The following is a 56,915-nucleotide window of genomic DNA, read 5'->3' on the forward strand; positions in this document are numbered from 1 at the left end:
ACTACGCTTTACTCGCTCTTTCTTTGAAGGTCCCATCATAAGTCTCCAATATGTAAACTTATTTCAGGACGCGACAGGGCAAATAAAAAAGCCGATACAACGAGTACCGGCTTTTTAAATTTTAACAGTGCAAAGATTTAAGCTGTTGTATCTACTTTTTCTGCACCCGCAACAGGGCCGCCCTTGGCTACACCAACGCGTGCTGGCCTTAGGAGACGATCATGAAGACGGAAACCTGGTTGAACAACCTGCAGGATTGTTCCTTCTGGCTGAGAAGGATCAGGTATTTCGAACAAAGCTTCATGGCTGTGCGGGTCCATACGAGCCCCCATCGCCTCAACTTCAGTGATATTATGCCTTTCAAAAACTTTGAGCATTTCGCGATTGGTCATCTCAACACCATCACGAAGTGTTTTAAGATCTTCGTTTCCTTCAGCTGCTTCTTCTGAAACAGACGACAACGCACGTTGAAGATTATCCATAACACCGATCAGATCTGTCACCAGCTTTTGCGGAGCGTACTTGATAGCATCTTCTTTATCACGACGGGTACGATTACGAAGATTTTCCATGTCTGCCATTGTACGCAACAGCTTATCAGTCAGCTGTGCATTCTGAGCATCCAGTTCAGCAACTCTGACAGCGTCTGACTTTGCTTCTTCAGCCGCAGCGCCAGTATCAACGGTTGTTTCCTCGGCTGCTTCTTCGTTTACAAGATCATCAGGAATCTGATCTTCAGCAACAACGTTCTCTTCCGAATTTTGTTTTTCCGTTTCGGACATTTTCCGCTAACCAATCTTCTCTTTTAAGTTACCAACTTTGGGACAACACAGGATTTCAGCCCTGTTTATCCAGCTATTTTCATCCAACCATTCGACCAAGTATTTTGGCGGTGTAATCCACCATCGGAATGATTCGGGCATAGTCAATTCGCGTTGGACCAATGACCCCGATCGCTCCGACAACCTGTTGTCGAGTATTTTTATAAGGTGCCATTACTACAGAACACCCCGCTTGGGCAAACAATTCATTTTCAGAACCGATAAAGATCTGGACACCCTCTGCCGTTTTTGTCATTTCCAACAAACGAACCAGAGACTCTCGTTTTTCCAATGCAGAGAATAGATGGCGTACCCTTTCCAGATCTTCAAGGGCATTTATATCTTCAAGTAACTGAGCCTGCCCCCTAACAATCAACGCGCCATTAGAACTGCCATTGATATCTTCGGCCCATGTTGCCAGTCCCAGCTCAACAACTTTCTGCGAAACCTGATCCAACATGGCCTGATGTTCTTTAAGCTCGGTTTGAATCTCCTGTATCGCCTCTTCCAGAGTCCGCCCAATCAAACGCGCAGCCAAAAAGTTTGACGCTTCCACAAGGGCAGAAGGCGGCAATCCCAAGGGAATATCGACAACTCTGTTTTCAACAGATCCTGAATCAGAGACCAGCACAACCAAGGCCCGTCCAGGTGCAAGGGATACAAACTCAATATGTTTTAGAGGCTCAGATAGTTTAGGCGCAACAACCAGACCTGCGCACTGGGAAAGACCGGATAACATACCGGTGGCCTCTTCCAATAGCTGAGGCATGGATTTCCCCCCGGCGGCGCACTGTGCTTTTATCTGGCTACGCTCGTCTTTGCTAAGGTTCCCATGCTCCAGTAAACCGTTCACATAAAGCCGAAGGCCGACATCCGTAGGTAACCGCCCGGCAGAAGTATGTTTGGCAAATAAAAGCCCCATATCCTCTAAATCTGCCATGACATTACGAATTGTTGCAGGGGACAGGTCCATACCCAGCTTGCGCGATAGTGTCCGTGACCCAATGGGTTCCCCGGTTTCCACATAAGCATCAACCACCAGGCGGAAAATCTCACGCGAGCGGTCATTCATGCCAGCAATTGCACCGGATATCAGGGATGTCTCATTAAATTTCACAGAATTATCCTTTAAATTCCATTACCGTTAAATAAGCGATCCTTATCCACCTATTTGTGTAGGTATAATTTAGTTAGCCACCAAGCTCTGGTCAATGCTGTGACCTTCGAAAACTAACGCTTGCATCAAAACCGGATACCTCTTAAAGACCCTTTCAAATTATTGGGCTCGCCCGGGGAAGGTTTGAGCAAAACTTTCGTTTATTTGGGTAAAGCTCTGGTCATACGTTTCGGCATAGATCCGATAATCCAATTAGGAATAGCGATAAATCATATGGGTACTGGTTCTTCAATAACAAAGCTGGATACATTTTTCGCACAAAATTCCTTTGATGAACCTCATCTGGCCATTGATCTTGATAAAGTAGCAAGCAATTTCAATAATCTTGCCTCCGCTTTACCAGAAGCCTCGATTTATTATGCAGTAAAAGCCAACCCGGAACCTCAAATTCTATCTTGCCTCAAAGACATCGGTTCCTGTTTTGATGCAGCCAGTATAACAGAAATCAAACTCTGTCTCTCACTTGGTATTCCCGCCAACTATATCTCTTTTGGCAATACCATCAAAAAACAAGGTGATATAAGTCAAGCTTATGCACTCGGAATTCGGAGCTATGCCTTTGATAGCGAAGAAGAGCTACAAAAAATAGCCTCTCTCGCCCCCGGATCTGATGTTTATTGCCGTGTTCTTGTCGATTGTGCCGGTGCTGACTGGCCGCTCAGTCACAAATTTGGGTGTTCCACAATAATGGCCAAAGAGCTATTGTTGAAATCAGTAGATCTTGGTTTACTGCCAATAGGGCTTTCGTTCCATGTGGGATCACAGCAAACACAGATAAGCCAATGGGCTAACGCCCTTGAACAGATTCGCGATATTTATGACGATCTAAAAGAACAAGGTATTGAGCTATCCACACTCAATCTAGGCGGTGGCTTTCCAACGGCTTACAATGCAAATGTACCTTCCATCGCACAATACGGAGACTCTCTCTCCGCTGCATTGAAAAAACACTTTGGCGACCGCTGTCCAAAGATCATTATCGAACCAGGTCGTTATATTGTCGGTGATGCGGGTATTATCGAGGCAGAGATTGTTTTAGTCTCGCGCAAGAATGCTGAACAAGAAAAACGCTGGGTGTATCTGGATATTGGCATCTTCTCTGGCTTGGCTGAATGTCTTGATGAAGCGATCAAATACCCCATTACTGTGGTTGGAAAAGAAGCCGATACCAACCTTGGGCCTGTCATTCTCGCCGGGCCAAGTTGCGATAGCGTCGATGTGCTCTATGAGAAGTTTAATTATCAGCTGCCGCTCGATCTAAAATCCGGCGACAAAATCCGTATTCATGCGACAGGTGCTTACACAACAACTTATTCTTCTATCGGATTCAACGGCTTCCCCCCCTTAAGCTGTAGCTGCATATAAACTCAAACAACCTATTTCTCGATAATCAAATAGCGTGTTTGGTGTGAGGGATGTTCGGGCTCTTTATCTGGCGTTTCTTTCTCAGGGTTACTCTTGCTTTGTCTCAGATCTTCTGTTGTCTGCGAGTGACCTGAAGTATTAGGGCGAATGCGATAGCTACAACGGCGTCCCCCTTCTAGCAAATATTCCGCACGCTCCACATCAACATCAGGCCCAAGAACCGACCTGAAAACGGATAACTCAGCTCTGCAAAAACCCTGACAAATGGTTGCCGCTGTACAGATTGGACAGTGGTTTTCAATAAATAAAAAGCCGCCGTCGTTATCTGGTTCAGCCGATGCCATATATCCTTCTTGCTCTCGCAATTCGACTAACTTCTGGACCCGATCTTCGAGGGATGATGCTTCTGAAAGAGCAACAGTATAGTTTTTAAGAGTTTGTTGCTCGCGATAGTTCACCAGTTGATCAACGCCTTGATCACCGAATACAGCACGGGCACTTTCAATTAAATCTCTGGTTAAAAGAGCGTGAGAATCACCAAAAGTATTATGGGACTCCGCTGTTAGTTCCCAACTTACGGCCGGTCGACCTGCACCTGATACCGAAACATCTACAGCTGCCTTTTGGATCATACCTTCCATAGACATACGCTTTAGATGTTGCCGCATACCTATTGCTGTCATTGACAATTTTTCTGCCAAATCAACTGCTTGCATTGCGCCACGTGCCTTTAGGAGCGCGAGGATAGCATCTTCTGTCTTTGCATTTTTTTTCATCGAAATAGAGTATACTCAATTAATTCAATTAAAAAAAGTATTTGCTTTTTTAATTATTTGACCTAGAAAATTAATAAGAAAAGAAAAAACTTTTTTATTTAAGGTCCCCGCCATGTCCACTCACACACCGACAGAAGCACTCACCCCAGAAGCTTCCAATAATAATACGAAGATGACACCACAGAATATCTTGCATCTAATCATCGTTTGCATGGGTGTGGCGCTTTATGCCTTGAATAGTTTAATTACCTCGACACTGTTACCTTCCGCTGTTGATGATCTCAATGGATTGGAATTTATCAACTGGTCCGCTCTGCTCTATACCACGGCCGCGATGATTGCCTCACTTGCCGCAGGTACAACAAAAACCAGAATTGGCGGGCGCGCCATTATGACCATCGGCGGGTTGATTTTCACTGTCGGCTCACTTCTGATCAGCCTTTCCCCATCGATGGAATTGTTCTTATTCTCCCGTGTTGTCCAAGGCGTTGGCGGCGGATTGATTCTGGCGAGTTGTTACACCGTTATTGCTGACCTTTTCCCTCGTCATCTCTGGCCCACTGTTTTTGCAATGGAGTCTGCAGTCTGGGGTATTGCCTCAGTAGGGGGACCACTGGCTGGCGGTATTTTTGCTCAAACAGTTGGATGGAGGACGGGTTTCTATATCATGACTGTCTGTGCAATCCTGTTTGTCATCCTTATAAGGTCTAGTTTCCCCAAAAAAGAAGTTACTCAATCCACTGAACAGACAAAATCCAAATCGCCTTTGCCATTCTTCCGACTTGGACTGTTGGGGTCAGCAGTTTTAATCATTGCGATGGGGAACAGAGAACCCGACTATGCAGTTGCTTTATTAATTATTGGCTTATCTTTGTTTGGGTATCTTTTGTATCGGGACAAAAAATCCAACACCTCACTATTACCCAAACATGGGCTTAGCCTTTTCACCGTTGCAGGAACCGGAATTACCATCATCTTTCTGGCCATGGTCTCTTCTATCTCTTTTATGGTGTATGGCCCCTATATTTTACAAAAAATTCACGGTTTCACACCGTTATCAGCAGGCTTTATGGTTGCCTTGGAATCAATATCCTGGTCCCTCGCAGCTATGGTCTGTGCCAAACTCCCCCAAAATAACAACTGGCGATTATACCTGATTCCAACAGGTGTTTTCACAGCATTTCTAGGCTTCTATGGTATTGCACAATTCCTCTATGGCGGACCACTATGGTCCTTGAGTATTGCAATATTTTTAGCAGGTGCAGGTTTTGGGATTTTCTGGGCTGATCTATCTTCTGTCATCATTGAATCAGGACCAAGTGACGAACAGGACAAACGATCTGGTGCCATTCCAACACTACAAATGTGTGGGGGCGCCTTGGGTCCTGCAATTGCCGGCATTCCAGCAGCCATGCTTGGGTTCAGTGAAGGGGCCAGCCCTGAGATTATTGAACAAACATCATATTGGGTTCATGCCATCTTTTTCCCTGTGCTCATATTGGCTAGTCTATTGTCAATCTATCTGGTTAGATTAAAAAACAAAGACGCCCAAAAAGATCTATTGAATTCAATTCCAGAGCCCCTGTGATATTCCAGAGAAGTCAGGCAGATAATCAGATCATAAATACACCTGATCAATGTCACTGGACGTACCGGAAGCCATAAGGTAGCTTCCCGCTCAATATATTTATTTATCGCCAATATTATTGAGGGCTTATCATGCGTCCATCAGGCCGTACTCCTGACCAAATGCGTCAGGTCACTATTGAAACTAACTTCAGCAAGCATGCCGAAGGTTCTTGTCTGATTAAGTTCGGCGATACGCATGTGCTCTGCACTGCATCAGTCGAAGACAGCACACCGCCCTGGCTTCGCAATTCCGGAAAGGGATGGATTACTGCCGAATACGGCATGCTCCCCCGCGCAACACATAGTCGTTCTAGTCGGGAAGCTGCGCGTGGCAAACAATCTGGTCGTACACAGGAAATCCAGCGCCTGATCGGGCGTTCCCTACGGGCCGTTGCTGATATGTCAGGCTTTGGTGAACGCCAAATTAAAATCGATTGCGATGTTCTACAGGCCGACGGGGGTACACGTACAGCTTCCATAACAGGTGGTTTTGTTGCTCTTCATCTAGCATTCCAACACATGAAAAAGCTTGGCATGATCGAAGACATTCCTTTGACAGACCATGTTGCGGCTATTTCTTGCGGCATTTTCGAGGGCACTCCCGTTCTGGATCTTGATTACCCCGAAGATTCCAATGCGCAGGCTGATTCAAACTTTGTCCTTACAGGCGGCCTCGGCGTTGTCGAAATTCAAGGTACTGCCGAAGAAAAGCCTTTTTCTCGCGATGAGTTCAACGCACTACTCGACCTCGCCGAAAAAGGTGTTTCTGAGCTTGTTGAGCTACAGAAACAGGCAATCTCTGGCGCATAAGCAGATTGCTGTCAGAATATTAAAACAGGCCCAAAAGGTAAGCAGGAAATAAGCTCATGACTCAGGCTGAAAAAACACACCCTGAAAAAACACTGCGGGATAACAAACTGGTTCTTGCCAGTCATAATCCGGGAAAGCTGCGCGAAATCGCAGAACTTCTGGCTCCCTATGGCGTTGATGTTATTTCAGCCGGAGATCTCGGCCTGCCTGAACCTGTCGAAGATGGGGTAACCTTTGCAGCAAATGCAGAAATAAAGGCGCTTGCCGCTGCAAAGGGATCTGGCTTGCCTGCGCTTTCAGATGACAGTGGTCTGGCTGTGGTTGCCTTGAATGGTGACCCTGGTATCTATTCTGCGCGTTGGGCAGGCCCTGAAAAGAATTTTTCTTTGGCAATGGAAAAGGTCGAAGAGGAACTGCAAAAAGCGGCAGAAACAGGTAATGACACACGCGCAGCCTACTTTGTATGCGCTCTTTGCCTCGCTTGGCCTGATGGCACAACAGAAGTCTTCGAAGGTCGTGTTGATGGCACTATTGTACATCCAGCACGAGGCTTGCAGGGGTTTGGTTATGATCCAATTTTTCAGGCCGAAGGCGAGACGATAACCTTTGGAGAAATGGATCCGGCTCGCAAACATTCTATGAGTCATCGTGCCCGAGCCTTCGCCTTGCTTGTAGCCGAAAAGTTTACCGCAAAGGCCTGAACACAGATATTGCCAACAAACTATGCTAAATTGGCTTTACTAAGTTGGCTGTGCGAAACTGGCCAGAGCTTGTTATTGGCCAATTTATGGGCGATTTCTAACTGATTTCCAAAAGGCAGTGTTTTGATCAACACCCCAAGTTCTGTCTCAAATCTGCCTGCAGCCGCCCAGCGCGGATTTGGCATCTATATACACTGGCCCTTTTGCCTGAAAAAATGCCCCTATTGCGATTTTAACAGCCACGTCCGCGAAGAAATCTCTCAGGAACGATGGCGTGCAGCCCTGCTACAAGAGCTTGATCATTACGCCGACTTATTGAAGAGATCTGGCGGCGAAGGCAGAATTGTCAGCTCAGTGTTTTTCGGCGGCGGCACCCCATCTCTCATGGCGCCGGAAACCGCCGAAGCACTGATTCAACGAATTCGAAAGCACTGGCCCTGCCACAACGATCTTGAAATTACACTCGAAGCCAACCCGACATCTGTTGAATCTGATAAATTTGCAGCTTTCGCCCAAGCTGGTATCAATCGCGTATCTCTTGGCATTCAATCGCTAAATGATCAGGATCTCCAGTTTTTGGGACGGGAACATTCCGCAGCCGAAGCTCTTAAGGCAATTGATGTTGCCCGGCAGAATTTTGCACGCTTTTCTTTTGATCTGATCTACGCACGCCCAACACAAAATAAACAAAGTTGGAAAGAAGAGTTGGAACGGGCTCTTGCAGAAGGCACCAAACATCTTTCTCTCTATCAGTTAACAATTGAAGAGAACACGCCATTCCACGGTGCGCGCCGCCGGGGAGAGTTCAAAGAACTCAACCCAGACACAGCTGCCGAACTTTACGACATTACCAACGATGTTATGGCCCGACAGGGCATGCCCAACTACGAAATATCGAACTACGCCAATCCCGGAGAAGAAAGTCGTCACAACCTAACTTATTGGAAATATGGAGATTATGTCGGCATTGGCCCTGGTGCACACGGACGGTTGACCCTGACAGACAACACCGCTTTGGGTAACAAAATCGCAACGAGACAACACAGAGCCCCGGAAATTTGGCTCAGCACAGTCGAACAGACTGGCCATGCCACACGGACACATAGTTCTGTTTCGGTTACGGAACGTTTTGAAGAAATGCTCATGATGGGATTGCGTTTGAACGAAGGCATAAAGCTCGTAGATATTCAAAATGAAACAGGCCAAAATCTAAATGATCTGATTCAGCCGAACAAGATGGAACAGCTTGAACAAGAAGGCTTACTGTCATTAGGCAAAAATAGAATACGAGCAACAATCGAAGGCAGAACCCGATTAAACAGTGTTCTCTCTTATCTCTTGGCATAATCAAATACACAGCCCAGGAATTACGCCAACAATTCAAGGCAAATCTCTGCAGCGAAAATATCATTTTATCCACGTTGACAATCGCCCTAAATCATTTCAGAAATAGCTATGGCCAATTATGATTATTCCTCTTCGCTTATAGATTTCTCGGAAGCCCCCGATGAAATTCTACGTATTTTGAAGATATGGCAAAGTCATAAACCTGCTCGGGGTAATCCCTATAAAAGTGAAATGGATCCGCTAAGGTATCGCAAGCATCTGGGTCGCTTTTGTGTTGTCGAAGTTCAAAAAGATCCTCTGGATTTTATCTACCGCCTTGATGGTACCGAGATTTCTTCTTCTTCGAACGAGGATCTACGCGGTAAAAGCGTCTTGGATGGTACACCAAGCGAAATCTACCAGGAACATTTTGAAGAGTTTAAAACAACCTTCAAAGCATCAGTCCCGCAAATATGGAAAATTTTCTATCAGGAAGCTGAAACCTGTCACTATTTACGCCTGATTCTCCCCTTTGCGCAGAACGATGCTGTGGTAGAAGACTCGCCATCATACTTCATGACCTACTGTTATTCTCTCCTTTCTCCCGAGGGGCATTTCGAAGCATCACGCCCCTCAACATCAAACATCTAGCTCTATCTATAACTTGCCTGATCATCACCCAGATGAGACAAGGCATTAAATAGAGGATTTATGTATGCTACACCTTGAAAAAGCCGCCGCCGTTATTTATCAACAGGCCTCGAAAAGGCCCGGTTTTGAAGACCTGAACACAGATGAAAAGTGGCAAGAGATCGCTCTTGATAAAGACCGTGTTATCAAAACCCTGACCCATAAGTGGAAGGGATGTATTTCTCTAATCGCCGAACTGAAAGAACATCCAGATGTGACAGCCGCAGGAATTGCGGATCTCCCAAAAGATTACAGGCTTGAGAAACTCGAAGGGCCAAAGGCTGATGAGGGAAAACTGTTGGAAGATACCGCACGGGCCATGGCATCCGCCGTTCTTGATGTTGCACTGGCCCAGCATATAAACCGGTAACACGTGCTTTTGGTGCAGGATACGACTGTGAATCACACTACAAAAGAGCAGATTAAAAGCATTCCCTTTTGGCGTGATCTCAACCCGCATCTCACAATCAGCTCAAATCCTCTTAGTGCGTTTCCTCTGCAAGTAATTGATGATGCTCTACTGTCCAGCGTTTCTAATTCTTTATGGCAAGACGGCTATCTGAATTGCCAGAGCATCTTTACCGAGCAAGATATTCTCCCTCTTCGTCAGGCAATGGAAAGGCTCCACAGTCACGACCTGCCACAAGCATTTATTTACCTCTATGACGAAACTTGGGAATTATTTTTCCGCCTGCGTGCACTCCTACAAAACTTCCTTGGGGAAAACTATAGCGTGCTTCCCCATTTTTGGGCCTGGTACATCGATCCCGGCAAAGCCAAAGGCTGGCCACCACACAGAGACAGTGCAGATCAATCCGTAATCGAACTCTATGGTCAGGAAATGTTGGTCTCTCTAAGCCTCTGGATCCCCTTAACGGATGCAACACCTGAAAATGGCTGCATGTCCGTTCTGCCGCTCAGTTGTGAGCAAGATTACGAGGCTCCCGTTACTGATCCATCTGAAATCGCCCTACAAGATATTCTTTGCCTACCCGCCCAAGCAGGTTCCGTACTGGGCTGGCGGCAGGATCTGTATCACTGGGGTGGTCGAAGCCACCGGAACGCTCAAACGCCAAGGTTAAGCCTTTCTCTTGAATTTCAGAATGCGGCACTGGATCCTCTCTGTGAACCTCTGCTAGATCCCCAACATCCTCCTGCCCCTGAAGAGCGCTTGAATCTCATTTTCCAACAGTTTGAAAAATACAAGCACATCGCTGACCTGCCCAAAGGTTTCTAGCCCGATAATAGGCCAAGAACCTTAGCCCGAAGTCTAATCTGAGGAATTTCGCAGCAACCGCAAAGCGTTCAAGGTCACCAATACCGTTGCTCCTGTGTCAGCCAACACAGCCATCCAAAGTCCTGTCACACCAAACAGAGTCGTCATCAAAAAGATTCCCTTAAGGCCCAGCGCCAAAGTGACGTTTTGGTGAATATTTGACATGGTTTTGCGTCCACGACGAATCAATGCTGGCAAGTCCTGTAACTTGTTTTGCATCAACGCAATATCAGCGGCTTCCAAGGCAACATCAGTGCCGCCGCCCATTGCGATACCGACATCGGCAACTTTAAGGGCAGGGGCATCGTTTATGCCATCGCCGACCATTACCACAGTACCTTTGGTCCGCAGCTCATCAATTTCCCTGAGCTTATCCTGAGGCATCAAACCAGCTTTTACGGCAAGCCCCAGTTCACCCCCCAAGGCCTTGCCCGTTTTCGGGTTATCCCCGGTAAGCATAATCGTTTCAAGACCTAGATTCTGCAATTGGATCAAAGTATCTTTGGCTTCTTCACGGGGCTCATCACGCAAGGCCAAAATCCCGGCAAGGACATTATCAACTGTCACCACAACAACTGTTTTACCCTGTGCCAAAAGCCCTTGTGCCTGTTCATGAATATTTGCATTTCCAGATAGTTGTTCCGCAAAATAATCCGTTGATCCAACAGCAACCATACGTCCTTCAACATTCCCCAAAGCTGCCTTTCCTGTGATGGATTGAGCATCGGTTACAGCCGGAATTTCTATTCTCTGATCCTCGGCATAATGAACGACCGCTTCCGCTAAGGGATGACTTGATCCTCGTTCTACAGCCGCAGTTAAGCGTATCATTTCAGCCGCATCATCCTCTGCCACAACATCAGTGACCTGAGGCTTGCCTTCTGTAAGTGTGCCCGTTTTATCAAAGGCCATGGTTTTGGCTCGTGACAACAGTTCCAGCGCTGCACCACCTTTAATCAACAACCCACGACGTGCGGAAGCCGCAAGGGAAGAGGTCACCGCGGCCGGAACAGAAATAACCAAAGCACAAGGACAGGAAATAATTAACAATGTGAGTGCTTTATAGATCCAAGCCTCCCACACCCCGTTGAAAAATAATGGCGGAATCACTGCAACCAGTAACGAAACAATCATCATCGCCGGGGTATACCAGGATGAGAAGCGGTCAATGAAGCGTGCAACCGGGGCTTTGTGTTCCTCTGACTCTTCTATCAACCTGATGATACGATCTAACGTGTTATCACCAGATTCCGAGGTCACCCGAAAAGTTGTTAGCTTTTCAAGAACGAGGGCTCCGGCCTGGGCTGTATCGTCAACCTCTCTGTTTCGAGGAATAGATTCACCTGTCAGAGCAGATTCATCCAATACAGCCATCTGATTTAGAACAATCCCATCAGCAGGTAATCTTTCGCCCGGGCGTACTTCAATCACATCATCAATGGACAAGTCTTCAACGGGTATTTCCTGGCTATGGCTTCCCTGAAGCAAGCGGGCGATTTTAGGCTGCAGATCAAGCAGAAGCGTCACCCCTTCACGCGCTTTATTCGCGGCCCGTTGCTCCAAGGCCTCACCAATTAAGAAGAGGAATAAAACCATCGATGCTTCAAGGGCTTCACCCAAAAACAAAGCCCCAATCGCAGCAACGCTCATTAAGGTTTGGATACCAAAATACTGACCAAAACGAATAGATCTAATCGTATTGAGAAAAATAGGAATCAAACCGACCAAAGCCGCGCCACTATAATAAACACGTGCATTCTCGGCGTTAAACTGTGCCAAAATCACTGCGATCAAAAGTGCGACACCAGCAATCAACACCTTGCCGGCACTTCCGCTCAGGAATGTATATAAGCTACCAAAGCGAACACCAGTACCACCAGAATTAGCGGTTGTAGGTGTCTGATTTTGAGCTTGCGAAGAAGAACAGCAGCTTGAGCTTCTCTCAGCTGTGCTCGCGCTGCCGTCGCTGACTTCGGAAAGACTATACCCCAATCCCGTGACGATCTTTTTGATGTCATCTTCCGAGACTTTGTTTGGGTTAAAATCTGTGTTGAGACGTTCTCTCGCAAAAGAAATTCGTGCTGTATGAATGCCAGGCAATCTATCGATAGCTTTTTCAATTGATTTTGCACAACTGGGACAATCCATACCACTAATTGTCCAAACCATATGATGATGCAGATCTTTTATTTCTGCTATGATTGCAACTATCGCATCCTTGATATCATCGCCACCAGCCCAGGATATTGCCTTACGAGAAACCTCAAAAGATGACAAACCGGGCAAGGCCTCAAGCCTTTTGCCAATACGATCACGGCAATCCCCACAGCTTTCTGCCTCGGGCATATGGTCGATAAACAAAAGTGTTTGTAACATAGCAAACCTACATATGAAAAATTATTCATATGAAAATATATTCATGTGTAGGTTAAGTCAAGAGCAGTAAACTTTAATGACTCAGATAATAGTTCAGTATCAGCGATATCTTACCAACCGCCACCGCCACCGCCGCCACCGCCGCCGCCGGAAGATCCACCACCACTTGATGAACTACTGGACGAAGAGCTCGGCGGACTGGAAGCCGAAGAAATAGTATGCCCGATACCACTTGTCAGCCCACTGGCAATGGAGCTTGAGCTCCGGGAAAAGGAGTCTCCCCGATACCAACGTGGTTTATAATCCATCGGAACCTGATTCATGACTGTGAGATAGTTTTGTAATCTCTGCGACCATTGATCTTCGACCCCGAGAGCCATGGCAAACGGCAAATGTTGTTCAAACACGTGCTCATTAAAATCGGGTTCGGGGCCAATTGCTTCTAACCGTTCACCTTCAGCAACTGACAAATACAGCTTATATCCTTCCAGTTGATCAAGGATTTTCTGCCCCTTTACACTCGGTGCTTCCATTAAATAACTGAAAACCAGCGTGACTGTAAAAATCGAAATAACAACACCATAATTTTCAGCAGAAAAAGCCTGATCGGTAATGAGTTCTCCCACTGATAAGGAGCAGTAGGGTATCACCAGAAAAATGCTCAAAGGCAAAAGCGCGGCAATGTTTTTTGAGAGGCCGGACTTTGCCATTTTTCCCGACAGAACTCTGCACAAAGGCGGTAAAACAACCCCGGAAAAAATACCAAAGAAGGCCATGAAAAAGAGTGCAGGGATAATAAGATCTCCCCCTGCATAGGCCAGTGACATAATAACCCCAACCAGCCCGATCAAAAACCCTATGAGCCATTTACCCGTGTTTGCTGCAAAATACCCAGATCCATACTCCTTACTCACTGCTTCACCGAAAAAACCGACCACAGAAGCAAATCTGGAATCATATTTTCGCTTCAACTTATATTCATCTCCATGGTCAGGCAGCAATCGATCAATAATCGTCCATTCACCGCGCGGCAAGCTATCAAGATCTGCTTTTTCTGTACGCTTTAGTGAATAATCGCTCTTGCTCTGGTCAATGATTATATAGCCCTTTGTTGCCAAACTTGTCAGAGCAACCACAAAGGCAGTTTTTTCGCTATAACCTTTTCGAAAGCCCAGGTGGCTCAGATATCCAGCCGCAGCAGGGGAGATATTTTTTGGCCCCTCAAAAAGGGGAATAACGATACCTGCGGCCGGATCACGTCCTGCATAAAACCAGGCGACAGAATAATACACCGTGATAATGAACAACGTTACAACCCCAATCAAGAAGCTGGTGTTGTCTTCAACATAGTTTTCAGCTTGCTCAAAGTTATCCGGGACTCGGACAAAGCCAGTTGGCCAGCTAACGGCTACCGTAAAACCTTCGCTAACTTGTAAAAAACGTGTCGTCGAAAATGAGATCCCATCCGAAGTTAAATTTGATTCATAATCACTTCCACCTTCGCCTTGATACCCTGTATAGCCAATAGAATTCATCACATTCGCGCCAGTCGGGAGATCGATGTTTGCAACGACTTTATCAATAGGAAAGTTCCAATCATTACCAGTTACATTCCAGTACAACTCATCCATCGTATCCAGATGCGTGAGTTGGCGGATCGTTATATAGGTAATTTCATAGGTATATTCACCTGGAGGTAATAGGTAATCAGACCGTCCCAAATAAATACGGATACCATTACTAAGATCTTTTATATGGTAATCTTCATTCTGTCCGTCTCGCGCAACAGAATAGAGCTGAAAACCAACCGAATAATCCTTACCTCGAACTTTGTATTTAGTGGGAAAATCTCTATAGATTCCCCTTGCTATATTTTTGCCCTCAGCACGAACTGTTATTGTTTCTGTAATTCTCAAACTGCTATCTTCTTGCACTTCAATGTCAGAAACAAACAGCTTGATTCGCTCATCAGCGAGTACAAGGGAAGGAGCAAATAGAACGAGCATCCCAAGCAACAGATATATGCAATTCCATTTACGGAAGATCTGATGTTTCATCATAGTTTTACTCCTGGTGCCTGCCGGTCATCTGGGTTTTCCAGTTGAAAATATTCTGCGCGGGTAAAATGAAACTGTTTTGCGATTAAGTTACTTGGAAAGCTCTCAACAGATACGTTCATCAAACGAACTGCGCCGTTATAATACCTGCGCGCCATCTCGATATCGTTTTCAACCTCTGTCAAAGTTGATTGAAGATCACGAAAGCTGCCGTCCGCTTTTAAATCCGGATAGTTTTCTGCCACCAGAAGCAATCTGGTCAAAGCCGAGGCAAGTCCTCCTTCGACTTTGCCCCGTTGATCAACACTGTTTCCCACAGAGCTTACGCATTGCGCTCTTAATTCCGTGACTTCGGTCAGGGTCGACTTCTCGTGGGCAGCATAGCCCTTTACCACCTTAACCAGATTGGGGATCAAGTTACTCCGCTTCTTCAACTGCACATCAATACCGCTCCACCCTTCAGAGACTTGCTGGCGATATTTCACAAGACGGTTATAGGCAAAAATACCCCATAGGATTACGAGGGCAGGAATGCCAATTACAAAAACAAAAAAAAGAAGCGAAGAGGGCATTTACAATCCGTAATAGAATTAAATCTGCCCTACTATACAGTGCGTGCGAAAAGCTGCTAGCGGGTATTTTGTATCAATTGTTGCAGGATTGTTGCTGGATTGTTGCTGTGGCCTGGTTTTAATCGTGATCCTCTAGAACGTGATGCGCCATATCCGCAATGACATGACGAATATGATCATCAGCTAATTCATAGTGAACTTGGCGACCTACTTTTTTAGACACCAATATACGCGCGTCTCTAAGGTGGCGCAGGTTATGACTGGTTAAGGATTGGGACTGCCCTGTTGCCTCTGAAAGCTCACTAACAGAACAAGGATTTTGAAAACAGCACAAACAAAGCCGTAACCGCCCTTCATCCCCCAGTGTCTTGAAAATGTTGCTCAGGTGTTCAACACCACTATTGCCAAGATCGGGTAACCCCTGACAACAACTCTCTTCCCCAGACTTACTGGAAATTGGAGGCTGACAATTTTGATGGTCTTCTATAGCCACAGCTCTACTTCCAGTAATCTATGAGTACCAACGTCACTTATGATCAATTCACCAAAGGTGTAAAACTGGCTGGGGCAGGGTCAACAACATTGATCAAGTCACGTTCCAGCGACAGGATGGCCAAACCACGTTCACTCCGCCCATCCGCGTGAAGACGGAAAACACCATCAAGGCCAGCAAAACCTTGTGAATTGGTCAAGAGACTCTTGGAATAGTTCACTGCCGTAGATTGGCTTTCGGCCTGACGGGCAATAACAGCGGCAAGAGCAACGGAATCATACGCAAGCGTCACAATTCGTGGCGGTGTTCTGCCATAAAGCACCTTGTAACGATCTTTAAAGTTCTCCCAGTGCACCGGAGAGGGTGCAGCATACCAACTGCCAACCAATGCCGGCTCACGCCCAAGCTTCGGATTATTCCAAAGCGCTGTACCAAGATATTTCACTTGGCTGGGATCAACATCGTAATAGTTCAGCAAAGGCGCAATTGTTAGCAACTGCTTGCCACCTGTGGGAATAATAATGGCCTCGTAATTTGGTGGATTAAGCGTATCGCGCCCGCGAAGCCGGGCCAATGCTCGACGTGAAGCCGCGTCACCCCGAGACTTCAACGTTGCCTTATGCGCCAAAAGAGATTGGTGACGTACATTATAGTTGGCGATGGCCTTTACTTCATCTTCCAGATCAGGATCTGACGGGTTGAAAAAACCCAAGCGCGTCAGTTCAACACCCGATCCATAAGATTGGATCTGTAACGCGCTGACGATACGACGACCATAGTCATTATCAGGGGCAAAAACCGCAACCCGGCGAATTCCCTGAGATGCTGCATAATCAACAACACGCCTGATTTGCTCTTCCGGTGTCAGCCCCAGAACATAGATGCCATCACCCGCGACAGCCTGATCATTCGAGAATGAAAGAACATTGATACCAGCTTGGCGGGCAAGAGGGGTAATTTCTGAAACAGATGTTGCAAACAGCGGCCCGATCACCAAATCAACCTGTTCGGTAATCAGAGATTCCATTGCAGTGCGTGCCCCAGTAGGCGTTCCCGCCGTGTCGCGAACCACAAGATCAAACTTTTCGCCAGATACATCAAACAAGGCAAGTTGCGCCGCATTCAACAAAGATTCACCAATGGCCTTGTGGCGGCCGCTCAAAGGTAAAAGAAATCCGACTTTTGTTCTTTTTTCGCTAATTACAACGGTTTCTGCCGTCTCAAGGTCGGCGAAGGGCTCAACCTCTTCAATTATTTCAGGTTCGGTAATTTCCGGCTCTGTTGTGTTTTCTGCAGACTCTGACTGGTTTTCTTGCACTTCAGGGGTTTCTGCCGTTGCATCTGGCCCCTTTTTCATGGTTGTCTGACATCCAGAGATCAGAATAGAAAGCAAGATGATCGCGGGCAGGGATACAAGCCTACGGCTTATGCCCATGCCTTTTACAACAAAGAAAGTCGCCAACGTTGAGCTCAAAACAGTCATCCTCTCAAAATCATCCTGCCACAAAATCAGACGGGACCAATAAAACACTAACCGAGGAACAAGCCAACAGTCGACCTGCCCTTAGTAGTGATAAACCTGAACCAGCACTTTACCTCGTTGCCACCCCAATCGGCAACATGGGGGATATTACGGATCGCGCAAAAAAAATTCTGGCGGCCGCTGATCTTATCGCCTGTGAAGACACACGTGTCACCAAAAAGCTGGCGCAGGCTTTTGGCTTCACAGCTCCATTGGTTGCTTATCACGAACACAACGCAGATAAAGTAAGACCAAAGCTTATTGAAAAGGTAAAAAAAGGCAATGTCGTGGCTTTGGTTTCCGATGCAGGAACGCCACTCATATCAGACCCGGGTTACAAACTTGCGAACAGTGCCCACGAAGAAGGCATTGCCTTAACCTCCATTCCCGGCGCTTCAGCCCCTATAAATGCGCTTATTTTATCCGGGCTACCAACTGATCGCTTCTTCTTTAACGGCTTTCTTCCCAATAAGACAGGTGCCCGTTGCAAAGCCTTGAAAGAGCTTACAACCATTCCTTCAACGCTTATATTTTTCGAATCTACGCACCGGTTGGCAGGATCTTTGGCAGATATGTTCAACGTCCTCGGCAACCGTCCCGCTGCAGTAACCCGGGAGTTAACGAAAAAATTTGAAGAAATACGCCGCGGAAACCTCAAAGAACTCTCCGAGCACTACGCAGAAACCGGTAACCCCAAAGGCGAGATTGTTATTGTTGTCGGTCAGGATAGTGCAGGCCCCGACGAACTCACCGAGCAAGATCTTGATGACCAGATCAAAAGTGCATTGGAAAGTAACTCCTTACGGGATGCTGCCGCCCTCGTCAGTACAGCCACAGGTCTCCCCAAAAAGAAAGTCTATCAACGCGCACTGGAACTTTCAAAAGACACTTGAATGCCTGATCTTTCACCAAATAAATCAAAAAGAAACAGCTATGAAACTGGTCGTTCCGCAGAATTTTTCTCTGCTTGGTATTTACGATGCAAAGGGTATAAAATTCTCGCCAGAAACTACAAAACCAGGGTTGGCGAAGTTGATCTGATTGCCCACAAAAAGAGATTGATTTGTTTTGTAGAAGTGAAAAAAAGGCACGACTTCGAAACCGCATCGCAGGCAATCAGTCAAAAACAAAAAGTACGAATCACTCATGCAGCACAATATTTTTTAAAGCAAAATCCTCAATATCAGGATTTTGACCAAAGATTTGATGCCGTTCTTATTGGTGCCACAGTTTTCCCCTATCACATAAAAAATGCGTGGCAAGTTCACTAAACAAGCCGTACAAAGACATAGATAGATATTACAGATCTCAATTTTTGAGGTCAGGTCATAAACAGGAGTAATTTCACCATGACCAAGGTGGGGATGGCACTTAGGCTAACATTTACACTAATTAGCATAGCGATACTGAGCGGATGTAGCACAACCGGCGCAGTCATTGGTGCAGGTGCAGTTGCTGCGAACACAGCAGCCGAAGAAAGATCTTTTCAGAAAGCTGTAACAGATGTTCAAATTCAGCTCGAGATAAACGATCTTTTTTTACGAGAAAATGTCTCCATTTTCAGGAAAGTAAATATTCAGGTTAACGAAGGTAAAGTCCTGCTCAGCGGCAACGTCGAACTACCAGAACACCGTATTGTTGCGGTTCGAGAAGCGTGGAAAGCAACTGGCGTGCGCGAGGTCATTAACGAGATTGAAGTCAACAATGACAGTGGGATTACTGACTATGCACGGGATGTCTGGATTAACACTCAACTAAAAACAGTTCTGTTGTTCGATAAAGAAATTACCTCGATTAATTACAATGTTGATACTGTTAATCAAAGCGTTTACCTACTTGGCATTGCTCAGAACCAACAGGAAATAAACCGAGTTGTTGCTCATGCTAAAGACATCGATTATGTCAAACGGGTTGTTAGCTATGTCACACTAAAGGATGATCCATCCCGAACACAATAACTCTGCTCAAATAGATTTAAACGGCGGTAACTGTTATTCTTACCGCCGTTTAATAGTAAATAAGATCCATGCTACAGCGCACATCAATATCCAACGCAGATATCACCCATCATTTGAAAATTGTCGGGCATTCGAATGATCATGATATCTCTCTGTCAGAAACAGCTCTTTTAATTGCAGCACAAGATCGTCAAACCAATTCTATTGATCGCTACAGAGATCACTTGGATAGCTTACTTCAAGAAACAGAAAACCTTTTGGAACAAATTACACTTAACAAAGAATCGCTTGAGCTAAACGATATTCTTGGCGCAATTGAAACTGTTCTTTATGATATACATGGGTACAAAGGCGACACTGAAACTTACGATAATCTTGAGAATGCAAACCTTATTGCCGTAATCGAAAGACGTAAAGGCCTGCCAATTGTCTTAGGCATTCTTTATCTTCACATCATAAATTCACTCAACCTTGAACAGACTCTTTTTGCCACCGGATTGAATTTCCCAGGACATTTCCTTATCCGTCTTTCATACGGGAAAGAACATGTCATTGTTGACCCCTTTGATCGCGGGCAAGTCCGCGATACTCCCTGGCTTCGTTCAACTCTGAAAAGCTTTATGAGTGATCAGGCGGAATTGCGGGCGGAATTCACCCAATCTGTCAGTAACCGCAATATCCTGTTGCGGCTTCAAAATAATATTAAAGTACGCTTGATTGAGGCAGAAGAGCCGGAAAAAGCATTAGAAGTATTGGAGAAAATGCTTCTCATCGCCCCCCATGAGGCGGCGATATGGCGCGAGGCTGGCATGCTTCAGGCATTTTTAAATAACATTCTTGCTGCAATTGAAACTCTGGAACACTATCTACTAATCGAAGAAGACCACAGGGGTCTGATGGAAGCCTCTCAAATGCTCCAGAAACTGAAAGCACAACTGAACTGATCGACTAGGGAATATGACCTCATGACACTCTCCGTTGCCATCCAGATGGACCCAGTATCAACCATTGATATCAATGGCGACAGCTCTTTTATATTAGGTCTCGAGGCTCAAAACCGTGGCTACAAACTGTACCATTACCTGCCCAAGGATCTTTCAATGAAAGGATCGCAGGTCTATGCAAAATGTCGCCCTGTAGAGTTCAGACGTGAACAGGGAAACCATGCAACACTTGGTGAAGCTCAGGTTATTGATCTCTCTACTATTGACGTTATTCTCATGCGTCAGGATCCCCCTTTTGACATGTCCTATATTACCGCGACGCACCTGCTGGATCATGTCCATCCCCACACACTTGTTGTAAATGATCCCAGTTGGGTTAGAAATTGCCCGGAAAAGCTATTCATTGCTGAATTCCCGGAACTCATGCCTCCAACCCTGATCACAAATGATCTGGAGGAAATCAAGTCCTTCCGAACAGAACACAAAGACATCATTGTAAAGCCGCTCTATGGAAATGGTGGTGCAGGGGTCTTTCACATCAAGCCTGATGATGAAAACCTGAATTCCGTTTTTGAATTGTTTGAGCAGCATTACCGCGAACCCATTATCGCACAACTCTACCTGCCGGATGTTCGTAAAGGGGACAAGCGGATAATCCTGATCGACGGAGAACCAGCGGGCGCTATTAACCGTGTGCCAGCAGAAGGCGAAGCAAGATCCAATATGCATGTCGGCGGACGGCCAGACCCGATTGGCCTGACAGAACGTGATCGTGAAATCTGTGCTGCGATTGGTCCGACCCTAAAGGAACGCGGCCTCATTTTCGTCGGCATTGATGTCATCGGCGATTACATGACAGAAATCAACGTGACATCCCCGACCGGAATTCAGGAAATAAACCGCTTCAACGGTGTTTCACTCGAAGCTGATATCTGGGATTCAATTGAAAGCAAATTAAAGGAATAAACAAACTCATCATGCATAGCTGTCGTGATTGTTAGATCACCACAGCTATGTTGTTGGATTTTTCTACTCCAGCTTAAATCTGTTTATTTCAATATTTAACACCATCAAAGCTGCCCGCATAGACACTATAGTCTATCATCCTTGCGCACCGATCAGCCCAAGATTATAAGCTCTATCTAATCGCAAATTCATTTTAGGATTTCTTATGCCTCAGCAAATTCCGATTTTTATTATAAATCTTGAAAGATCTGCCGAGAGAAGGAAAAAAATTGAAGATCAGTTTAGCGCGATCGGATTAAATTATGAATTCCACAAAGCTTTTGATGGTCGAGAACTCGACTGGAAAAGCTTACCTAACTATGCTCATAGCTATCGGCTAAAAGAGTTTGGTAAAGATATGACTCCTAATGAAATTGGATGTTATCTGAGCCACTTCACTCTTTTCGAACGCATCTTAAATGAAGGACTTGAAATGGCCCTGATTATTGAAGATGACGTCAATATTACAGAAGAACTACCAACCGTTTTGGAAAACATAAAAAACGTCAAAACGCCATGGGATATGATACGCCTTGCATCTTCCCGTGATCGCAAATTTGAAATTTTAGAACCTGTGACCGAGATAACAAACTTGGTAAAACTAAAAGGCAATGCCTGCGGAGCTGTTGGATACATACTGAACCAATCCGGGGCTAAAAAGCTTCATAGCTATTGTAAAACTATTATCCACCCAGTTGATATCGCGATGGATAGAGTATGGGAAAACAAACTACAAATCCGAGCGGTTTTTCCCTTCCCAATCTTACATGATGATAATGTTCAATCAGATATTCGATCTGATGGCCCCCCAATTCAGGACCCAAAAAAAATAATCCACAAGCTTCGCCGGAAGCGAAGAAAAATTGTGGACGGCATCAATAAAAGATTGTGGGAACTCAAAAACGATTAAACCATTAATTAGATGGCTAAAAGAAGTATCCTACTTCAAAAACTCTCACGACTTAAACGGCAAGATATTCCCTGAACCGCAGTAAAACGATCGCTTTCCAACAGTTTTTGGAAATATTCTGGGTTCTTCAATTCTTTGCCTTCACGCCCAGGAATAGATCTACTGTGGAAAAGGTGCAGAACTGGCGAACAATAATCGGCATCAATTCGATGTACACCACTTCTAATCAATCTAACCGTAAAATCAGAATCCTCAAGTCCATGGCCTTCATAACTTTCATCAAACCCATCGACACCATAAAAATCCTCTTTCCAAACCCCTAGATTACAGGTTTGAACTTTTTCCCATTTTTTTGCTTGTTTTTTACGTGCTTTATTTGACTGAGGTATAGAAAGAAACTGAAAAGGACGATTGCATTGGCCTGTCAGCCCCATAATAAAAAGAATGCAGGAAGGCCAATTGAAAAATCTCCATGCTTTCTTGAAGATTTTCGCTGTAAAACGCTTTTTTAAATAAACTCTACGGCCAGCAACAAACCATTTCTTTTCAGCTAGTTTACGGTGAGACGCAATAAATGACGGCATCAGACAGCAATCACCATCAATAAACACAAAGTAATCACCTTCAGCCAGTGCCGCAGCTCCATTTCGTGCCGCAGCCACACGAAATCCATCATCCTCGTGCCAAAAATGTTTAACCGTTATCTCAGACGTATCAGAAAAATTTTTGATAAGTTGCTTTGTATCCGGACCAGATCCATCATCAGCAATAATGACTTCAAAATTTTTATCTGTCTGATACTCCAAAGACCTCAATACAAAACCCAAGGCCTGTGGCCAATTGTATGTAGTAATAATCAAACTGATTTTCGTCGCAGGATGCATACTTAATCTCAATTTATTCTTGAAAGATTGAATAAGAAATCAAAGCCTTTGTATAGAAGGGGAGCACTTTTGCCAATTATCTTATGCAGGTTAAAGATTTCCTTTGGAGACGTTTTCTATATCATAGAAAGGGCAACACAGGAGAACACGCGTGACTCTATCCCCGTTAAATATTGCTCTCTGGGCTATAAATCTGGAAACACCACTTAAATCGCTATCTGACTGGATTGAGATTACCAGCCACAGAATGGAACAAGCCAAAGAGCAGGGGGCAGATTTGTTGCTCATGCCTGAATATGTTTCTGAACAGTGGATGTCTTTTGCTCCGGCAGGTATAGGCCCCGACGAAGAGATTCCCTGGATGGCAACACAGGCAGCAGAAGCTATTGACCTGTTGAAAGTTTTGGCGACAACTCATGATATGGGATTACTGGCCGGAACCTTCCCTGTTGCGATTGATACAAGAGATAAAATTTCTGATTCTCCCGTCAATGACAACAGCGGGTATTACAACAGAGCGCACCTGTTTTTACCCGATGGACGATATATCACACAGGATAAACTTTGCCTGACGCCCAACGAACAGGATCCCCAAGCCTGGTGTTTGACACCAGGTAATAAGGTCCAGATCTTCACGTGGCGGAACCTGCGGATTGCAATCTTGATCTGTCTGGATATAGAGATGCCAGCTTTGTCATCTCTCATCGCAAATCACGACATTGATTTAATTCTTGTACCATCCATGACGTCAAAACTTGCGGGCTATAATCGTGTATTTGGCTGTGCAAAGGCGAGAGCCATAGAACTACAAGCCGCAGTAGCCGCTGTCGGGCCAATCGGGGCTACGCACTTTTTTGGCACCAAAAGACAAAACCAAACCTCTGCCGCAGCTGTATATATTCCTTGCGAAGAAAGCCTTGGACATATTGGGGTTGCAACAGAAATTTCACCAACAGATACCACTGTCGGTCAAGGGCCTTTGATTGTTGCCAAAGATATCGACTTGGGTGAAATTCGTCGGCTGCGAAACGGCTCAGCAGAAGTTTGGCCCGGTGCCTGGAATGCTGATCACGTGGTTGTCGAAGAAGATTAAGGGATACAATTCCTCTTTTGAGCAACCATACTTCTGACGGTATGTGTTCAACACATACCCCACAGAACAGGTCAGACGCAGATTAGATATTTTCTAAAGTAAATAAATTTGTTAGAAGCGCGCCAGAATAGATACGCGAATAGACATACGGCGGCTTTTCCAAGAGGTAAAGATCGCCCTTAATTCGGCCATAGGGTACCCCCCATGACCTAAAAGAGATCCGATCGGATACCAGATGAAAGCTTACAATTTTTGCGACCCGAAAAATATCAAAGCTGATGTTCTTTCGGGATTAACCGTTGCTCTTGCTCTTGTACCAGAAGCTGTCGCCTTTGCCTTCGTAGCACAGGTCGATCCGCTGGTTGGTCTATATGCTGCCTTTATCGTTGGCCTGATTACCTCGTTAATCGGCGGACGCCCCGGGATGATTTCCGGCGCAACAGGCGCATTGGCAGTTGTTATGGTCGCCCTCGTTGTTTCACACGGAGTACAGTACCTCTTTGCCGCTGTGGTCCTGATGGGTATCCTGCAAATTCTCGCTGGTATTTTTAAACTCGGGAAGTTTATTCGTTTGGTCCCACATCCGGTCATGCTTGGTTTTGTGAACGGTTTGGCCATTGTCATCTTCCTGGCACAATTATCCCAGTTCAAAGTTAACCCGACAGACCCAAGCAGTGAGTGGTTAAGTGGTGCAACGCTTTATATCATGCTTGGCCTTGTTGCCCTGACAATGGCAATCAGTTACCTCTTGCCTAAGGTGACAACTCTGATCCCTGCACCATTGGCTGCCATTGCTGTTGTCACAGCAGTTGTTATTGGTTTTGGACTTGATATCCCAACCGTTGGCAACATGGCTTCTATTGCCGGCGGTCTACCTGAATTTCATATCCCAAGTGTTCCCTTCACATTGGAAACACTCTATATCATTTTCCCTTACTCACTCATCCTCGCAGCTATTGGTTTAATTGAGTCCCTGCTAACCCTGACCTTGATTGATGAAATCACCGAAACCAAAGGACGCACATCGCAAGAGTGTATGGGGCAGGGCGTTGCAAACCTCGTGACCGGCTTCTTTGGTGGTATGGGCGGTTGCGCCATGATCGGCCAGTCCATGATCAATATTAAATCCGGTGGTAAAGCACGGCTTTCCGGTGTGGCTGCTGCACTCTTTCTTTTGATCTTCATTCTCTTTGCTTCAGATCTTATCGAACTGATCCCGCTTGCCGCATTGGTCGGAGTGATGTTTATGGTCGTAATCGGCACCTTTGAATGGTCAAGCTTCCGCATTCTGCACCGCATTCCAAAAACAGATGCTTTTGTTCTGATTTTGGTTTCAGGTGTCACAGTGTATAGCGATCTTGCCATTGCTGTTGTCGTTGGTGTCCTTGTTTCTTCCCTGGTCTTTGCCTGGAACTCGGCCAAACACATCTATGCACGTGTCGGCACAACAGAAGACGGTAAAACAACAGTCTATGAAATTTCAGGCCCATTGTTCTTTGGATCTATCAGCTCTTTCCGAGATCTCTTTAACCCCGCCGATGATGCCGATGATGTTGTCGTTGATTTCCGCAATGCCCGCGTTTGGGATCATTCAGGTCTGGAAGCAATCGACGGCTTGGCTGAACGCTATACCCGCAGAGGAAAAACACTGCACCTTCGTCACCTTAGCCCTGATTGCCGTCATCTGCTTGAGAAATCTGTCAGCATGGTCGAAGAAGACAAAGAAGGTGATCCGCACTACGGTGTTTTTGTCGATTACAACAAAATGTACCATGAAGATGATGAGATCGCTGATAAAGCTCAAAAGGCGTAAGCGTCAATCATCATAATTGAGTATAGAAAGAGGGCTTCGGTCCTCTTTTTTCTTTTGGGCTTTCATGCCTGCGAATTAAGGGCCAGAATATCCCCTATAATCTTGAGAACCTATTGTCCTCAACAAACAGGCGAAACTTTATCAGGAAAGTTATGTCACCCGAGAATGCAGATGACATGTCAAAATTCTCCAAGTTGGTTACGGCTGGCCTAACAGTTCTCTTTTTTGTTTTTACCTATTTAACACTTGATATGGATGTTAATCGTTCCGCTTGGTTATCACGATATCTGTTACAGTGTTTATCTCTCAGTACATTGCTTGTTCTTGTTTTCCGGCTATTACCGCTCTTTGATAATCCGGGCATCAAAAGCACCGTTCTCATAGTATTCTGGAGCTGTTTTGTGACTTTGGCGGTTCATTTTATCTACATGGACAGGCCAGAAGTCATTTCCCTGCTTGCAGATATTCAAGGGTATTTTGGCCTTCAAGCCTTGCTGATTTGTGCCTTGATCTATCTGCTTCTGCTATCCGTTCCCTTTGTGCCCGGCGTTGAAATTGGTCTGCTTATCATGGCGGTTTTTGGGAAAGAAGGCGTTTTTGTCGTTTATCTGGCTACATTAGGAGGCTTGAGTCTTTCATTTTTTATAGGTCATTTTTTTCCTCAATTCTGGCCCACAGAGAAACTCCAAAACCTCGCAAAATTGACAAACTTCAAAGCAAATTCCTACCCACTAACGGAAATGCCCCGGCCTCTTGCATTTTTATTTACACTAATACCCTGGATCGCAAAATACCGATACTTGACCCTGGCTCTTCTTATCAATCTGCCCGGAAATGCTATTGTTGGCGGTGGTGGTGGAATCTCTTTTATCAGTGGCGCCAGCAAGAAGCTCACCTTTACTAAGTTCTTTCTGACCCTGAGTTTAGCGACGCTCCCAGTTCCTCTTTTGATATACTTTGGATTGCTGGAACTCGAAAAAATATCTCCTTAAACCTCGCCACAGCCTTTCTATTAAGTACGATTGACAAAGCAAGATAGAACAGGTGATCTTAACCTCGAGTTCTATCTTTGTTCTTTTTTGTGTCTATAGAACACAAAATCATCCATAAAATAAGCAGGAAGCTTGATCATATGCCTGATACAGATCCCAAAAGCACCAAATACACTGGCAGATGTCTTTGCGGAAGTATTCGCTTTGAAGTAAAATCTGAGCTCAATGATATTTCGGCATGCCATTGTCAACAGTGCCGGCAATGGTCCGGTCACTTCTGGGCCTCTACAGATTGTCCTACCGAGCTGCTGACGTTCACATCTTCTCTCACAAGCCTGACATGGTATAAATCTTCCGATCACGCCAGACGTGGTTTTTGCGCAACCTGTGGATCTTCTCTATTCTGGAAGCTGAATAAAGATGGTGAAGAAGGCGACTACTATGCAATTTCAGCCGGATCACTTGATGATACATCTCAACTAAAAACGAAACGCCATATCTTCTGTCGTTTCAAAGGTGATTATTACACTTTGGAAGACAATATTCCCCGAGAAGAAACCTGAGAAATAAGGAATATGGGTAGATAATATTCTTGAATTCCCGGATTAGCACAAGGCATATAGATGTTTAGAGAAGTTCAAAATTCAGACAAAGCAACCGTCATTGAAATGGCAAAGAGCTTTTATCTAGAAGACGGAAATAGCTATGGAAATACCAGAATAGAAAAAGCCATTACCGCCATATTATCCGGAGAACCACTGGCAAAGCTTTGGGTAATTGAAAAAGAACAGGCTATAATCGGCTATCTCTGTGTATCACTGGGATTTTCTCTGGAAACAGGAGGGCGTGATTTTTTTATCGACGAGCTTTTTGTTGAAAAGACTTACAGAAAGCAGGGCATTGGTACAAAAGCACTAGAATATGCCTGTGAGCAGTCAAAAAAACTGGGGGCACAACGTGTCGTGTTAGAGGTTGAACAAAGTAATCCCCGGGCAAAAGCACTCTATAAACGGTTGGGATTCGAACTTCATCCACGGCATTTAATGTCTAAATTTCTGTGAACTACGAAGGCTAAACACAGTCATTATGAGCAATCGTCCTAATAAAAAAACCACCATGAAAAATACCCCCGGAGTATCCGATACATCTCCCCCTTCCATTGAAGTCGCAAGCGCCAAAATACTTGTAAGCGCCTGTTTAATGGGAAAGCCTGTACGGTATGACGGAAGGTACGCATCGAAGGGCCTGGAAAAGCTACAGCATCTACAAAAACAGGGGCGTATTGTTTTACTTTGTCCGGAAGTCGCTGGTGGACTGCCAACACCTAGGGCTCCGGCGGAACGTATATCTGAGCGCATACAAGACCAAACGGGCAAAGATTATACCGATGCCTTTATCCTCGGAGCCGAAAAAGCATTGGCTATGTGCCAAGATCACAATATCAAAATAGCCATTCTCAAAGAGGGTAGTCCCTCCTGTGGCAGCGATTTTATCTATGATGGTTCCTTTACCGGAACAAAAATCAACGGTTCAGGCATCGTCACTGATCTGTTGCGTGCGAACGGCATTACTGTTTTCAGCGAGCATACTATTGACCCTGCTCTTGATCTCGCAAATAGATAAGCCGATACAGTAAATTACACTCAAAATACAAATTTCTTCTTTTACGTGCATCAAAGAGTGTTACACTCAGTTCTCTTTTTGTTCTATTCAGGTAAAAGAAGATGACAGTTCAGATCAATACCGTCTCTTTTCAGGGTATAGAAGTTCGCAACATCGAAGTGCAAGTCCAACTATCGAGCGGATTGCCCGCATTTAACATTGTTGGACTACCTGATAAAGCCGTTGCAGAAAGTCGTGAGAGAGTGCGTGCAGCCTTAACAGCAATCGGGCTCGCTCTTCCACCCAAAAGAATCACAGTCAACCTGGCCCCGGCCGATTTACAGAAAGAAGGCAGTCATTACGACCTTCCCATCGCACTCGGCATACTTGCCGCTATGGAAGTTGTGCCAGCAAGCGAGCTAACGACCTATCTTGTTCTCGGGGAATTGGCTCTGGATGGGACCATCCGGGCAGTAAATGGCATTTTGCCTGCAGCTTTACAGGCACTGGCAAATGATAAGGGCATTATTTGCCCTGAAAGCCAGGGCGCAGAAGCTGCATGGGTGAAAGGGTTAGAGATTGTTGCTCCTTCCAGTCTTTTAGCCCTCACGAACCATATTAATGGGCGACAGATACTCTCACCCCCGAAAACAGCATTACCCCAACCCGCAAATGACCGCCGTCATCTGCCAGACCTAAGGGATGTAAAGGGGCAAGAAACAGCTAAACGTGTGCTTGAAATCGCTGCTGCCGGCGGACACCATTTACTTTTTAATGGCCCGCCAGGATCGGGCAAATCAATGCTTGCCTCTCGGCTTCCTTCGATTTTGCCAGAACTTTTGCCCGAAGAGATCCTCGAAGTCAGCATGATTCATTCACTCGCTGGTTTATTGAAAAATGGGTCACTGGAAAGTTTGCGTCCCTACAGAGATCCACACCACTCTGCCTCTGCTCCCGCCATTGCTGGCGGCGGACCCAAAGCAAAACCCGGAGAAATATCCTTGGCTCACAGAGGTGTTCTCTTTCTCGACGAACTCCCCGAATTTAATCGCAATGTGCTCGAAACCTTACGACAGCCGTTAGAGACCGGAAAAATCTCCATTGCCCGAGCAGAAGCCCATATTACCTACCCTGCACGTGTCCAAATGATTGCTGCAATGAATCCCTGCCGCTGTGGAGAAGTTGATCCGGTTACCCAGATCTGTGCCAGAGGGGCAAGATGCAGCACGCAATATCAGGCCCGCATTTCAGCACCACTTTATGATCGTATTGATCTTTATCTCGACGTTCCACCCGTCAGAGCATCTGACTTATCTCTACCGCCCCCTGAAGAAGGAAGTCATGATGTAGCCCTTCGGGTTCAGGCTGCACGTGATATCCAAACACAAAGGTATGCAGCTTATCCGAAGCAAAATCGCCCCCATTGTAATGCAGAAGCAGAAGGCGAAACTCTGGATAAAATTGCTTTCCTTGGCCCTAAGGAAAAAGAATTAATGCAACGTGCATCAGAGAAATTCAAACTCTCCGCCAGGGCCTATCATCGTGTTCTAAAGGTTTCACGAACCATCGCTGATCTAGATCGTCAGGACATGATACAGACAAAGCACATTGCCGAAGCCCTACGTTATAGAAAGCCGAAAAAGTAGAGCGCATTAATAGAGATGACAGATTTATATAGAAACGCTTTGCAACAATTAACCTGAAAATGTTCACCAAAAACTATCTTTGTTTGGCGTGCAGTATATGTCCTTTAATTGTCGTCTCTCCCAAAGCCTTGCGGGCTTCAAGTCTATGTATTCCTCTCAGTAACACATAACGACCTTTTCCCTGACGAACGCTTATAGGGGTCTGCTCTGTCTCTTCCATGATCTTGTCAGCAGTGATTTTCAACTTTTCAGGGTCAAACTCTTTACGGCGTCCTGCTGGTACATAAATCTCGTCTATGTTTAGCGTATGAACCTTCAGCACTTTATTTCTCCCAACCCGGTAGTTTGGACAGTTTAGTAATCATTTGCTTTATTGGAAATAGCTTTCCCAAGTACTTGACGCTTTAAGAAGAGAGAAGAAATCGTTTGCGAGCCCGGGACTCCACACAAAACCATGTATTAACCACACCTAAGCTCTAGAAAATAACAACCTTTAGTTTAAACAATATAAACATTAGTTTATAATAATTAATTTTATAAGGTACTGATTAATAATAAAAATATCATTTCACTAAAGTTTTACTAAAAACAATTTCAATATGAGTCTATAATTAATAACAACTTGTGCGTTTGTTCCTTTTAATTTTAACAGGACTCGCAATGCTCGCAATAAATGAAATCAAGTCACTGCGTCCCTCAGAAATAAGTGAAATTGGTTCGTGTGAGAGTCTCGTAAATAACTGCCCTTTCGGTATGTACCGTACAGACTTTGAGGGGTATTTTTCTGCTGTAAATCCCGCCTATGCCCGTCTTTTTGGCCTCAATACAGTCGAAGAATTTTTTGAATATACCCGATCACCCAACTGTCAACTCTACACAGATCCCGATTTACGAAGAGACATCTATGATCGCCTGAAAAAACAGAACCAACTCAGCCAGATTGTCTATCAAATATTCAAGGTAGACGGCACGACCCAATGGGTAAAAGAGCACTGTGTCGCAGTGCGAGATCGCTATGGTTCTATTATAGCTTTTGAAGGCTATGTAGAACCAATAGAAAAGCACGATGCTTCAGCTGAAACCAGCTTACTGCCAGAAGCCAGATTCCGGGCAATTTTTGATCAGATTGAAAACATAGCCGTTCAGGGTTATGACCAGAACAGGCGTGTTATCTATTGGAATAATGCCAGTACACAGCTTTATGGATATGAACAACCAGAAGCACTTGGGAAAAAGCTGGAAGACCTGATCATACCCGAAGGCATGCGAGACCATGTCATCGCTGTCCATCAACAATGGCTAGAGCAAAATCAACCAATTCCCTCTGGCGAAACCATCCTCAAAAACAAGAATGGGCATAAAATACCCGTCTATTCCAGCCACATCATGCTTTTGAATTCTCATAACGAGCACGAAATGTACTGCATAGATGTCGAGCTAACCGAAATCAAAAAGGTTGAGCGTGCCCTGCGGATCGCGAAAGACCATGCAGAACGAGCCAGTATGGCAAAAACAGCTTTTCTCTCAGCGATGACCCATGAACTCAGGACACCACTGAATGCCATTATTGGTTTTTCCGAAGTAATGGAGCAAAAAATCTTCGGCGATTTAGGCCACCCACGATATCAGGAATACGTCAGTGATATTCACCATAGCGGCAGTCACCTCTTGGGAATCATTAATGATATTCTTGATCTTTCCATGATTGAGGCAGGTGAGTTAAATCTTATTAAAACAAATGTTTGCCTGCGGACAGCAATTGCACACACCATTCAAATCGTACAGCGAAAAGCAATCAATACAGGCATTTCGCTACAGACAAATGTTTCCAAAGAGATTCCTAGAATTCACATCGACGAAAGAAGTTTGAAACAGACCTTACTCAACTTGCTCTCTAACGCGCTCAAGTTTACAAATGATCAAGGCCTCGTCACAATCACAGCTAACTATTCAAAACAAGACGGTTTTCAAATCCAAATTGAAGACACCGGGATTGGTATGAGCAAAGCAGAAATTAAACTCGCTTTGCGACCCTTTACCCAGGTAGATAACAGCATAGAGCGAAAATATGAAGGTACAGGTCTGGGACTTCCTCTATCAAGATCCCTGACGGTTATCAATGGTGGCAGCCTCAAACTCGCTAGCGCGAAGGGGAGAGGAACAATTGCTCAGCTTCATTTCCCTGCTGATATGGCAGTATAAAATTGAAGCCATAACGCACATAAAAAAACGGAGGCTTCAAAGCCTCCGTTTCAAAATTGAACTATAGCCGCCAAGGCGGATGTTAATTAAAACATCCCCCGAGATCTGCACCGCCAAGTAAATGCACATGGTAATGTGGCACTTCCTGATGCGCATGGGCTTCGTGGTTTGAAATAACCCGATAGCCGGATTCAACAATGCCCTTTTCTTTCGCAATCTCACCGATGGCACGGTTCAAGGCAACAATTTCATCAGCAGATGCTTTTTCAGAGAAATCAGCAAAGGAAACATAAGACCCTTTTGGAATAATCAAAATATGAACCGGAGCTTTACGGGCAATATCATTGAAAGCCAGAACATGCTCATTTTCAAAAACTTTCTCACAAGGAATTTCGCCTCTGAGAATTTTTGCAAAGATATTATTTTGATCATAGGCCATTGTTATTATTCCTTTAAAATATGATTATCTTATAAAACAACAGCCCGTATGATCCGTCAAGATGACCTGCAGCCCAGCCACAGGTAAGATCAGTATTTTATACGGGACGCTTTCTCGGCGATACCGGAGATACCTTTGCGGCCTTCCAGTGCTTCCCACACATCACAAGGTTTTACGCCTCGCGCTTCCCAAAGCACCAAAAGATGGTAAAGCAGATCAGCCGATTCAGCCGCAAGCTCTTCTTTTGATCCACCCACAGCCTCAATAACGGTCTCAACCGCTTCTTCCCCAACCTTCTGGGCGATCTTGTTTACACCCTTTGAAAACAGGCGCGCCGTATGAGATTCTTCTGGATTGTCACCCTTACGTTTGACGATAACGTGGTGAAGTTCATCCAGAATATCTGCCGATAGTTTCTTTTTCGCCATTTGCCTGATCCAATATTCGTCTAAACAGTTCTGACAGGAACCCCTGCCTGTGCCATATGCTCTTTTGCTTCTGCAATGCTGTAAGTGCCGAAATGGAAAATCGATGCTGCGAGCACAGCCGTCGCATGACCTTCTTTGACCCCATCAACCAAATGGTCAAGGTTTCCAACCCCTCCGGAAGCAATTACTGGGATACGCACAGCATCTGCAATTGCCCGGGTTAAAGGCAAGTTATACCCCTGTTTCGTGCCATCACGATCCATAGAGGTCAAAAGCAGCTCACCGGCACCGTAGCGTTCCATCTTTTGAGCCCATTCAACCGCATCCAGACCGGTTTCCTTGCGACCACCATGAGTGAAAATTTCATATTTCCCCGGTGCTACCTGTTTCGCATCAATCGCGACAACAATGCACTGAGAACCAAACTTTTCACTCGCTTCTTTGACAAATTCAGGATTGGTAACAGCCGTTGTATTAATGGAAACCTTGTCTGCGCCTGCAAGCAACAAACTTCTGATATCTTCAAGTGTGCGAATACCACCGCCAACCGTCAGAGGCATAAAACACTCTTCTGCCGTTTGGGAAACCACATCCAACATGATGTCCCGCTTTTCATGACTCGCGGTAATATCCAGAAAACAAAGCTCATCAGCGCCCGCTTTATCATAAAGACGTGCCTGTTCAACCGGATCGCCAGCATCACGCAATCCAACAAAGTTCACACCCTTTACAACGCGTCCATCTTTCACATCAAGACAGGGAATAATTCTTGCCTTAAGCATTTAACAACTCCGGAACTTCTGAGGTTTTCACCCCGTAATATCACCAATAATATCAAGCGACTTTCTGTCGATTACAAATGACAGTTTGGTTATGCATCAACCAGACTAACGCGTGGCAATTGCACCAGAAGCAATCGCAAGTGCTTCTTTGGCATCAATACGCCCATCGTAAATGGAACGCCCACAGATCACCCCTTCAATCCCGGCGTCTTCAACCAGCTTTAGCTGCTTGATATCCTCAACCGAAGCAACGCCACCGGATGCGATCACAGGAATTGAAATCGCCCGCGCCAGATTGGCTGTTGAGTCAACATTACAGCCCTGAAGCAAACCGTCACGATCAATGTCGGTATAGACAATGGCACTAACGCCAGCATCTTCAAACTTACGAGCCAGATCTGTTGCTTTGAGGTCACTGGTTTCAGCCCAACCCTCGGTCGCAACCATGCCACCCCGTGCATCAATGCCCACAACGATTTTGCCCGGGAATTTTTTACAGGCTTCCATAACCAACTCAGGGTTTTTAACTGCAACGGTTCCCAAAATAACCCGCGTAACCCCGGCATCCAGCCACTGTTCAATGGTCTTGATATCGCGAATACCACCGCCAAGCTGGGTCGGCATGGAAACTGTTTTAACAATATTTTCGACGACTGCCCGGTTCACCGGACGCCCTTCAAAGGCACCGTTCAAATCAACCATGTGCAGAAATTCAAATCCAGCGTCTTCAAACTCTTTTGCCTGTGCTGCAGGATTTGAATTGAAAACAGTTGCTGTATTCATTTCACCCTTCAACAGGCGGACAGCTTCCCCATCCTTCAGATCAATTGCCGGAAATACGATCATGGTCTTCTACCTTCAGGAATTATTCAAAAGTTTGCTGTAATAATGCCCGGCAACCCACTGCCCATCTACCTTGGCGTAGCTGTGTTGCGTGCCCCAGCGTGTGAAACCCAGTTGCTCGTAGACACGAATAGCCTGTTTCTGTGTTTCTCGTACGTCTAGATTGAGAACGCTCAATTGACGCTCTTTCGCGGCCAACTCAACCGCCTTGACCATCTGAGCTGCCAGTCCGTGACCTCGGGCCCAAGGCGCAAGAAAGAAGGAGGACAACTGACCGGAATGGGCCTGTGCTTCATTGTTGCGTGGCTGACAGTGCAATTGGGCTGATCCACAGATGGTACCATCAAGCCGCGCCACAAAAATTTGCCGACCCGGAATCAGCAACGCCCCGCGCCAATGATTTTCCAGCGTGTCGCGTTCGGGAACACGCAGCCATCCAAAACCGCCACCATCTTCAATAGCAGCTTCTGTCGCGTCACAAAGATCATAGAGATCCGGTCCGCGAAATTCTGTTAGTTCGTTCACGCCGACGGTGGGTGCACGATCTGGCATAGTGGGCGTTGCGTTCATGGGGTCCACTTTAGGAAATTGGCAAATAGGTTCAAACCAGCAGCTTGAGATTTTTCAGGGTGAAATTGAGTACCAATCAAATTATCACGTCCGATAACAGCAACAACTTTGTGACCATACTCAACTTCAGCAAGGATATGATCCCGGCTTTCTGGGATATAGTGATAGCTGTGGACAAAGTAAATATGCGTCCCGTTTTCCAGTCCGTTCAAAACGGGGCTCTTCCGTAGGACACACAACTCATTCCACCCCATATGCGGGATCTTCAAACTGTGGTCTTCCGGGTCCATTTTGATAACTTCGCCAGGGATCCAGCCCAAACCTTCACAATCTTTATATTCACGGCCAACCGACGCCATTAACTGCATGCCGACGCAAACACCCATAAAGGGCTTGCCACCTTGAATAACCTGTTCCTGTAGGACATCGATCATGCCCTCGGCAGCATTCAGACCGCGCCAACAATCAGCAAAAGCGCCAACACCAGGTAGTACAATACGATCTGCTTTTCGCACCTGTTCAGGATCACTTGTCACAACAACAGATGTTCCCAGGCCAGATTCCGCAGCAGCACGCTCAAAAGCCTTAGCGGCCGAGCGTAAATTTCCAGATCCATAGTCAATGATCGCGAGCGTCATTTTCAATGCCTCATCACGTTTACTTTGAAAAGTTTGCTATCTGCTCAGAATGATCAGAGCACACCTTTGGTCGAAGGAACTTCATCCGCTTTGCGTGGATCAATCTCGATTGCTTCACGAATGGATCGGGCCAAAGCTTTGAAGCAAGCTTCGATGATATGGTGGTTGTTAAACCCGTGAATCTGATCCACGTGCAACGTCATTCCCGCGTTAAAGGCAAAGGCCTGAAACCACTCACGGAAGAGTTCAGTATCCATATCGCCAATTTTATCGCGATCAAAGGTCACGTTCCAAACCAAATAGGGACGATTGGACAGATCCAGTGCAACCCGGCTCAAAGCTTCATCCATGGGTAAAAGACAAGAACCGTAACGACGAATGCCCTTGCGATCCCCCAAGGCCTGTTTAAAAGCCTGTCCCAAAGCGATCCCCACATCTTCGGCGGTGTGGTGAAAATCAATGTGCAAGTCACCCTTGGCGCGTAGCGTTATGTCCATCAAGGAATGTCGAGAAAGCTGCTCGATCATATGATCAAGAAATCCAACACCTGTTTCCACATCGTATTTACCGGAACCATCCAGATTGATGGTTGCCGTAATTTGCGTTTCGTTGGTGTTACGCTCGATATTTGCTTGCCGCACGGGGGTATCCTTCCCAATGACTGCTCGGATGTTCAGACCCAAAAGTCTATCCGTAAATTGTCCAAAATTGTATAGACGACTAAACGGCTTTTTCTCTAGTAAAGCCGCGGCTTTTGTAACAGGTCAGCCCCCACGATGCCAGAGAGATTTAATCCATCACGCAGATTAAAACATCAAAGGTCTCTTTTTGACCAAAAACATTCTTTAATAGATCAAATAAATGACCCGCAGGTGCGGTTGTCATGCCATGTTATAGCTTGTATTACCTATGGCCAGAGTATGATAAGAAGACGATAACAAAACATTTACGAAAACAGGTTGCTGAAAAAGTACATAATTTCAGCTTTTCTCAGCACAAACATACCTTTCTCGTATGATCATCCCTTGACGTGAAGCAGTGAATGGACCATTTCAAAACAATGTCTGAACACGATCCAATTAAATGGCGCGGCACGACGATCTTGTCTGTCCGCAAAGGTAACAAGGTTGTTATAGCCGGCGATGGCCAAGTGAGCCTGGGCAACACCGTTATCAAAGCAAATGCACGCAAAGTACGCAGACTTGGCAAAGGCGATGTTATCGCTGGTTTTGCCGGGGCAACTGCCGATGCTTTCACTCTTTTCGAGCGTCTGGAAGCCAAGCTGGAAAGCTATCCAAGCCAACTCACACGCGCTTGTGTCGAAATGGCAAAGGACTGGCGGACCGATCGCTATCTTCGCCGACTTGAAGCAATGATGGTTGTTGCTGATTCCACAACCTCCTTGATTTTGACCGGTAACGGCGATGTTCTGGAACCGGAAGATGGCTTGATGGGTATTGGATCCGGCGGATCTTTTGCCCTCTCTGCAGCAAAAGCACTTATTGATATCGATGGTATGGAAGCCGAAGAGATCGCCAGAAAGTCTCTTGGTATTGCCGCTGATATCTGCGTTTTCACTAACTCCAATTTGATCGTCGAAAGTATGGACGCCAAATAATGACCGAAAATAACATCCAACACGCCAGCTCTTTTAGCCCACGTGAAATAGTCTCAGAGCTAGATCGTTACATTGTTGGCCAGAATGAAGCCAAACGTGCTGTTGCCATTGCCCTGCGCAACCGTTGGAGACGCCAACAGCTCAGCGACGATATGCGCGACGAAGTTCTCCCAAAAAACATTCTCATGATCGGCCCGACCGGTGTTGGTAAAACTGAAATTGCCCGCCGTTTAGCAAAACTTGCCAATGCGCCTTTCCTGAAAGTGGAAGCAACCAAGTTCACCGAGGTCGGCTATGTGGGTCGTGATGTTGAGCAGATCATTCGTGATCTGGTTGATGCTTCCATTCTGTTAACAAAAGAAAGTCAGCGTAAATCCGTCAAGGCACAGGCAGAACAGAATGCGGAAAATCGTGTTCTTGATGCCTTGGTTGGCGAAGGATCAAGCGAAGAAACCCGGCAAAAGTTCCGGAAAATGCTACGCGAAGGCCAACTAAACGACAAAGAGATCGAAGTCGAAGTGACTGACCACGGCGGCATGCAAATGCCAACAATGGATATTCCAGGCATGCCGGGCGCAAGCATGGGAATGCTCAATCTCGGTGATATCTTTGGCAAAGGCTTTGGTCAGAAAACCAAAAAGCGCCGTCTGAAAGTCGAAGAGTCCTATGAGCTTCTAATGACAGAAGAAAGTGACAAGCTGCTAGATGAAGAAAGCCTTGTCCAAGACGCAATACGTAATGTTGAGCAAAACGGGATCGTATTCCTGGATGAGATCGACAAAATCACCATCCGCTCGGAACGTTCCGGTGGCGATGTCAGCCGGGAAGGGGTTCAACGTGATCTTCTCCCCCTGATCGAGGGGACAACTGTTAGCACCAAACATGGCGCAGTTAAAACCGACCACATTCTCTTCATCGCTTCCGGGGCATTCCACCTGTCCAAACCATCGGACATGCTGCCAGAGCTTCAGGGACGCCTGCCTATTCGCGTTGAGCTGAACGCCCTGAGCCGTGATGATATGAAACGTATCCTCATGGAGCCTGAAAACAGCCTGATCAAGCAATATATTGCCTTGATGGGTACCGAAGAGCTAACACTTTCCTTTGAAGATTCTGCCATTGATGCCCTTGCGGATCTTGCAGCTGAAATCAATACTTCTGTTGAAAATATCGGTGCCCGTCGTCTTCATACCGTGCTTGAAAAGCTGTTGGAAGAAATCTCTTTCACAGCCACAGACAGAAGCGGCGAAAGCGTGACAATCACTGCTGACGATGTAACAGAACAGGTATCTGGCCTGGCCAAAGATACTGATCTGTCGAAATTTATTCTCTAACGACCTGAGGTGAAGGAAAGACGATGAAATTAGGGTATCGTTTTATCACTGGTAAAGATGACGATAAGTTTTGCAAACGCATCTCTCAGGCTTTGGAAGATGGATACCAACTCTATGGGTCTCCATCTCTGACTTTCAACGGCGAAGATGTAATCTGTGGACAAGCTGTTATCTGGCCAGAAGGCAAAGAAAAAGACTAAGCTTAAGCCAAAATTGGCGATCTTTCTTAGTCGATGACGCTACAAAATGCAGGTGGATATTTCACCTGCATTTTTCTTTTCCATCCAATGAACTCCACCCAGAGTACAAACTCTTGATAGATAGTTCTCCGTAATTTTCTCTTCACATAAAGTTTATGGCTGGAACACTTGGCATTTACGGCCCACACGCCCCATATTCCAATAAGAAATGATGATAAAAGGATCTTGTTGCCATGAAGACCTATAAAAAAAATCAAGAGGCAATCGCACAGCTGACCCCCGAACAATACCGGGTGACGCAGGAAAATGGAACGGAACGGCCCTATACTGGCGAGTATCTGGAAAACAAAGAGGTTGGTATCTATGTGGATATTGTCTCAGGCGAACCCCTTTTTGCCTCATCCGACAAATATGAAAGTCATTGTGGGTGGCCAAGCTTTACCAAACCAATTGTTCCTGCACACGTTGCTGAACTGAGAGATAGTACCCACGGAATGGAACGCGTGGAGGTAAGATCCAAGCACGGCGATAGCCATTTGGGCCATGTTTTTACCGATGGGCCAACAGACAAAGGTGGCCTGAGATACTGCATTAATTCTGCTTCACTGAAATTCATTGCTAAAAGTCAAATGGAAGCAGAAGGTTACGGTGAATATATAGATCAGGTAGAGGACGTATAGATGACTGAAAAAGCTATATTGGCCGGCGGCTGTTTTTGGGGCATGCAGGATTTAATCAGAAAGCTTCCCGGTGTGGAAGAAACCCGGGTCGGTTATACAGGCGGTGATGTTGAGAATGCGACCTACCGCAATCACGGTACCCATGCCGAAGGCATTGAGATTTTGTTCAATCCCGCGCAGATTTCTTACCGACAGCTTCTGGAATTCTTTTTCCAAATCCATGATCCCTCCACACCCAACCGGCAAGGAAATGATCGCGGCGAGTCCTATCGTTCCGCCATTTACTATACCAATGATGTTCAACGACAAGTCGCCATTGATACCATTGCCGATGTCGATGCCAGTGGTCTATGGCCCGGAAAGGTCGTAACGGAAGTTGAACCCGCCAGTGATTTTTGGGAAGCAGAAGTCGAACATCAGGACTATCTGGAACGCGTACCAAATGGTTATACCTGCCATTTCCCGCGACCAAATTGGAAACTGCCCAAACGCGAAGTAGCTGAGTAACGTAATGTTTGAATATTTTGAATCTAAAAAGATTTAATCACAGCAAAGGGCGCTTCTGAGCGCCTTTTTTAAACCCTGAAGATGAAAATGCCCATATTAAATTTGGAAATCTGCTACTCAGAAGAAGAGTCCAGGTTGTCATCAAACTCTTTGCCCATAACCTTCATCATGGCTTCGATTTGTTCATCCTCCAGCGTCGATATTTTTTCAGCGAGACAATTCGCAAAGTAAGTGGCTTTTGGCGATAATCCTGCTGTGTTAACCGACACTTTGGGATCAGATCTTATCGCTAACTCTTCCAGCTCTTCTGCGTCATCCCAGATAATATTGAGATACTGACAGACCCGGTGCACAAAGCGACGGCTTGGCTGCCCCCGGTGCCCGTGTTCAATGGACGATAGGTAAGCAGACGAAACGCCAAGGCCTTTTGCCATGTCCTTGAGGGTAATATTACGCTCTGCCCGAATTTCGCGCAGCTTGTGTCCAAAGGGTGTCATGTAAACATTATATAACAATTACAGCGATGTATCGAGTGAACAGTCTCTAACTTTCTCGCCGTCTTTTCAAGAGAACATATAATGCACCGCTGCCACCATGATAATGTTTGGCATGGCTGAAGGCCAAAATAGCGCTGCGATTTGGTTCTTCATTCAACCAATAAGGCACCATGGATTTCAAAACACCCTGTGACTGCGGTCCCGATCCCTTACCGGTGATCACTATCACATTACGCAAATCTCGCGCACGGCAGTCCCTGATAAAACGTTCCAGAGAAGTCTGCGCCTGAGCCTGTGTCTGTCCGTGCAGATCCAGCACGGCCTCCATAGGGAGTTTTCCCTTTATAAAACGCTCAGCCTGCCGTCGATCCATGTTTTCAACTTGCCCGTGGCTCAGGGGACCAGGACTTTGCTTCTTCTTACTGGGCCTTGGGGTCGCTGGGGCATTGCGATAGGACTTAAACGGCAAATCTTCTTTCAGATTTGGAATATCGGCTTCGATATGATCTGGATCAAATTCCGGCTGAGGCAAAGCGCGGCCAAAGACAAAATAATCCCTGTTCTCCAGAGGCTTAACTGTCGTCGCGACAGAGCGCCAGAGATCGGAATCCTTTGCTTTGGAAGATATATTTTTATCTTTTTTGGCCACGCAGTATCACCGGAATAATAGGGAGACTCTAGTTGTCTCTTCTTGCGCCAATTATACTGTTTGGTACGCGCAATTGATGCGGAGGTAATCAAGTTACCTGAAAATTGCAAGTATCTTCTCTGTTATTTCGCTCAAAAGAGTACGCTTTACCTTAGCCACTTACGTGTTCCGCCCAGAATCGTTATGACGAAATATTTTTTGGTAAAACCGTCTTTGGAAGCAGCAGGTAATACTGCCCCTTTTGTTTCATTTTACCAGCCTGAGCCAAAGCAGGTTCACCCGGGCCCCAAAAGAAATCTCCCCTTACAGGGCCACGAATGGCACTCCCCGTATCCTGAGCAACCATAAGCCTCTGCAAAGGCCTTTGCGTGCCGGGCCATGTAGTATCTAGCCACAGGGGGACGCCAAGGGGCATATGACGAGGATCAACCGCAAGGGAACGCTCAGGCGTCAGGGGAACACCCATTGCGCCAATAGGTCCATCGCCTTCTATTTTCCGGAAAAAAATAAATCTATTATTCCGCTGCATAAGTTCGTTGGCTTTTTCAGGGTTTTCCCTAAGCCACGTCCTGATGGACTGCATAGACATCTGATCACGAGGGATAATCTTTTCGTCAATCAACGCCCGACCAATAGCATAGAATTTATGCCCGTTGTTCCCTGCATATCCTACACGAACAACCTGACCATTCGGCATTTTTACCCGACCAGATCCCTGTACATGAAGGAAAAACACATCCACTGGATCATCAGACCAGATCACTTCCAGGTTTTGGTTCTCAAGGGCGCCATCATCAATCTCGGTGCGGTTATGATAAGGCACCAGTCGATTGCCTTTGACCTTTCCAACTATGGTCGTTCCTTTGAGCTCCTTATCAAAATCGCTCAAACGAACAGAGACCAGATCGGATGGCACATCATAAAGGGGATATTTGTAGGTCTCGTCTTTGGTAAAAGATCCGTTTAATTCAGCTTCGTAGTAGCCAGTGAAAAGACCTTCCGGCTCTGCGTTATTCTTAACATGGTACGGCGTCAGATTTTCTTGCAGCCAAACACCAAAATCACTGTGGTTATCCGGGTTGGACATAAAAAGTTGCAGATCGTCACACAACGCTTTCCAGTCTGCAGCTGTGCCAGCAATGCCTTCTGGCCCTACCTTTTTAGCATCCGGCCATTTTTGATATCGAGCACAGCTTCTTTCCAGCGCCGGATAGGCTTTGAACAGTTCGTCATCATGCCAGCCCGGCAGAGCTTCGTACCCAACAGGGCTCAGGGTCAGATTTTCTTCGGCTGTTATGCTGGGGGCAGGGGGTTTCGCCGCTTGATCACAACTGGCTAACGAAACCGCCGCAACGGGTAAAGAAACCAGCAATAATTTTCTGAAAAACTTCTGTCCTTTAGTCGAACCTTGAGTCGAAACAAATCGCGAAGAAATCTGCAAAGCCACCCCCATGGCTACCAAATAAGCTGATAGCCCGTCATCAAAGATTAAACCTGTGTAGAAGCTTAATTGGGACTACGCGTTTCCACCAGTAACCAATTTGGGTCTTTACTTCTTGTATCACGGGTAAAGGTCCAGATATCGGTAACCTTGGCAACGTGATTTGAATCACCAGAAACAGTATTACCATCTGCATCACGGGTCACATTAACCTGTTCTGATACGAACTTGACGGTAACAACAGCATGACGTCCTGACATTTCAGCTTCAATAATATCCACATCATTAATGCCAACCATAACGGTTTCATGCGTTTGTTTCAGGGCTTCCCGTTCATCAATAGCTGATTTGAAATCATGGTAGACTTCATCATCCAATAGATTACGAAGGGTTTTTGTATCTCCGTCAGCAAAAGACCCAATGATCATTTCGAACGCAGCCCCCGCGCCTTGGACAAATTCCGCCGGGTCAAAAGACCGATCTGACATCTGGATAGCTGACAGCCCTTCGGCCAAAGCAGAATCAGAAGGCAGAACATCTAACGCGACTTTTCCGCCATGCAAAGAACCCGTACGGATTTCTTTATTCGGCTTATCGTTAGAATCCAGAAATTGTGAATCGTCGCTATGTCTGTCTTCACGATTTGGTAAATTAACGACATTGTCGTTTTCTGCACGATCCTGAAAGGGATCATGATCAGGCTTTTCATCAAAGCCTGTGCGCTTACCAAGCGTACTGCGAAGTCTGAGGACGAGGAAAACTGCAACCGCAGCAAGAAGAATGATATCGAAAAAAGGCAAGTTGCTACCCATATATGATTTGATTCAATAAATATCGATCAGCTACTAGTGAGAAACGACATTAATCACTATATTCATAATCACTTAATATAGATTAAATAGGCAAGTGCTTAAGAAAGAGCAAGTATGGGAATTGTTTTCCTTATTCTTTTTATCGGTATTCCACTGTTGGAAATCGCGGTTTTGATACAAGTTGGCGATCAAATCGGCCTTTGGAGCACGATTGGTTTAATCATTTTAACTGCGGTCATCGGCACCGGAATGTTGCGTCATCAGGGTATCGCAACGCTCGCGAATGCCCAAAAACAGCTTAACCAGGGCGCTGTACCGGCCAGAGAGCTGTTTGATGGCCTGTGTCTTCTTGCTGCCGGAGCTCTTTTACTGACCCCGGGCTTTGTTACAGATAGTATCGGTTTTGCTCTTCTTATTCCTCCTGTAAGAGAACTAATGCGAAATACATTGGGAAAAAGAATTTCTCACGGTTTGCAAAATTCCAAATTCCAAAGCCAGGGTTTCCAAAATCAAAATTTTCGAGACCAAGGGTTTTCCAACCCGCAACAGTCAGGCGGACAATCACCATTTGGCAAGGCAGGTTCCTGGAATAAGAATGATGACACCGTCATCGATGGTGATTATCAAGACGTCACCGAAAGCGATAAAGATCGTTTGAATTAACCTCGCTTAATCCTTATCGCCACTTTATCGAACATCCCATAGAAGCAATCTGTTCCGCAGGTCCTTGACCATGTTCCGCAACGCCGAGCATGGCTTCCAGAAGTTCAGGTCTTGCATTAGGGACTATCTGCGCGGTCGATGCGTTCAAACGACCCCGGTATTGCAAACCATCTTTGGAATCAAAACCGAAAAAATCCGGTGTACAAACAGCATCATAAGCCCGCGCAACGTTCTGGCTTTCATCCAATAGATAAGGAAAGCTAAAATCGTTATCTCTGGCGAACCTTTTCATGTTTTCAGGGGAATCATCTGGGTAATTTTGGTAATCATTAGACATGATCATGGCAACACCAATACCCTCGTCCTGTAACTTGTTAGCATCGGCCACCAAATCCCCAATTATTGCTTTCACATAAGGGCAGTGATTACAGATAAACGCGACTAACGTACCGTTTTCTCCTCTTACGTCATCAAGGCTGATTAATTGGCCGTCGAGATCCGGTAATTTAAAATCAGGTGCAGACCATCCGAAATCGCAAAGAGGTGTTTTGATAAGCATAAATTGTATCCCCTGATATGCATTTTTCTTTATAAAACCCCGAAAACAACATCTGTAACACCAAGTAGTCCCATTTCATTAAATAGTGCTATTTGGTTTTCAAGATTCCAATCTCTGTATATTCTCTGTCTTTGTAACTGGTGATCACAATCCTCTTTTACCAGATAGGAAAGCGTAAGATCTAACAAACGGGATAAAAAATGTATCTTCTCAGACACGGACAATCCGAGTTTAACGTGACCTATGCTAAAACGCGTATTGATCCTAACATTCCGGATCCGGAATTAACTGATGAAGGTCGGGCACAAATTCATACCGCTGCCCAGCACCTAAGAGATAAAGACATAACCAAAATTTTGGCAAGTCCCTATACAAGAACGCTTCAAACCGCTGAAATCGTCAGTGATATCCTGAACTTACCTGTTCAGATTGAAGCACTCGTCCGCGAACACGCCTTCTTTTCCTGTGATATTGGGTCCCCGTCATCAAAGTTATCCCGGGAATGGCCACATCTGGATTTTCAACATCTATCAGAATGCTGGTGGCCCGATTTAAATGAAACGGAACATCAGGTAAAATTGAGGGGCCAAGAGTTTCAGCAAAAGATGCTCCCACTCGAGGATTGGTCAAAAACGCTGGTCGTCAGTCATTGGGCCTTTATTCGTGGCTTAACAGGTCAGGAAATAGATAACGGTGCCATCCTTAATATAGATTTACAATCTCTCTCAATTGATACTGCTGCCTCTACAAAGTAACGGACATAAACACGCCCCGATCAAACATCACGGGTTATATCCTGTGTAAGCTGACGCATCCATTGATGTGCCGGGTCTCGATCATGGCGTTGATGCCAGATCAGCTTGATATCCACATCCCCCACAGGAAAAGGTGTCTCAAAAACCTGAAGCTCATAGCGTTCGAGAAAAGGCTGCACCAGTTCCATCGTTGTCGTCGCAATTAGATCACTGTTTGATACGATAATCGGACTTGCCATATGCGATGCTATCGTTGCCGCAATATTACGCTCGACACCAAGCGGTAAAAGAATGTCATCCAGATATGAATGCCTGTTGCCATCGTTCGAAAACACTAAATGCCGCGCTTTTTTATAATCATTCAGGCTAAGCTGCCCCTGAATAAAAGGGTGATCTTTTGCTGCAATCACAACGTGGTGGCTTTTAAATAGCTTTAAGGTCCGAAACCGTGCCGGCGGACTGTGATAGACAGCTGCGGCCATATCCAGTCTATTATTTTCCATCATCTCTATAAGTTGTTGAATAGGATGAGGATACAGACTGATCGACAGATTAGGGGCTTCTTTGGCAAACCTATCAAGGATAAGCGGTGCATAACGCGCAACCGCATGATCGGGAAGGCCAAAATGAAAAATGCGGTCAGAAGTCCGAGGCTCAAAACTTGATGGCCGTGTTATGACACCATTTATCTGCAAAATAGCCTGAAAAACCGGCTCTGCTATCTCATCAGATCGTGCCGTTGGATCAACGCCATTTTTAGAGCGGATAAAAAGGGGGTCATCCAGTGCATGTCTTAATCTTTGCAGTGCATGACTTACAGCTGATTGCGACATACCAAGGTGTTCAGCTGCACGCGAAATACTCCTTTCCGAATAGATCGCGTTAAAAATCTTCAAAAGATTCAGATCAATATTAACATTATGAATTTTATGCATGTTAATTATAATAAATATGCAGTGGTATAATATCCAGATCTATTCAAAATAATTGGCATCAAGAAAAACAGGCCGCTCTTTCCTTTGGACTGCTAAAAACTAAAACCATCAGAATGATCAATAGAGATTGGGTAAAATAATGACGTTGCACTCCCTCGCTAAAAAGGGTTCTGGCTCTTTATTATGCTATCAGCAACTGCAATCTCTCTTTTATCCCTGCGGTTTCTGCTCCCAAACCCACCCCACGTAGCCCCGGAAATTTTAGAGAACTATATCAACCACAAAACAGCTTTCCTTGCACATGTAACCGGCAGTCTAACCGCGCTTCTTATTGGCCCCTGGCAGTTCGTAACCAGCCTTAGAAGCAAATTTCCCAAACTACATCGTTGGTCGGGGCGCGTTTATATGATTGCTGTTCTCATCGGCGGTATCGGTGGTTTTTTCATCGCATGGTCTTCAGAGTATGGTCCGATTGCTATTGCCGGGTTTGCACTGCTCTCGGTTGTTTGGCTCTTTATAACCGGGAAGGGATATATCTGTGCAAGAAATCGACAGTTTAAGGCACACAGCAGATGGATGCTCAGATCCTTTGCGCTTACAGCTGCGGCTGTAACTCTTAGGTTGGGGTTACCTATCGCCCCCGCCCTCGGATACGAGTTCGATACAGGCTATATTGCTCTTTCCTGGGCAAGTTGGCTCATTAATTTGGGGATTGCTGAAATCTATCTCAGACTAAATGCTTCTGATTATCGGGATAAAACCAAAACTCCCCTTGCTTCCCTATCCACCTAGCATAGTGCTTTATTGCCACTTCAGAGCATAATTGAATATGAATTTTTAATATCTAGCCTAATCGTCGGTTGTTCAGGCCTTCAAAGCATGCTAGCCAATCAGGCAAACATTTAGGGAGCTTTTTATGGCTGAAGAAACAACCGCCCAGCAACAGCCGCTGGTTATCAAAATGCAGTTCATCAAGGATTTATCATTCGAAAATCCAAATTCACCGATGATCTACCCAATGATGTCAGAAAAGGCACCTCAGCTGGACATCAATGTTGATGTCACTCCGACACAGCTTTCCGACACAGCCTACGAAGTTGTTCTGAACATTCGCGGTTCAGCAACAATCGACGACAAGACTGCTTTCATGGTTGAACTTGATTACGGTGGGGTTGTCACCCTTGCCGAAGGCCTTGAAGCACAGATCGTAGAGCTATTGTTAATGGTCGAATCACCCCGTTATCTCTTCCCGTTCGCACGTAACATCGTAGCTGACATTACAAGAGACGGTGGTTTCCCGCCATTGATCATGAACCCAATTGATTTCCATCAGATGTTCATGCAACGCAAAAGCGAAGCTGCTGCTGCCGAAGCAAACGCTGAAATGGCAAAAGACGAGACAACAGCAGACGCCTAAGTCTTCTGACATAGGTTTCTTTAAAAGGGTGGCTTCTGCTACCCTTTTTTATTTTTTCCAGATTGGATCGCTTAAAAGCTCAAGCATAGCACTATGTGCGGCCAGTTCGTCTTCTGGGATAGAATGAGGTCTTGCCTCACGCACCTTCTTGCCTGTCTTGGTTCTATTTATACCTTGTCTCTGATCGCTACCATTTGCAGAAGAAGCCGCTTTTTTTGCGCCAAGGTCAAACCCGTGTTGTCGCCCGCCCCGAAGTTCCAGATATACCTCTGCAAGAAGCTCACAATCCAACAAGGCGCCGTGATAGGTACGCGACGAGTTATCAATTTCAAATCGACGACACAAAGCATCCAGATTAACTGGTGATCCCGGGAAAAGCTCTCTGGCAATCACCACCGTATCAATTGGTTTGTTCTTCAGGTTTGGTCGCCCCGCCCATTTGAGTTCCGAGTTGAGGAACTTCATATCAAAAGGCGCGTTGTGGATCACCAGAGGATCTTCGCCGATAAATTCCAAAAATTCATCAACGACATCAACAAAAACAGGTTTGTCGGCCAGAAATTCTTCACTAATACCGTGAACTTTGAAAGCCCCCTCGGGCATATCACGTTCTGGATTTATGTAGAGCTGTAATGACTTACCCGTTGGTAGGTTTTGATAAACTTCCAAACACCCGATCTCAACAATACGATGACCTTCTTCAGGCTTAAAACCTGTCGTTTCTGTATCCAGAATAATTTCGCGCATATTAACTATCTAAATCCCAGATTGGTGTTTGTATAATGTTACTGTTTGCATACCAGTGACAGATGAGGAGAAAACCTTCTGTCTTTTGTACCACTTGCTCTTTTATCACTCGATCCCATCTTTTCAACAATCTGTTGTACCTGTTGAAAAGAATGTCTTCTTCCCTGATTTGATTTGATTACAAAATCAGCTCGCGCCCTTTTTTCCATATCCGGCATCTGCTTTTGTAAAATTCCGGTATACTTTTCTGCCGTCATTCCCTTGCGTGATAAAACCCGCTGATCTTGTATATATTTAGGACAGGAAACAACAAGCACGCTGTCACAAAACCTGTCTCCGCCTGTTTCAAAAAGAAGCGGGATATCCAAAACTACCAGTTCTCTTCTCTGTCTGGCATAGCGGTCGATAAAACGATGCATCTTTTGTCGGACGAGGGGATGTAGAATTGCTTCAAGCTGTTTCAATTTTTCTGGCTGACCAAATACTGCATCCCCCAGCTTTTTGCGATCAATCCCGTTTTTTGTCTTCGTTTCAGGAAAAAGATCAGAGATCTCTTTAACTGCTGCCCCGTTTTTACTCATTAATCGATGAACAGTGGCATCTGCATCATGCACAGGTACTTTCAGCCGCTGAAACATCTTGGCAGCAGTCGATTTCCCCATTCCAATAGAACCCGTAAGTCCAAGAACATGCATTAAAACGATCCGTTCTCGATACAACAAAATCTGGACAAGAGCCTGAGACTATCCCTCTAGGACAAACTTGCGCAGATCCTCTGTTACCTCTGGTTTTTCACCAAACCAGGCCTCAAATCCCGGCCTCGCCTGATGTAACAACATGCCGAGGCCATCCACAATCTTATTTCCTCTTTTCTCGGCCAGACCAAGAAGAGGGGTGACCAAAGGCGCATAAACGATATCCGTGACCACACAGGATTTTGGCAATTTATCCAGTGATAATTCCAATGGTGGTTGGCCTGCCATACCAAGGCTCGTCGTGTTTACCAGTAAATCACATCCGTTAAGCACTTCATTACGATCTTTCCAGTCAGCAACTGTAATCATGCCATCTGCGCCTGATGATAAATCGGCAGCAAGAACTTCAGCACGTTCTTTTGTCCGGTTAACCAGAATGATATTTTTAACGCCGGCATCCTGAAGGGCAACGATAACACCACGGGATGCACCACCAGCGCCCAGAACAACTGCTTTTGCCCCAAAAAAATCAAGAGAAAAATCAAGGGAGAAATCAGTGTTTTCAACATCTTGTCTCAAGTTTTCAATGAAGCCAAACGCATCAGTATTAGAGCCATAAGACCGTCCGTCTTTGAAAACGATCGTATTAACAGCCCCAATTCGTTTCGCTAACGGATCAACTTCATCACAAAACTTCAGCGCAGCTTCTTTGTGCGGGACGGTGACATTCACACCGCCAAACCCGGAGTACATCAATCCACGCAAAGCGTCTTCAAAGTTTTCAGGTTCTATGGCAAGGGGCAGATAAGCTCCATCAATCCCCAGTTTCTCCAGCCAATATCCATGTAATCGCGGGGATTTTGAATGGGAAATAGGCCAACCAATTACCCCGGCCAAACGGGCTTTACCAGAAAGAATCATCTAAGCCAGAATCCTGTTATGTCGCAAAAATGTGAGAAGAGGGAGAAGTGGAAGCCCCAGGATTGTAAAATAATCCCCCTGAATTTTATGGAAAAGTTGCGCACCAATACCTTCTAGCTGATACGCCCCAACAGAAGAAAGGGCCTCATCCCCCAATCTATTCAAATAGGCAATAATAAAATCATCATGCAAAGCCCGCATCGTCAGGGAAGCCGTTTCGTTATGGTGCCAAAGCCTCTCGCCATTTTTCACCACACAAACCGAACATTCCAACTGATGGGTTTTCCCGGATAAAGCCTTTAGATGAGCTGCGGCATGATCCAAGTCTGTTGGTTTATCAAACCAAACCCCGTTACAGTTCAGCATCTGGTCTGCGCCAATGACAAAAGAGTTTGGATTGGTCATAGAAATTTTACGTGCTTTAAGTTCAGCAAGGGTTTCCGCAACTTGCAAGGCGGTTGCGCCTTCTGATTTTAAGGACTGTTTAACTTCATCCTCATCAATTGCGGCGGGCAGTAAATCTGCGAGTGGGACCCCTGCATTTTTTAAAAGAAGCCCGCGCGCTTTACTTGCCGAAGCAAGGATAACAGGGGTTTGATCCAAATTTTCCTGTTCTATCACCCTATTCATCGGCAATGCCCATATGACGATGATAGTGTTTGATAATGGTTGCAGCTGTTTCTTCAATAGACCGACGAGTCACATCAATGATTGGCCAGCGATGCTCGTTACAAAATTTCCGCGCCATTTTCACCTCTTCTTTAATAGATTCCAGGTGAACATAGTCTGTCTCTTCTTCATTTGAGATCATTTTTAAACGACTACGACGGATCTGCATCAGACTTGCCGGGTCTTTTGTCAGACCAACAACCAAAGGATTACTGAGGGTCTCCAACTCTTTTGGCAAGGGGCAACCCGGAACGATAGGAACATTCGCTGCTTTATACCCCCGGTTGGCCAGATAGATACAGGTCGGCGTTTTTGACGTTCTGGAAACCCCCAGCAACACAATCTCCGCATCATTAAGGTTTTGCGGTAACTGTCCATCATCGTGGTTCAAAGCAAAATTCATTGCTTCAATTCGATTGAAGTATTCAGAATCCAGTGTGTGTTGCAGCCCGGGTTTACCCGACATTTCTAAATTGAAATAACTGGCAAGCGCATGAATAACCGGATCAAGCACAGGAATAGAAGGCAACCCCAATCGACGGCATTCTCGGATTAAAATCTCTCTAAGCTCTTGATTAACAACTGTAAAAAGAACCGGTCCCGGTTTTTGCCGTATCTGAAGCAGAACTTTTTCCATTTGAACCTTGGTTCTGATCAAACTCCAGACATGTTCAATAGGTTCTTCCACGTTAAACTGCACCATACAAGCACGTGCGACAGAATTAATTGTTTCACCTGTGGAATCTGAAACAAGGTGTAAATGGGTCTGCGACATATCTATTTCCGAATTTTTTGCCCTGCCTTTCGGCTTTTGAGCACATTTATTGTGCTTCATACATACACATTAAGTGCAAAACACGAAACCTGTCTGAACGGGAAAGCAATCTATTTTCATATTTTCTTCAAAGAAAACGTACTTCTCGTACAATAATGTTCACCTTTTCCAAAACATCCCGATAAACACCCGGGTAAACACTCGGCAAACATCAAGTCGAATAAAAACAATAATTTACTATTTTTGATAAAATACTGTTCGGAGCGTCCCCTCAGATGTGAACAAAGTTGGGGGTAGTGCGTAAAACTTTGTGGATAACTATAGCTATTTGTCCACATCCCCCTTTTTTACACACGCTGTCCCCAAGTCACTCCCTCGTCTTATGCGACAATTCGCTGCAATACTCACACCTGTGCAAAACTTGTAAAAGGACTCCGAAACAAGAAAAAGTTATCCCCATAATTAACGTTATTAAGGAAAAAATAGGACTCCGAGATTCGTTAACGAGTCCCTATTTTCAATCCACGATGAAATTCACAGAACAATCAGGAATCACGAAAAATTTAAATTGAAGACTTGAAGCTTGAGGACAAGTTATGAATAACTGACTAATCCTCGTGATTCACAGGGATCTACAACAACAACAAATAATTACTATTATATAGTATATTAATAGAGATAACTCTTAACGCGAGGTTCAAAGAGATCGTGAAAACCGAAAACAAACTCATGATGCGTGCGCTAAAAGGCGAAAAAACAGAACGCACACCTATATGGCTTATGAGACAAGCAGGTCGTTTTTTACCTGAATACAGAAAAACAAGGGCATCAGCGAACGGCTTTCTAGATCTTTGTTATACACCTGATCTTGCAGTAGAAGTTACACTTCAACCCATTCGTAGGTTTGGGTTCGACGCATCAATCATGTTTAGTGATATCCTCGTCATCCCCCATGCTTTAGGTCAGAAAGTATGGTTTGAAGAAGGTGTGGGACCAAAGCTAGAGCCTCTTGATTCCATAGAAGATCTATCAAAATTTAATATGGATAACCTTCATCAGGTCTTGGCACCAATGTACGAAACACTTGGTCGACTGAAAGAAGAACTTCCAAAAGAAACAACCTTAATCGGCTTTGCCGGAGCTCCCTGGACTGTCGCCAGTTATATGATTGAAGGTGGTTCTTCCAAAGATTATGCAAAAGCAAAAACCTGGGCTTATTCAAAACCGGAAGAGTTTGACCGAATTATTAATCTCGTCGTGGAAGCAACAACGAGATATCTGATCAAACAAATTGAGAGTGGCGCAGAAACTGTCCAAATCTTTGATTCCTGGGCAGGTGTCTGGCCAGAATTTGCTTTGCGTCGTTGGTGTCTGGAACCCTGTAAACAGATAATAGCTGGAATCAAATCAGTTTACCCAAACGTCCCGGTTATTCTCTTTCCAAGGGGAGTAGGTGACAGTTATCCTGTTTTTGCTAAAGAAAGCGGAGCTGATGCCTTGGGTTTAGATACGACTTTGTCGACATCCTGGGCCAGAGATAACATTCAATCTCACGTAACTGTCCAAGGGAATTTGGATCCTCTTGTTCTTGTTGCTGGTGGTGAAATATTGGAAAAATCCATTGAAACCATTATGAGTGATCTGAGCAGTGGCCCCTTTATTTTCAATCTTGGCCATGGCATTGTCCCGCAAACACCAATTGAGAATGTCGAAAAAATGATAAAGCTCGTCAGGGGCTGAATTTAAAACAGGAAATGTCAAAAATGGGTGGATTTTTAGGCGAGGGATATCTCTGGATAAAGGCTCTGCATATTATTTCTGTCATCTCGTGGATGGCAGGATTGCTCTATCTTCCACGTATTTTTGTCTATCATACGCAAGTTCCTGTTGGCTCTGAACGATCTGAGGTCTTTAAAGTTATGGAGCGGAAGCTTTTTCGCTTCATAATGAACCCGGCAATGATGGCCAGTTGGCTTTTTGGTATTTTGCTGGTTTTAAATATTGAAGCTTATAGTGATGGCTGGTTTCACGGCAAATTTACCTTCTTGATTGCCTTGACTGTTTTTCATGAAGTGGCTGGAAAGTGGATGAAAGCTTTCCAAGTGGACAAAAACACTAGAAGCGAGCGTTTCTATCGCTATGCTAATGAAATTCCGACGATTTTAATGATTTTGATCGTGATTTTTGCAGTTGTTAAACCGTTTTAAGCGTAAAATTTAAATCAAAAGAGAATTCTTTTACTTGACTTCCTTTTTGAGGTACTATAATTCACCCCGCTAGCAAACGTGGGCCAACTTCAACAGCCCGTTACTCCGATTTACATTGCAACAGGATATCAGGTCTTTGAGGATCGTCGAAAATAATGACGAAGCCTTTTATAAATCTTAACTTGTATGTTGCATCCTTATCATCTCGTTCATTTATTAACTGAACCAAACTTTTCCATCATATGAACTTACAAGATCTCAAAGTAAAAAGTCCCGCAGAGCTTCTTAAGCTTGCAGAGGAACTTGAAGTAGAGAACGCCAGCACCCTGCGTAAGCAGGACATGATGTTCGCCATCCTCAAACAAATGGCTGAGAACGATGTGCCTATTTTTGGCTCGGGCGTTTTGGAAATTTTACAAGATGGGTTTGGTTTTCTCCGCGCGCCGGAATCAAATTACCTGCCAGGACCTGATGATATCTATGTCAGCCCAAGTCAGGTAAGGCGTTTTGGTTTAAGAACGGGGGATACTGTCGAGGGCCAAATTCGGGCACCGAAAGATGGCGAACGCTATTTCGCCCTGTTAAAAGTTAATCAGATTAATTTTGATCAGCCGGAATCTTCGCGACACAGAATCAATTTTGATAACCTGACACCGCTTTATCCGGATGAAAAACTCAAGCTTGAGCTTGATGATCCAACCAAAAAAGACATGACGACCCGCGTGATTGACCTGGTGACACCACTGGGTAAAGGTCAACGTGCTTTGATCGTAGCGCCGCCAAGAACCGGTAAAACCGTCTTGATGCAGAATATAGCGCAGTCGATTGTAGCAAATCATCCCGAAGTTTTCCTTATTGTTCTTCTGATTGATGAACGTCCGGAAGAAGTCACAGACATGGCACGTTCTGTGAAAGGTGAGGTTGTTAGTTCAACATTTGATGAACCTGCTCATCGCCACGTTCAGGTAACTGAAATGGTTCTGGAAAAAGCAAAACGTCTGGTTGAACACAAAAAAGATGTTGTCATTCTTCTTGATTCAATTACCCGTCTTGCCCGTGCGTACAACACTGTTGTTCCAAGTTCAGGTAAAGTTTTGACCGGTGGTGTCGATGCGAACGCCCTACAGCGTCCTAAACGCTTCTTTGGTGCTGCACGTAACATCGAAGAAGGTGGTAGCCTCACGATCATTTCCACGGCTCTTATCGATACTGGTAGCCGTATGGATGAAGTGATCTTTGAAGAATTTAAAGGTACAGGTAACTCTGAAATCGTTCTGGACCGTAAACTTTCTGATAAACGTACCTATCCTGCGATTGATATCAGTAAATCCGGAACACGTAAGGAAGAATTGCTGGTCGATAAGGCAACACTCAGTAAAATGTGGGTTCTTCGTCGTATTCTTACACCAATGGGTGTGACAGATTCTGTTGAGTTCCTGGTGGATAAGCTGAAAACATCCAAAAATAATGATGAATTCTTTGATTCAATGAACCAATAATCGGTTTTCTGGACAAGAAAAAGGGCTGCCAAATAAAACTGGTGGCCCTTTTTTTATTTAAGCTCTGTACTTGCCATCATGTTCAATGTTCTGGGACAAGAATAGTTGATCCCGTGGTTTTTCTTGATTCCAGATCTTCATGGGCTTTGCGTGCGTCATATAAGGCGTAGCTTTGGTTCACATCAATCTGTATTGCGCCTGAAGCAATTGCCTGGAACAGAGTATTTGCTGAGGCAACCATTTCATCATGAGTTCCGCAATAGTGCGCCAAGCTTGGACGGGTAAGATAAATTCCGCCTTTTGCATTGAGAATAAGGGGTTCTATGGCAGGGACCGGGCCTGATGCATTACCAAAGGTTACCATTGTGCCACGGACTTTCAGACAGTCGAGAGAGCCTTCGAAGGTGTCTTTGCCTATTGAATCATAAACAACGTTTACACCCTTACCATCTGTAATATCTTTTACCCGGTCGACAAAATTTTCGGTTTTATAATTAATAGTGTGGTGACAGCCCTTTGTTTTGGCTATTTCGGCTTTTTCTTCTGACCCTACCGTGCCAATGACTGTTGCTCCCAAAGAGTTGAGCCATTGAGTAGCAAGGGACCCAACACCGCCAGCAGCGGCATGAAAAAGAACAAAATCACCAGGTTGAACACAATAGGTGCGTCTAATGAGATACTCGGTTGTCATTCCTTGCAACATTACCGAGGCAGCTTCTTCGTCAGAAATTCTCTCAGGGATAAGAATAACTTTATCTGCAGGGATTATTCTATGTTCCGCATAGGAGCCTATGGGGCCTGTTCCATAGGCAACCCTGTCTCCTATATGAAGATCGGTGACACTGGGACCAATAGCTTCAATAATGCCAGCAGCTTCCAGACCTATACCAGAGGGAAGTGATGGTTGCGGATAGAGACCTGTTCTATGATAGACATCAATAAAATTAAGTCCGATGGCTGTTTGTTTAAGCCTTATTTCACCTTTACCAGGCTTG

63 protein-coding genes (1 of these 63 running past the window's edge) are annotated in these 56,915 nt (G+C 45.3%); 34 read left to right on the plus strand and 29 right to left on the minus strand.

Features of this window, described 5'->3' with window-relative positions:
- Positions 1–137: 137 nt before the first annotated feature.
- Both grpE and hrcA read right to left on the minus strand, forming a co-directional pair.
- A complete protein-coding gene (gene grpE, locus BKB51_RS12805; protein ID WP_085901503.1) occupies positions 138–782 on the minus strand; it encodes a nucleotide exchange factor GrpE in 645 nt (214 codons plus the stop codon).
- Between the two features lie 79 nt (positions 783–861).
- Positions 862–1,893 (minus strand): heat-inducible transcriptional repressor HrcA, encoded by a 1,032-nt coding sequence (gene hrcA, locus BKB51_RS12810; protein WP_085901812.1) that lies wholly within the window; start codon positions 1,891–1,893, stop codon positions 862–864.
- A 318-nt stretch (positions 1,894–2,211) separates the two neighbouring features.
- Here hrcA and BKB51_RS12815 point away from each other — a divergent pair, with 318 nt between their 5' ends.
- Positions 2,212–3,363, plus strand: a complete 1,152-nt coding sequence (locus tag BKB51_RS12815) for a type III PLP-dependent enzyme (RefSeq protein ID WP_085901504.1) — start codon at positions 2,212–2,214, stop codon at positions 3,361–3,363.
- An 11-nt stretch (positions 3,364–3,374) separates the two neighbouring features.
- On the opposite strand, the gene BKB51_RS12820 is transcribed toward BKB51_RS12815, so the two are convergent.
- Positions 3,375–4,139 (minus strand): helix-turn-helix transcriptional regulator, encoded by a 765-nt coding sequence (locus tag BKB51_RS12820; RefSeq protein ID WP_085901505.1) that lies wholly within the window; start codon positions 4,137–4,139, stop codon positions 3,375–3,377.
- 112 nt (positions 4,140–4,251) lie between these two features.
- Between BKB51_RS12820 and BKB51_RS12825 the strand changes: the two genes are divergently transcribed.
- From BKB51_RS12825 to BKB51_RS12855, 7 genes are all read left to right on the plus strand, one after another.
- Positions 4,252–5,727 carry an MFS transporter gene (locus BKB51_RS12825; RefSeq protein ID WP_085901506.1) on the plus strand — a complete coding sequence of 492 codons (1,476 nt, stop codon included), beginning with the start codon at positions 4,252–4,254 and terminating at the stop codon, positions 5,725–5,727.
- A 131-nt stretch (positions 5,728–5,858) separates the two neighbouring features.
- Positions 5,859–6,578 carry a ribonuclease PH gene (rph, locus tag BKB51_RS12830; protein ID WP_085901507.1) on the plus strand — a complete coding sequence of 240 codons (720 nt, stop codon included), beginning with the start codon at positions 5,859–5,861 and terminating at the stop codon, positions 6,576–6,578.
- 56 nt (positions 6,579–6,634) lie between these two features.
- Positions 6,635–7,279: an RdgB/HAM1 family non-canonical purine NTP pyrophosphatase gene (rdgB, locus tag BKB51_RS12835; RefSeq protein ID WP_085901508.1), complete on the plus strand. Its 645-nt coding sequence runs from the start codon at positions 6,635–6,637 to the stop codon at positions 7,277–7,279.
- 123 nt (positions 7,280–7,402) lie between these two features.
- On the plus strand, positions 7,403–8,626 hold the full coding sequence (gene hemW / locus BKB51_RS12840; protein ID WP_085901509.1) for a radical SAM family heme chaperone HemW: 1,224 nt from the start codon (positions 7,403–7,405) through the stop codon (positions 8,624–8,626).
- 108 nt (positions 8,627–8,734) lie between these two features.
- Positions 8,735–9,256, plus strand: coding sequence for a PAS domain-containing protein (locus BKB51_RS12845; protein ID WP_085901510.1), 522 nt, complete (start codon positions 8,735–8,737; stop codon positions 9,254–9,256).
- Positions 9,257–9,320: 64 nt separating this feature from the next.
- Positions 9,321–9,665 carry a hypothetical protein gene (locus tag BKB51_RS12850; RefSeq protein ID WP_085901511.1) on the plus strand — a complete coding sequence of 115 codons (345 nt, stop codon included), beginning with the start codon at positions 9,321–9,323 and terminating at the stop codon, positions 9,663–9,665.
- Positions 9,666–9,692: 27 nt separating this feature from the next.
- Positions 9,693–10,532: a phytanoyl-CoA dioxygenase family protein gene (locus tag BKB51_RS12855; protein WP_198946734.1), complete on the plus strand. Its 840-nt coding sequence runs from the start codon at positions 9,693–9,695 to the stop codon at positions 10,530–10,532.
- A 33-nt stretch (positions 10,533–10,565) separates the two neighbouring features.
- On the opposite strand, the gene BKB51_RS12860 is transcribed toward BKB51_RS12855, so the two are convergent.
- The 5 genes from BKB51_RS12860 to BKB51_RS12880 form a co-directional block, all read right to left on the minus strand.
- Positions 10,566–12,947, minus strand: a complete 2,382-nt coding sequence (locus BKB51_RS12860) for a heavy metal translocating P-type ATPase (protein WP_218044034.1) — start codon at positions 12,945–12,947, stop codon at positions 10,566–10,568.
- A gap of 110 nt (positions 12,948–13,057) precedes the next feature.
- Positions 13,058–15,007, minus strand: coding sequence for a DUF2207 domain-containing protein (locus BKB51_RS12865; protein WP_085901512.1), 1,950 nt, complete (start codon positions 15,005–15,007; stop codon positions 13,058–13,060).
- Positions 15,004–15,576: a LemA family protein gene (locus BKB51_RS12870; RefSeq protein ID WP_085901513.1), complete on the minus strand. Its 573-nt coding sequence runs from the start codon at positions 15,574–15,576 to the stop codon at positions 15,004–15,006. The genes BKB51_RS12865 and BKB51_RS12870 overlap by 4 nt, the downstream gene beginning before the upstream one ends.
- A gap of 118 nt (positions 15,577–15,694) precedes the next feature.
- A complete protein-coding gene (locus BKB51_RS12875) occupies positions 15,695–16,069 on the minus strand; it encodes an ArsR/SmtB family transcription factor (protein WP_198946735.1) in 375 nt (124 codons plus the stop codon).
- Positions 16,070–16,112: 43 nt separating this feature from the next.
- Positions 16,113–17,543, minus strand: a complete 1,431-nt coding sequence (locus BKB51_RS12880; RefSeq protein WP_158090223.1) for a penicillin-binding protein activator — start codon at positions 17,541–17,543, stop codon at positions 16,113–16,115.
- Here BKB51_RS12880 and rsmI point away from each other — a divergent pair.
- The 6 genes from rsmI (at position 17,534) to BKB51_RS12910 (ending at position 22,408) form a co-directional block, all read left to right on the plus strand.
- Positions 17,534–18,484, plus strand: a complete 951-nt coding sequence (rsmI, locus tag BKB51_RS12885) for a 16S rRNA (cytidine(1402)-2'-O)-methyltransferase (protein ID WP_085901816.1) — start codon at positions 17,534–17,536, stop codon at positions 18,482–18,484. The genes BKB51_RS12880 and rsmI overlap by 10 nt on opposite strands.
- A complete protein-coding gene (locus BKB51_RS12890; protein ID WP_085901515.1) occupies positions 18,485–18,862 on the plus strand; it encodes a YraN family protein in 378 nt (125 codons plus the stop codon).
- 78 nt (positions 18,863–18,940) lie between these two features.
- Positions 18,941–19,549 carry a BON domain-containing protein gene (locus tag BKB51_RS12895; protein WP_085901516.1) on the plus strand — a complete coding sequence of 203 codons (609 nt, stop codon included), beginning with the start codon at positions 18,941–18,943 and terminating at the stop codon, positions 19,547–19,549.
- 68 nt (positions 19,550–19,617) lie between these two features.
- Positions 19,618–20,493, plus strand: a complete 876-nt coding sequence (locus tag BKB51_RS12900) for a SirB1 family protein (protein WP_085901517.1) — start codon at positions 19,618–19,620, stop codon at positions 20,491–20,493.
- A 21-nt stretch (positions 20,494–20,514) separates the two neighbouring features.
- A complete protein-coding gene (gene gshB / locus BKB51_RS12905) occupies positions 20,515–21,459 on the plus strand; it encodes a glutathione synthase (protein WP_085901518.1) in 945 nt (314 codons plus the stop codon).
- 205 nt (positions 21,460–21,664) lie between these two features.
- The gene (locus BKB51_RS12910) at positions 21,665–22,408 is read left to right on the plus strand and encodes a glycosyltransferase family 25 protein (RefSeq protein WP_085901519.1); all 744 of its coding nucleotides are present in this window, start codon (positions 21,665–21,667) and stop codon (positions 22,406–22,408) included.
- Between the two features lie 35 nt (positions 22,409–22,443).
- Here BKB51_RS12910 and BKB51_RS12915 read toward each other — a convergent pair whose 3' ends face one another.
- The gene (locus BKB51_RS12915) at positions 22,444–23,292 is read right to left on the minus strand and encodes a glycosyltransferase (RefSeq protein WP_085901520.1); all 849 of its coding nucleotides are present in this window, start codon (positions 23,290–23,292) and stop codon (positions 22,444–22,446) included.
- 151 nt (positions 23,293–23,443) lie between these two features.
- Here BKB51_RS12915 and BKB51_RS12920 point away from each other — a divergent pair, with 151 nt between their 5' ends.
- From BKB51_RS12920 to BKB51_RS12950, 7 genes are all read left to right on the plus strand, one after another.
- Positions 23,444–24,385 (plus strand): nitrilase-related carbon-nitrogen hydrolase, encoded by a 942-nt coding sequence (locus BKB51_RS12920; RefSeq protein ID WP_198946736.1) that lies wholly within the window; start codon positions 23,444–23,446, stop codon positions 24,383–24,385.
- A 235-nt stretch (positions 24,386–24,620) separates the two neighbouring features.
- Positions 24,621–26,198, plus strand: coding sequence for a SulP family inorganic anion transporter (locus BKB51_RS12925; protein WP_085901521.1), 1,578 nt, complete (start codon positions 24,621–24,623; stop codon positions 26,196–26,198).
- A gap of 152 nt (positions 26,199–26,350) precedes the next feature.
- Positions 26,351–27,190: a hypothetical protein gene (locus BKB51_RS12930; protein ID WP_085901522.1), complete on the plus strand. Its 840-nt coding sequence runs from the start codon at positions 26,351–26,353 to the stop codon at positions 27,188–27,190.
- Positions 27,191–27,330: 140 nt separating this feature from the next.
- On the plus strand, positions 27,331–27,753 hold the full coding sequence (locus tag BKB51_RS12935; protein ID WP_085901523.1) for a GFA family protein: 423 nt from the start codon (positions 27,331–27,333) through the stop codon (positions 27,751–27,753).
- 60 nt (positions 27,754–27,813) lie between these two features.
- Positions 27,814–28,251, plus strand: a complete 438-nt coding sequence (locus BKB51_RS12940; RefSeq protein ID WP_085901524.1) for a GNAT family N-acetyltransferase — start codon at positions 27,814–27,816, stop codon at positions 28,249–28,251.
- Between the two features lie 25 nt (positions 28,252–28,276).
- Positions 28,277–28,813 carry a 2-thiouracil desulfurase family protein gene (locus tag BKB51_RS12945; protein ID WP_245813277.1) on the plus strand — a complete coding sequence of 179 codons (537 nt, stop codon included), beginning with the start codon at positions 28,277–28,279 and terminating at the stop codon, positions 28,811–28,813.
- 101 nt (positions 28,814–28,914) lie between these two features.
- Complete coding sequence (locus BKB51_RS12950; RefSeq protein ID WP_085901525.1) at positions 28,915–30,438, plus strand: YifB family Mg chelatase-like AAA ATPase; 1,524 nt, start codon at positions 28,915–28,917, stop codon at positions 30,436–30,438.
- Between the two features lie 73 nt (positions 30,439–30,511).
- On the opposite strand, the gene BKB51_RS12955 is transcribed toward BKB51_RS12950, so the two are convergent.
- Complete coding sequence (locus BKB51_RS12955) at positions 30,512–30,760, minus strand: ParB N-terminal domain-containing protein (protein WP_085901526.1); 249 nt, start codon at positions 30,758–30,760, stop codon at positions 30,512–30,514.
- 338 nt (positions 30,761–31,098) lie between these two features.
- Between BKB51_RS12955 and BKB51_RS12960 the strand changes: the two genes are divergently transcribed.
- Positions 31,099–32,640, plus strand: a complete 1,542-nt coding sequence (locus BKB51_RS12960) for a PAS domain-containing sensor histidine kinase (protein WP_085901527.1) — start codon at positions 31,099–31,101, stop codon at positions 32,638–32,640.
- Between the two features lie 82 nt (positions 32,641–32,722).
- Here the strand turns inward: BKB51_RS12960 and BKB51_RS12965 are convergent, their stop codons facing one another.
- From BKB51_RS12965 to hisB, 7 genes are all read right to left on the minus strand, one after another.
- The gene (locus BKB51_RS12965) at positions 32,723–33,079 is read right to left on the minus strand and encodes a histidine triad nucleotide-binding protein (protein ID WP_085901528.1); all 357 of its coding nucleotides are present in this window, start codon (positions 33,077–33,079) and stop codon (positions 32,723–32,725) included.
- An 89-nt stretch (positions 33,080–33,168) separates the two neighbouring features.
- The gene (locus tag BKB51_RS12970) at positions 33,169–33,507 is read right to left on the minus strand and encodes a phosphoribosyl-ATP diphosphatase (RefSeq protein ID WP_085901529.1); all 339 of its coding nucleotides are present in this window, start codon (positions 33,505–33,507) and stop codon (positions 33,169–33,171) included.
- A 20-nt stretch (positions 33,508–33,527) separates the two neighbouring features.
- Entirely contained in the window at positions 33,528–34,289 is a 762-nt protein-coding gene (gene hisF / locus BKB51_RS12975; RefSeq protein WP_085901530.1) for an imidazole glycerol phosphate synthase subunit HisF, read from the minus strand.
- A 105-nt stretch (positions 34,290–34,394) separates the two neighbouring features.
- Positions 34,395–35,135, minus strand: a complete 741-nt coding sequence (gene hisA / locus BKB51_RS12980; RefSeq protein WP_085901531.1) for a 1-(5-phosphoribosyl)-5-[(5-phosphoribosylamino)methylideneamino]imidazole-4-carboxamide isomerase — start codon at positions 35,133–35,135, stop codon at positions 34,395–34,397.
- A gap of 12 nt (positions 35,136–35,147) precedes the next feature.
- Positions 35,148–35,702: a GNAT family N-acetyltransferase gene (locus BKB51_RS12985; protein ID WP_338066536.1), complete on the minus strand. Its 555-nt coding sequence runs from the start codon at positions 35,700–35,702 to the stop codon at positions 35,148–35,150.
- A complete protein-coding gene (hisH, locus tag BKB51_RS12990) occupies positions 35,699–36,340 on the minus strand; it encodes an imidazole glycerol phosphate synthase subunit HisH (protein ID WP_085901532.1) in 642 nt (213 codons plus the stop codon). The genes BKB51_RS12985 and hisH overlap by 4 nt, the downstream gene beginning before the upstream one ends.
- 53 nt (positions 36,341–36,393) lie before the next feature.
- Entirely contained in the window at positions 36,394–36,981 is a 588-nt protein-coding gene (hisB, locus tag BKB51_RS12995; protein WP_085901533.1) for an imidazoleglycerol-phosphate dehydratase HisB, read from the minus strand.
- Between the two features lie 419 nt (positions 36,982–37,400).
- Between hisB and hslV the strand changes: the two genes are divergently transcribed.
- From hslV to msrA, 5 genes are all read left to right on the plus strand, one after another.
- Positions 37,401–37,958, plus strand: a complete 558-nt coding sequence (gene hslV / locus BKB51_RS13000) for an ATP-dependent protease subunit HslV (RefSeq protein WP_085901820.1) — start codon at positions 37,401–37,403, stop codon at positions 37,956–37,958.
- The gene (gene hslU / locus BKB51_RS13005) at positions 37,958–39,292 is read left to right on the plus strand and encodes an ATP-dependent protease ATPase subunit HslU (protein ID WP_085901534.1); all 1,335 of its coding nucleotides are present in this window, start codon (positions 37,958–37,960) and stop codon (positions 39,290–39,292) included. Before hslV ends, hslU begins: the two co-directional genes overlap by 1 nt.
- A gap of 23 nt (positions 39,293–39,315) precedes the next feature.
- Entirely contained in the window at positions 39,316–39,492 is a 177-nt protein-coding gene (locus BKB51_RS13010; RefSeq protein ID WP_085901535.1) for a DUF1737 domain-containing protein, read from the plus strand.
- A 233-nt stretch (positions 39,493–39,725) separates the two neighbouring features.
- Entirely contained in the window at positions 39,726–40,172 is a 447-nt protein-coding gene (gene msrB / locus BKB51_RS13015) for a peptide-methionine (R)-S-oxide reductase MsrB (protein WP_085901536.1), read from the plus strand.
- A complete protein-coding gene (gene msrA, locus BKB51_RS13020) occupies positions 40,173–40,679 on the plus strand; it encodes a peptide-methionine (S)-S-oxide reductase MsrA (RefSeq protein ID WP_085901537.1) in 507 nt (168 codons plus the stop codon).
- Between the two features lie 113 nt (positions 40,680–40,792).
- Here msrA and BKB51_RS13025 read toward each other — a convergent pair whose 3' ends face one another.
- The 4 genes from BKB51_RS13025 to BKB51_RS13040 form a co-directional block, all read right to left on the minus strand.
- Complete coding sequence (locus BKB51_RS13025) at positions 40,793–41,176, minus strand: helix-turn-helix domain-containing protein (protein WP_085901538.1); 384 nt, start codon at positions 41,174–41,176, stop codon at positions 40,793–40,795.
- 46 nt (positions 41,177–41,222) lie between these two features.
- A complete protein-coding gene (locus BKB51_RS13030; RefSeq protein ID WP_085901539.1) occupies positions 41,223–41,825 on the minus strand; it encodes a Smr/MutS family protein in 603 nt (200 codons plus the stop codon).
- A 181-nt stretch (positions 41,826–42,006) separates the two neighbouring features.
- Positions 42,007–43,266, minus strand: coding sequence for a murein transglycosylase A (mltA, locus tag BKB51_RS13035; RefSeq protein WP_218044035.1), 1,260 nt, complete (start codon positions 43,264–43,266; stop codon positions 42,007–42,009).
- Positions 43,267–43,331: 65 nt separating this feature from the next.
- Positions 43,332–44,066: a Tim44/TimA family putative adaptor protein gene (locus tag BKB51_RS13040; protein ID WP_198946737.1), complete on the minus strand. Its 735-nt coding sequence runs from the start codon at positions 44,064–44,066 to the stop codon at positions 43,332–43,334.
- Positions 44,067–44,192: 126 nt separating this feature from the next.
- Between BKB51_RS13040 and BKB51_RS13045 the strand changes: the two genes are divergently transcribed.
- Entirely contained in the window at positions 44,193–44,741 is a 549-nt protein-coding gene (locus BKB51_RS13045) for an FxsA family protein (RefSeq protein ID WP_085901542.1), read from the plus strand.
- Positions 44,742–44,754: 13 nt separating this feature from the next.
- Here BKB51_RS13045 and BKB51_RS13050 read toward each other — a convergent pair whose 3' ends face one another.
- A complete protein-coding gene (locus BKB51_RS13050; protein ID WP_085901543.1) occupies positions 44,755–45,300 on the minus strand; it encodes a thioredoxin family protein in 546 nt (181 codons plus the stop codon).
- Between the two features lie 200 nt (positions 45,301–45,500).
- Here BKB51_RS13050 and BKB51_RS13055 point away from each other — a divergent pair, with 200 nt between their 5' ends.
- Complete coding sequence (locus tag BKB51_RS13055; protein WP_085901544.1) at positions 45,501–46,055, plus strand: histidine phosphatase family protein; 555 nt, start codon at positions 45,501–45,503, stop codon at positions 46,053–46,055.
- A 20-nt stretch (positions 46,056–46,075) separates the two neighbouring features.
- Here BKB51_RS13055 and BKB51_RS13060 read toward each other — a convergent pair whose 3' ends face one another.
- On the minus strand, positions 46,076–46,990 hold the full coding sequence (locus BKB51_RS13060; protein WP_085901545.1) for a LysR family transcriptional regulator: 915 nt from the start codon (positions 46,988–46,990) through the stop codon (positions 46,076–46,078).
- Between the two features lie 183 nt (positions 46,991–47,173).
- Here BKB51_RS13060 and BKB51_RS13065 point away from each other — a divergent pair, with 183 nt between their 5' ends.
- Both BKB51_RS13065 and secB read left to right on the plus strand, forming a co-directional pair.
- Positions 47,174–47,782 carry a DUF2306 domain-containing protein gene (locus tag BKB51_RS13065; RefSeq protein WP_085901546.1) on the plus strand — a complete coding sequence of 203 codons (609 nt, stop codon included), beginning with the start codon at positions 47,174–47,176 and terminating at the stop codon, positions 47,780–47,782.
- A 124-nt stretch (positions 47,783–47,906) separates the two neighbouring features.
- A complete protein-coding gene (gene secB, locus BKB51_RS13070; RefSeq protein ID WP_085901547.1) occupies positions 47,907–48,407 on the plus strand; it encodes a protein-export chaperone SecB in 501 nt (166 codons plus the stop codon).
- A 48-nt stretch (positions 48,408–48,455) separates the two neighbouring features.
- Here the strand turns inward: secB and dnaQ are convergent, their stop codons facing one another.
- The 5 genes from dnaQ to BKB51_RS13095 are packed head-to-tail and all read right to left on the minus strand — an operon-like array spanning position 48,456 to position 52,214.
- Positions 48,456–49,154, minus strand: a complete 699-nt coding sequence (gene dnaQ, locus BKB51_RS13075) for a DNA polymerase III subunit epsilon (protein WP_085901548.1) — start codon at positions 49,152–49,154, stop codon at positions 48,456–48,458.
- Positions 49,155–49,192: 38 nt separating this feature from the next.
- Complete coding sequence (coaE, locus tag BKB51_RS13080) at positions 49,193–49,849, minus strand: dephospho-CoA kinase (protein ID WP_085901549.1); 657 nt, start codon at positions 49,847–49,849, stop codon at positions 49,193–49,195.
- Positions 49,850–49,897: 48 nt separating this feature from the next.
- Complete coding sequence (locus tag BKB51_RS13085; protein ID WP_085901550.1) at positions 49,898–50,770, minus strand: shikimate dehydrogenase; 873 nt, start codon at positions 50,768–50,770, stop codon at positions 49,898–49,900.
- Positions 50,771–51,400, minus strand: a complete 630-nt coding sequence (locus tag BKB51_RS13090) for a Maf family protein (RefSeq protein WP_085901551.1) — start codon at positions 51,398–51,400, stop codon at positions 50,771–50,773.
- Positions 51,393–52,214 carry a pyruvate, water dikinase regulatory protein gene (locus BKB51_RS13095; protein WP_085901552.1) on the minus strand — a complete coding sequence of 274 codons (822 nt, stop codon included), beginning with the start codon at positions 52,212–52,214 and terminating at the stop codon, positions 51,393–51,395. Before BKB51_RS13095 ends, BKB51_RS13090 begins: the two co-directional genes overlap by 8 nt.
- 708 nt (positions 52,215–52,922) lie before the next feature.
- Between BKB51_RS13095 and hemE the strand changes: the two genes are divergently transcribed.
- The 3 genes from hemE to rho all read left to right on the plus strand — a co-directional run bounded on the left by hemE (position 52,923) and on the right by rho (position 55,920).
- Positions 52,923–53,954: a uroporphyrinogen decarboxylase gene (gene hemE, locus BKB51_RS13100; RefSeq protein WP_085901553.1), complete on the plus strand. Its 1,032-nt coding sequence runs from the start codon at positions 52,923–52,925 to the stop codon at positions 53,952–53,954.
- A 23-nt stretch (positions 53,955–53,977) separates the two neighbouring features.
- A complete protein-coding gene (hemJ, locus tag BKB51_RS13105; protein ID WP_085901554.1) occupies positions 53,978–54,421 on the plus strand; it encodes a protoporphyrinogen oxidase HemJ in 444 nt (147 codons plus the stop codon).
- Positions 54,422–54,663: 242 nt separating this feature from the next.
- Positions 54,664–55,920, plus strand: a complete 1,257-nt coding sequence (gene rho, locus BKB51_RS13110; protein ID WP_047764081.1) for a transcription termination factor Rho — start codon at positions 54,664–54,666, stop codon at positions 55,918–55,920.
- Positions 55,921–56,002: 82 nt separating this feature from the next.
- Here rho and BKB51_RS13115 read toward each other — a convergent pair whose 3' ends face one another.
- Positions 56,003–56,915, minus strand: partial view of a quinone oxidoreductase family protein gene (locus BKB51_RS13115; RefSeq protein ID WP_085901555.1) — the 3' portion only. 71 nt of this gene lie beyond the right edge of the window; 913 of the gene's 984 nt are visible here — the last part of the coding sequence; its start codon lies off the right edge, out of view — the gene reads right to left on this strand; it ends in the stop codon at positions 56,003–56,005.

Source organism: Kiloniella majae, assembly GCF_002118315.1.
Classification (GTDB): domain Bacteria; phylum Pseudomonadota; class Alphaproteobacteria; order Kiloniellales; family Kiloniellaceae; genus Kiloniella; species Kiloniella majae.

Bases quoted from the DNA above. Each gene is read 5' to 3' on its own strand.
- grpE (WP_085901503.1), bottom strand. From the start codon at position 782: ATGTCCGAAACGGAAAAACAAAATTCGGAAGAGAACGTTGTTGCTGAA.
- hrcA (WP_085901812.1), bottom strand. From the start codon at position 1,893: ATGAATGACCGCTCGCGTGAGATTTTCCGCCTGGTGGTTGATGCTTAT.
- BKB51_RS12815 (WP_085901504.1), top strand. From the start codon at position 2,212: ATGGGTACTGGTTCTTCAATAACAAAGCTGGATACATTTTTCGCACAA.
- BKB51_RS12820 (WP_085901505.1), bottom strand. From the start codon at position 4,139: ATGAAAAAAAATGCAAAGACAGAAGATGCTATCCTCGCGCTCCTAAAG.
- BKB51_RS12825 (WP_085901506.1), top strand. From the start codon at position 4,252: ATGTCCACTCACACACCGACAGAAGCACTCACCCCAGAAGCTTCCAAT.
- rph (WP_085901507.1), top strand. From the start codon at position 5,859: ATGCGTCCATCAGGCCGTACTCCTGACCAAATGCGTCAGGTCACTATT.
- rdgB (WP_085901508.1), top strand. From the start codon at position 6,635: ATGACTCAGGCTGAAAAAACACACCCTGAAAAAACACTGCGGGATAAC.
- BKB51_RS12845 (WP_085901510.1), top strand. From the start codon at position 8,735: ATGGCCAATTATGATTATTCCTCTTCGCTTATAGATTTCTCGGAAGCC.
- BKB51_RS12850 (WP_085901511.1), top strand. From the start codon at position 9,321: ATGCTACACCTTGAAAAAGCCGCCGCCGTTATTTATCAACAGGCCTCG.
- BKB51_RS12860 (WP_218044034.1), bottom strand. From the start codon at position 12,947: ATGTTACAAACACTTTTGTTTATCGACCATATGCCCGAGGCAGAAAGC.
- BKB51_RS12865 (WP_085901512.1), bottom strand. From the start codon at position 15,007: ATGATGAAACATCAGATCTTCCGTAAATGGAATTGCATATATCTGTTG.
- BKB51_RS12870 (WP_085901513.1), bottom strand. From the start codon at position 15,576: ATGCCCTCTTCGCTTCTTTTTTTTGTTTTTGTAATTGGCATTCCTGCC.
- BKB51_RS12890 (WP_085901515.1), top strand. From the start codon at position 18,485: ATGCCTGATCTTTCACCAAATAAATCAAAAAGAAACAGCTATGAAACT.
- BKB51_RS12895 (WP_085901516.1), top strand. From the start codon at position 18,941: ATGACCAAGGTGGGGATGGCACTTAGGCTAACATTTACACTAATTAGC.
- BKB51_RS12900 (WP_085901517.1), top strand. From the start codon at position 19,618: ATGCTACAGCGCACATCAATATCCAACGCAGATATCACCCATCATTTG.
- gshB (WP_085901518.1), top strand. From the start codon at position 20,515: ATGACACTCTCCGTTGCCATCCAGATGGACCCAGTATCAACCATTGAT.
- BKB51_RS12910 (WP_085901519.1), top strand. From the start codon at position 21,665: ATGCCTCAGCAAATTCCGATTTTTATTATAAATCTTGAAAGATCTGCC.
- BKB51_RS12915 (WP_085901520.1), bottom strand. From the start codon at position 23,292: ATGCATCCTGCGACGAAAATCAGTTTGATTATTACTACATACAATTGG.
- BKB51_RS12925 (WP_085901521.1), top strand. From the start codon at position 24,621: ATGAAAGCTTACAATTTTTGCGACCCGAAAAATATCAAAGCTGATGTT.
- BKB51_RS12930 (WP_085901522.1), top strand. From the start codon at position 26,351: ATGTCACCCGAGAATGCAGATGACATGTCAAAATTCTCCAAGTTGGTT.
- BKB51_RS12935 (WP_085901523.1), top strand. From the start codon at position 27,331: ATGCCTGATACAGATCCCAAAAGCACCAAATACACTGGCAGATGTCTT.
- BKB51_RS12940 (WP_085901524.1), top strand. From the start codon at position 27,814: ATGTTTAGAGAAGTTCAAAATTCAGACAAAGCAACCGTCATTGAAATG.
- BKB51_RS12945 (WP_245813277.1), top strand. From the start codon at position 28,277: ATGAGCAATCGTCCTAATAAAAAAACCACCATGAAAAATACCCCCGGA.
- BKB51_RS12950 (WP_085901525.1), top strand. From the start codon at position 28,915: ATGACAGTTCAGATCAATACCGTCTCTTTTCAGGGTATAGAAGTTCGC.
- BKB51_RS12960 (WP_085901527.1), top strand. From the start codon at position 31,099: ATGCTCGCAATAAATGAAATCAAGTCACTGCGTCCCTCAGAAATAAGT.
- BKB51_RS12965 (WP_085901528.1), bottom strand. From the start codon at position 33,079: ATGGCCTATGATCAAAATAATATCTTTGCAAAAATTCTCAGAGGCGAA.
- BKB51_RS12970 (WP_085901529.1), bottom strand. From the start codon at position 33,507: ATGGCGAAAAAGAAACTATCGGCAGATATTCTGGATGAACTTCACCAC.
- hisF (WP_085901530.1), bottom strand. From the start codon at position 34,289: ATGCTTAAGGCAAGAATTATTCCCTGTCTTGATGTGAAAGATGGACGC.
- hisA (WP_085901531.1), bottom strand. From the start codon at position 35,135: ATGATCGTATTTCCGGCAATTGATCTGAAGGATGGGGAAGCTGTCCGC.
- BKB51_RS12985 (WP_338066536.1), bottom strand. From the start codon at position 35,702: ATGAACGCAACGCCCACTATGCCAGATCGTGCACCCACCGTCGGCGTG.
- hisH (WP_085901532.1), bottom strand. From the start codon at position 36,340: ATGACGCTCGCGATCATTGACTATGGATCTGGAAATTTACGCTCGGCC.
- hslV (WP_085901820.1), top strand. From the start codon at position 37,401: ATGTCTGAACACGATCCAATTAAATGGCGCGGCACGACGATCTTGTCT.
- hslU (WP_085901534.1), top strand. From the start codon at position 37,958: ATGACCGAAAATAACATCCAACACGCCAGCTCTTTTAGCCCACGTGAA.
- BKB51_RS13010 (WP_085901535.1), top strand. From the start codon at position 39,316: ATGAAATTAGGGTATCGTTTTATCACTGGTAAAGATGACGATAAGTTT.
- msrB (WP_085901536.1), top strand. From the start codon at position 39,726: ATGAAGACCTATAAAAAAAATCAAGAGGCAATCGCACAGCTGACCCCC.
- msrA (WP_085901537.1), top strand. From the start codon at position 40,173: ATGACTGAAAAAGCTATATTGGCCGGCGGCTGTTTTTGGGGCATGCAG.
- BKB51_RS13025 (WP_085901538.1), bottom strand. From the start codon at position 41,176: ATGACACCCTTTGGACACAAGCTGCGCGAAATTCGGGCAGAGCGTAAT.
- BKB51_RS13045 (WP_085901542.1), top strand. From the start codon at position 44,193: ATGGGAATTGTTTTCCTTATTCTTTTTATCGGTATTCCACTGTTGGAA.
- BKB51_RS13050 (WP_085901543.1), bottom strand. From the start codon at position 45,300: ATGCTTATCAAAACACCTCTTTGCGATTTCGGATGGTCTGCACCTGAT.
- BKB51_RS13055 (WP_085901544.1), top strand. From the start codon at position 45,501: ATGTATCTTCTCAGACACGGACAATCCGAGTTTAACGTGACCTATGCT.
- BKB51_RS13060 (WP_085901545.1), bottom strand. From the start codon at position 46,990: ATGCATAAAATTCATAATGTTAATATTGATCTGAATCTTTTGAAGATT.
- BKB51_RS13065 (WP_085901546.1), top strand. From the start codon at position 47,174: ATGCTATCAGCAACTGCAATCTCTCTTTTATCCCTGCGGTTTCTGCTC.
- secB (WP_085901547.1), top strand. From the start codon at position 47,907: ATGGCTGAAGAAACAACCGCCCAGCAACAGCCGCTGGTTATCAAAATG.
- dnaQ (WP_085901548.1), bottom strand. From the start codon at position 49,154: ATGCGCGAAATTATTCTGGATACAGAAACGACAGGTTTTAAGCCTGAA.
- coaE (WP_085901549.1), bottom strand. From the start codon at position 49,849: ATGCATGTTCTTGGACTTACGGGTTCTATTGGAATGGGGAAATCGACT.
- BKB51_RS13085 (WP_085901550.1), bottom strand. From the start codon at position 50,770: ATGATTCTTTCTGGTAAAGCCCGTTTGGCCGGGGTAATTGGTTGGCCT.
- BKB51_RS13090 (WP_085901551.1), bottom strand. From the start codon at position 51,400: ATGAATAGGGTGATAGAACAGGAAAATTTGGATCAAACCCCTGTTATC.
- BKB51_RS13095 (WP_085901552.1), bottom strand. From the start codon at position 52,214: ATGTCGCAGACCCATTTACACCTTGTTTCAGATTCCACAGGTGAAACA.
- hemJ (WP_085901554.1), top strand. From the start codon at position 53,978: ATGGGTGGATTTTTAGGCGAGGGATATCTCTGGATAAAGGCTCTGCAT.
- rho (WP_047764081.1), top strand. From the start codon at position 54,664: ATGAACTTACAAGATCTCAAAGTAAAAAGTCCCGCAGAGCTTCTTAAG.